The sequence below is a fragment of the Myxacorys chilensis genome, from assembly GCF_059505265.1.
Map to the genome: position 1 here is coordinate 1 of NZ_JCACKG010000155.1, position 57671 is coordinate 57671.

51 protein-coding genes and 1 pseudogene (1 of these 52 running past the window's edge) are annotated in these 57671 nt (G+C 49.1%); 24 read left to right on the forward strand and 28 right to left on the reverse strand.

Going from position 1 to position 57671, the window contains the following annotated elements:
- Window positions 1–47: 47 nt before the first annotated feature.
- Window positions 48–443, reverse strand: a complete 396-nt coding sequence (locus AC5JLB_RS11580; protein ID WP_495873985.1) for a hypothetical protein — start codon at window positions 441–443, stop codon at window positions 48–50.
- 118 nt (window positions 444–561) lie between these two features.
- Entirely contained in the window at window positions 562–831 is a 270-nt protein-coding gene (locus AC5JLB_RS11585; RefSeq protein WP_495873986.1) for a hypothetical protein, read from the reverse strand.
- A gap of 43 nt (window positions 832–874) precedes the next feature.
- Here AC5JLB_RS11585 and AC5JLB_RS11590 point away from each other — a divergent pair, with 43 nt between their 5' ends.
- Window positions 875–1225 carry a histidine triad nucleotide-binding protein gene (locus AC5JLB_RS11590; protein ID WP_495873987.1) on the forward strand — a complete coding sequence of 117 codons (351 nt, stop codon included), beginning with the start codon at window positions 875–877 and terminating at the stop codon, window positions 1223–1225.
- Window positions 1226–1326: 101 nt separating this feature from the next.
- Window positions 1327–1908 (forward strand): annotated as a pseudogene (gene recR / locus AC5JLB_RS11595) (recombination mediator RecR); the annotation flags it as partial.
- A 71-nt stretch (window positions 1909–1979) separates the two neighbouring features.
- Here the strand turns inward: recR and AC5JLB_RS11600 are convergent.
- Window positions 1980–2516, reverse strand: a complete 537-nt coding sequence (locus tag AC5JLB_RS11600) for a response regulator (RefSeq protein ID WP_495873988.1) — start codon at window positions 2514–2516, stop codon at window positions 1980–1982.
- A 370-nt stretch (window positions 2517–2886) separates the two neighbouring features.
- On the opposite strand from AC5JLB_RS11600, the gene lipA reads away from it, so the two are divergent.
- Window positions 2887–3825, forward strand: a complete 939-nt coding sequence (lipA, locus tag AC5JLB_RS11605) for a lipoyl synthase (RefSeq protein ID WP_495873989.1) — start codon at window positions 2887–2889, stop codon at window positions 3823–3825.
- Window positions 3806–4009, forward strand: coding sequence for a hypothetical protein (locus AC5JLB_RS11610; protein ID WP_495873990.1), 204 nt, complete (start codon window positions 3806–3808; stop codon window positions 4007–4009). Before lipA ends, AC5JLB_RS11610 begins: the two co-directional genes overlap by 20 nt.
- Here AC5JLB_RS11610 and AC5JLB_RS11615 read toward each other — a convergent pair.
- The 9 genes from AC5JLB_RS11615 to AC5JLB_RS11655 all read right to left on the reverse strand — a co-directional run bounded on the left by AC5JLB_RS11615 (window position 3961) and on the right by AC5JLB_RS11655 (window position 13018).
- Complete coding sequence (locus AC5JLB_RS11615) at window positions 3961–4908, reverse strand: 50S ribosomal protein L11 methyltransferase (RefSeq protein WP_495873991.1); 948 nt, start codon at window positions 4906–4908, stop codon at window positions 3961–3963. The two genes, AC5JLB_RS11610 and AC5JLB_RS11615, sit on opposite strands and share 49 nt — an antisense overlap.
- 40 nt (window positions 4909–4948) lie before the next feature.
- Complete coding sequence (gene urtE, locus AC5JLB_RS11620; RefSeq protein ID WP_495873992.1) at window positions 4949–5701, reverse strand: urea ABC transporter ATP-binding subunit UrtE; 753 nt, start codon at window positions 5699–5701, stop codon at window positions 4949–4951.
- 48 nt (window positions 5702–5749) lie between these two features.
- Entirely contained in the window at window positions 5750–6511 is a 762-nt protein-coding gene (urtD, locus tag AC5JLB_RS11625) for an urea ABC transporter ATP-binding protein UrtD (protein ID WP_495873993.1), read from the reverse strand.
- Window positions 6471–7652, reverse strand: a complete 1182-nt coding sequence (gene urtC / locus AC5JLB_RS11630; RefSeq protein WP_495873994.1) for an urea ABC transporter permease subunit UrtC — start codon at window positions 7650–7652, stop codon at window positions 6471–6473. The genes urtD and urtC overlap by 41 nt, the downstream gene beginning before the upstream one ends.
- Before the next feature lie 122 nt (window positions 7653–7774).
- Window positions 7775–8929, reverse strand: a complete 1155-nt coding sequence (urtB, locus tag AC5JLB_RS11635; RefSeq protein WP_495873995.1) for an urea ABC transporter permease subunit UrtB — start codon at window positions 8927–8929, stop codon at window positions 7775–7777.
- A gap of 49 nt (window positions 8930–8978) precedes the next feature.
- A complete protein-coding gene (gene urtA / locus AC5JLB_RS11640; RefSeq protein ID WP_495873996.1) occupies window positions 8979–10298 on the reverse strand; it encodes an urea ABC transporter substrate-binding protein in 1320 nt (439 codons plus the stop codon).
- A 306-nt stretch (window positions 10299–10604) separates the two neighbouring features.
- Window positions 10605–11228 carry an urease accessory protein UreG gene (ureG, locus tag AC5JLB_RS11645; RefSeq protein ID WP_495873997.1) on the reverse strand — a complete coding sequence of 208 codons (624 nt, stop codon included), beginning with the start codon at window positions 11226–11228 and terminating at the stop codon, window positions 10605–10607.
- A 104-nt stretch (window positions 11229–11332) separates the two neighbouring features.
- Entirely contained in the window at window positions 11333–12511 is a 1179-nt protein-coding gene (moeB, locus tag AC5JLB_RS11650) for a molybdopterin-synthase adenylyltransferase MoeB (RefSeq protein ID WP_495873998.1), read from the reverse strand.
- A 27-nt stretch (window positions 12512–12538) separates the two neighbouring features.
- Window positions 12539–13018: a M67 family metallopeptidase gene (locus tag AC5JLB_RS11655; protein WP_495873999.1), complete on the reverse strand. Its 480-nt coding sequence runs from the start codon at window positions 13016–13018 to the stop codon at window positions 12539–12541.
- 250 nt (window positions 13019–13268) lie between these two features.
- On the opposite strand from AC5JLB_RS11655, the gene AC5JLB_RS11660 reads away from it, so the two are divergent.
- The 3 genes from AC5JLB_RS11660 to AC5JLB_RS11670 all read left to right on the forward strand — a co-directional run bounded on the left by AC5JLB_RS11660 (window position 13269) and on the right by AC5JLB_RS11670 (window position 14962).
- Complete coding sequence (locus AC5JLB_RS11660) at window positions 13269–14018, forward strand: phosphoadenylyl-sulfate reductase (RefSeq protein WP_495874000.1); 750 nt, start codon at window positions 13269–13271, stop codon at window positions 14016–14018.
- Between the two features lie 72 nt (window positions 14019–14090).
- Window positions 14091–14264, forward strand: a complete 174-nt coding sequence (gene rpmF, locus AC5JLB_RS11665; RefSeq protein ID WP_495874001.1) for a 50S ribosomal protein L32 — start codon at window positions 14091–14093, stop codon at window positions 14262–14264.
- A gap of 101 nt (window positions 14265–14365) precedes the next feature.
- Entirely contained in the window at window positions 14366–14962 is a 597-nt protein-coding gene (locus AC5JLB_RS11670) for a sulfite oxidase-like oxidoreductase (RefSeq protein WP_495874002.1), read from the forward strand.
- 78 nt (window positions 14963–15040) lie between these two features.
- Here AC5JLB_RS11670 and AC5JLB_RS11675 read toward each other — a convergent pair whose 3' ends face one another.
- From AC5JLB_RS11675 to AC5JLB_RS11690, 4 genes are all read right to left on the reverse strand, one after another.
- The gene (locus tag AC5JLB_RS11675) at window positions 15041–16156 is read right to left on the reverse strand and encodes a hybrid sensor histidine kinase/response regulator (RefSeq protein ID WP_495874003.1); all 1116 of its coding nucleotides are present in this window, start codon (window positions 16154–16156) and stop codon (window positions 15041–15043) included.
- Window positions 16157–16237: 81 nt separating this feature from the next.
- Window positions 16238–16801 (reverse strand): GAF domain-containing protein, encoded by a 564-nt coding sequence (locus AC5JLB_RS11680; RefSeq protein ID WP_495874004.1) that lies wholly within the window; start codon window positions 16799–16801, stop codon window positions 16238–16240.
- The gene (locus AC5JLB_RS11685) at window positions 16798–17544 is read right to left on the reverse strand and encodes a DUF3891 family protein (RefSeq protein WP_495874005.1); all 747 of its coding nucleotides are present in this window, start codon (window positions 17542–17544) and stop codon (window positions 16798–16800) included. The genes AC5JLB_RS11680 and AC5JLB_RS11685 overlap by 4 nt, the downstream gene beginning before the upstream one ends.
- 94 nt (window positions 17545–17638) lie before the next feature.
- On the reverse strand, window positions 17639–18874 hold the full coding sequence (locus AC5JLB_RS11690) for an MFS transporter (RefSeq protein WP_495874006.1): 1236 nt from the start codon (window positions 18872–18874) through the stop codon (window positions 17639–17641).
- 301 nt (window positions 18875–19175) lie between these two features.
- Here AC5JLB_RS11690 and AC5JLB_RS11695 point away from each other — a divergent pair, with 301 nt between their 5' ends.
- Window positions 19176–20657 carry an alpha-amylase gene (locus AC5JLB_RS11695; protein ID WP_495874007.1) on the forward strand — a complete coding sequence of 494 codons (1482 nt, stop codon included), beginning with the start codon at window positions 19176–19178 and terminating at the stop codon, window positions 20655–20657.
- A 174-nt stretch (window positions 20658–20831) separates the two neighbouring features.
- Here AC5JLB_RS11695 and AC5JLB_RS11700 read toward each other — a convergent pair whose 3' ends face one another.
- The 3 genes from AC5JLB_RS11700 to AC5JLB_RS11710 all read right to left on the reverse strand — a co-directional run bounded on the left by AC5JLB_RS11700 (window position 20832) and on the right by AC5JLB_RS11710 (window position 26306).
- On the reverse strand, window positions 20832–24221 hold the full coding sequence (locus AC5JLB_RS11700) for an efflux RND transporter permease subunit (RefSeq protein ID WP_495874008.1): 3390 nt from the start codon (window positions 24219–24221) through the stop codon (window positions 20832–20834).
- A gap of 14 nt (window positions 24222–24235) precedes the next feature.
- Window positions 24236–25660, reverse strand: a complete 1425-nt coding sequence (locus AC5JLB_RS11705; RefSeq protein WP_495874009.1) for an efflux RND transporter periplasmic adaptor subunit — start codon at window positions 25658–25660, stop codon at window positions 24236–24238.
- Window positions 25661–26018: 358 nt separating this feature from the next.
- On the reverse strand, window positions 26019–26306 hold the full coding sequence (locus AC5JLB_RS11710; protein ID WP_495874010.1) for a fertility inhibition FinO-like protein: 288 nt from the start codon (window positions 26304–26306) through the stop codon (window positions 26019–26021).
- Window positions 26307–26468: 162 nt separating this feature from the next.
- On the opposite strand from AC5JLB_RS11710, the gene AC5JLB_RS11715 reads away from it, so the two are divergent.
- Both AC5JLB_RS11715 and AC5JLB_RS11720 read left to right on the forward strand, forming a co-directional pair.
- A complete protein-coding gene (locus AC5JLB_RS11715) occupies window positions 26469–26930 on the forward strand; it encodes a rhodanese-like domain-containing protein (protein WP_495874011.1) in 462 nt (153 codons plus the stop codon).
- 152 nt (window positions 26931–27082) lie between these two features.
- Window positions 27083–27859 (forward strand): TIGR04283 family arsenosugar biosynthesis glycosyltransferase, encoded by a 777-nt coding sequence (locus AC5JLB_RS11720; protein ID WP_495874012.1) that lies wholly within the window; start codon window positions 27083–27085, stop codon window positions 27857–27859.
- Here AC5JLB_RS11720 and AC5JLB_RS11725 read toward each other — a convergent pair.
- On the reverse strand, window positions 27841–28557 hold the full coding sequence (locus AC5JLB_RS11725; protein ID WP_495874013.1) for a DUF547 domain-containing protein: 717 nt from the start codon (window positions 28555–28557) through the stop codon (window positions 27841–27843). The two genes, AC5JLB_RS11720 and AC5JLB_RS11725, sit on opposite strands and share 19 nt — an antisense overlap.
- A 177-nt stretch (window positions 28558–28734) precedes the next feature.
- On the opposite strand from AC5JLB_RS11725, the gene AC5JLB_RS11730 reads away from it, so the two are divergent.
- Both AC5JLB_RS11730 and AC5JLB_RS11735 read left to right on the forward strand, forming a co-directional pair.
- Entirely contained in the window at window positions 28735–28998 is a 264-nt protein-coding gene (locus AC5JLB_RS11730) for a hypothetical protein (protein WP_495874014.1), read from the forward strand.
- Window positions 28999–29334: 336 nt separating this feature from the next.
- Complete coding sequence (locus AC5JLB_RS11735; RefSeq protein WP_495693594.1) at window positions 29335–29604, forward strand: YciI family protein; 270 nt, start codon at window positions 29335–29337, stop codon at window positions 29602–29604.
- On the opposite strand, the gene AC5JLB_RS11740 is transcribed toward AC5JLB_RS11735, so the two are convergent.
- The 3 genes from AC5JLB_RS11740 to AC5JLB_RS11750 are packed head-to-tail and all read right to left on the reverse strand — an operon-like array spanning window position 29601 to window position 31250.
- The gene (locus AC5JLB_RS11740; RefSeq protein ID WP_495874015.1) at window positions 29601–30392 is read right to left on the reverse strand and encodes a cobalt-precorrin-6A reductase; all 792 of its coding nucleotides are present in this window, start codon (window positions 30390–30392) and stop codon (window positions 29601–29603) included. The genes AC5JLB_RS11735 and AC5JLB_RS11740 overlap by 4 nt on opposite strands.
- On the reverse strand, window positions 30389–31069 hold the full coding sequence (locus AC5JLB_RS11745; protein WP_495874016.1) for a class I SAM-dependent methyltransferase: 681 nt from the start codon (window positions 31067–31069) through the stop codon (window positions 30389–30391). The genes AC5JLB_RS11740 and AC5JLB_RS11745 overlap by 4 nt, the downstream gene beginning before the upstream one ends.
- A gap of 4 nt (window positions 31070–31073) precedes the next feature.
- Window positions 31074–31250, reverse strand: a complete 177-nt coding sequence (locus AC5JLB_RS11750) for a hypothetical protein (RefSeq protein WP_202925177.1) — start codon at window positions 31248–31250, stop codon at window positions 31074–31076.
- Window positions 31251–31760: 510 nt separating this feature from the next.
- Between AC5JLB_RS11750 and AC5JLB_RS11755 the strand changes: the two genes are divergently transcribed.
- The 7 genes from AC5JLB_RS11755 (at window position 31761) to AC5JLB_RS11785 (ending at window position 38920) form a co-directional block, all read left to right on the forward strand.
- Window positions 31761–34301 (forward strand): sugar phosphate nucleotidyltransferase, encoded by a 2541-nt coding sequence (locus AC5JLB_RS11755; RefSeq protein ID WP_495874017.1) that lies wholly within the window; start codon window positions 31761–31763, stop codon window positions 34299–34301.
- 105 nt (window positions 34302–34406) lie between these two features.
- Complete coding sequence (locus AC5JLB_RS11760) at window positions 34407–34850, forward strand: single-stranded DNA-binding protein (RefSeq protein ID WP_495874018.1); 444 nt, start codon at window positions 34407–34409, stop codon at window positions 34848–34850.
- 328 nt (window positions 34851–35178) lie between these two features.
- Window positions 35179–35910, forward strand: a complete 732-nt coding sequence (locus AC5JLB_RS11765) for an LmeA family phospholipid-binding protein (protein ID WP_495874019.1) — start codon at window positions 35179–35181, stop codon at window positions 35908–35910.
- Between the two features lie 37 nt (window positions 35911–35947).
- Window positions 35948–36478 (forward strand): DUF2231 domain-containing protein, encoded by a 531-nt coding sequence (locus AC5JLB_RS11770; protein WP_495874020.1) that lies wholly within the window; start codon window positions 35948–35950, stop codon window positions 36476–36478.
- A 164-nt stretch (window positions 36479–36642) separates the two neighbouring features.
- A complete protein-coding gene (locus tag AC5JLB_RS11775) occupies window positions 36643–36999 on the forward strand; it encodes a hypothetical protein (protein ID WP_495874021.1) in 357 nt (118 codons plus the stop codon).
- A 114-nt stretch (window positions 37000–37113) separates the two neighbouring features.
- Window positions 37114–37974: an SDR family oxidoreductase gene (locus tag AC5JLB_RS11780; RefSeq protein WP_495874022.1), complete on the forward strand. Its 861-nt coding sequence runs from the start codon at window positions 37114–37116 to the stop codon at window positions 37972–37974.
- Window positions 37975–38245: 271 nt separating this feature from the next.
- Window positions 38246–38920, forward strand: coding sequence for a hypothetical protein (locus AC5JLB_RS11785; RefSeq protein WP_495874023.1), 675 nt, complete (start codon window positions 38246–38248; stop codon window positions 38918–38920).
- Window positions 38921–39137: 217 nt separating this feature from the next.
- Here the strand turns inward: AC5JLB_RS11785 and AC5JLB_RS11790 are convergent, their stop codons facing one another.
- Window positions 39138–40124: a GntR family transcriptional regulator gene (locus AC5JLB_RS11790; protein ID WP_495874024.1), complete on the reverse strand. Its 987-nt coding sequence runs from the start codon at window positions 40122–40124 to the stop codon at window positions 39138–39140.
- Between the two features lie 451 nt (window positions 40125–40575).
- On the opposite strand from AC5JLB_RS11790, the gene AC5JLB_RS11795 reads away from it, so the two are divergent.
- Window positions 40576–41313 carry a dienelactone hydrolase family protein gene (locus tag AC5JLB_RS11795; RefSeq protein WP_495874025.1) on the forward strand — a complete coding sequence of 246 codons (738 nt, stop codon included), beginning with the start codon at window positions 40576–40578 and terminating at the stop codon, window positions 41311–41313.
- A 29-nt stretch (window positions 41314–41342) separates the two neighbouring features.
- Here AC5JLB_RS11795 and pheT read toward each other — a convergent pair whose 3' ends face one another.
- Window positions 41343–43784, reverse strand: coding sequence for a phenylalanine--tRNA ligase subunit beta (gene pheT, locus AC5JLB_RS11800; RefSeq protein ID WP_495874026.1), 2442 nt, complete (start codon window positions 43782–43784; stop codon window positions 41343–41345).
- Window positions 43785–44198: 414 nt separating this feature from the next.
- Here pheT and AC5JLB_RS11805 point away from each other — a divergent pair, with 414 nt between their 5' ends.
- On the forward strand, window positions 44199–45815 hold the full coding sequence (locus AC5JLB_RS11805; RefSeq protein WP_495874027.1) for a serine/threonine-protein kinase: 1617 nt from the start codon (window positions 44199–44201) through the stop codon (window positions 45813–45815).
- Window positions 45816–45827: 12 nt separating this feature from the next.
- Here AC5JLB_RS11805 and AC5JLB_RS11810 read toward each other — a convergent pair whose 3' ends face one another.
- Window positions 45828–46787 (reverse strand): M48 family metallopeptidase, encoded by a 960-nt coding sequence (locus AC5JLB_RS11810; RefSeq protein WP_495874028.1) that lies wholly within the window; start codon window positions 46785–46787, stop codon window positions 45828–45830.
- A gap of 310 nt (window positions 46788–47097) precedes the next feature.
- Here AC5JLB_RS11810 and AC5JLB_RS11815 point away from each other — a divergent pair, with 310 nt between their 5' ends.
- The 3 genes from AC5JLB_RS11815 (at window position 47098) to folE (ending at window position 49870) form a co-directional block, all read left to right on the forward strand.
- The gene (locus tag AC5JLB_RS11815; RefSeq protein WP_495874029.1) at window positions 47098–48093 is read left to right on the forward strand and encodes an acetyl-CoA carboxylase carboxyltransferase subunit alpha; all 996 of its coding nucleotides are present in this window, start codon (window positions 47098–47100) and stop codon (window positions 48091–48093) included.
- Between the two features lie 291 nt (window positions 48094–48384).
- Window positions 48385–49110 carry an SDR family oxidoreductase gene (locus AC5JLB_RS11820; protein ID WP_495874030.1) on the forward strand — a complete coding sequence of 242 codons (726 nt, stop codon included), beginning with the start codon at window positions 48385–48387 and terminating at the stop codon, window positions 49108–49110.
- A gap of 70 nt (window positions 49111–49180) precedes the next feature.
- Window positions 49181–49870, forward strand: coding sequence for a GTP cyclohydrolase I FolE (folE, locus tag AC5JLB_RS11825; protein WP_495874031.1), 690 nt, complete (start codon window positions 49181–49183; stop codon window positions 49868–49870).
- 121 nt (window positions 49871–49991) lie between these two features.
- Here folE and AC5JLB_RS11830 read toward each other — a convergent pair whose 3' ends face one another.
- Both AC5JLB_RS11830 and AC5JLB_RS11835 read right to left on the reverse strand, forming a co-directional pair.
- A complete protein-coding gene (locus tag AC5JLB_RS11830) occupies window positions 49992–51698 on the reverse strand; it encodes a response regulator (protein WP_495874032.1) in 1707 nt (568 codons plus the stop codon).
- 182 nt (window positions 51699–51880) lie between these two features.
- Window positions 51881–57671, reverse strand: partial view of a HAMP domain-containing protein gene (locus AC5JLB_RS11835; RefSeq protein ID WP_495874033.1) — the 3' portion only. The gene runs 71 nt beyond the window's last position; the window shows 5791 of its 5862 coding nt (coding positions 72–5862); its start codon lies off the right edge, out of view; the stop codon is at window positions 51881–51883.

Consider the following 57671-nt stretch of genomic DNA (forward strand, 5'->3'; position numbering starts at 1 on the left):
TATTCACAGCGTATACCGGGAGAGCTTTTTTACTGACTATCGGACTTTTAAAACAACCTCTGAGACAGATTACGCTTTCTCATGATATCGAAATAAAAGTCACGTTCCCAGTCACTTATCCAACCGTGCTCGTGTGCATGATTTATGGTTTCTCCGTTTAGCGCTTTTTTGTAGTCTTGGCGAACTCTTCTAATTGCCTGAAATATTTTGTCAGATGGAAGCCCAATAAATTTTTTGACGCAACAGTTTCCGACTATGACTGTACTTCCATTCTGTCCATTAAGGAGAACGCAAATCTCAATGATAGGAAAATGTCCACAAAGACAAGTTTCAGGCTCTTCCTCGTAGTAAACATCATTCAATCTCCACTCAAGTTTTGCCTCTTCCCAGGTTTTAGCAGTACTTAAAGCAATGATTCCTTGAGCGAGTCTATATTCAGACATCTCATTGATGATCCCGATGTATTGCCTTCACAGTGAACTTCAAAGTACCAACTGAACAATTGAAGAAAGCTAATGCTAACACTACACAAAAAAATGAGCGTAAGCTCTCACCAACAACTTAAGCCGCATAAATTATTTTTGGAGAGGAAGTTTCCGTATATGACCTTAAATCAGGTGGATCGGCAGAAACTTTTCGCATCTTTTCAGATTGAATCCGTTTGTCGGCGCACAGGTTCTCTGCACCGGAGGTGTTCGCCCCGGCATTGCTCGTGCTTTGATTGAGGCACACAATTTTCGACGCAATCTCTCCACCTAGAGTATCGACCGCAAGTTTAAGCAAAGGTGATGCTGGTACAATGAACAGCGATTCACAAATAAACCGCGTCATCCAAATCTCTCCTTACCAAATTCTCTGCCTGCCCCAACGTGTTATGAGCGACCCCAACGACACCATTTTTGGCAAAATTATTCGCAAAGAAATTCCTGCCGATATTGTTTATGAAGATAATTTGGCGCTTGCCTTTCGGGATGTAAATCCGCAGGCCCCTGTACATATTTTGGTGATTCCCAAGCAAGCGATCGCGAAACTTTCTGATGCAGAGTCCCAGGATCATGCGTTGATGGGGCATTTGTTACTGACCGCAAAACGGGTTGCCGAGCAAGCTGGACTCACGAACGGGTATCGCCTCGTCATCAACACCGGAAATGACGGCGGACAGACCGTTGATCACCTGCATTTACATATACTGGGAGGACGTCCAATGGCGTGGCCTCCAGGTTAACGAATCACTCGACTGAACATCGACTAAACTCTGCCAAGTGCTAACGGCTACGCTACGATCGAGTATAGAGATTTGGAGGAACGACAACGGTTTACACACGCCCCCTCGCTCGATTAATTGAGCATCTTCAACATTTACCTGGCATTGGCCCAAAATCGGCTCAGCGCTTAGCTCTGCACATTTTGAAGCGTCCCGAAGAAGAAGTCAAAGCTCTGGCAATGGCTTTGGTCGAAGCCAAACTGCAAGTGGGTTACTGCTCGGTCTGCGGTCATCTCTCCGCAGAGCCTGTTTGCGAAATTTGTCGTGCCCCTAATCGGGAGAGCAAAACGATCTGCGTTGTGGCGGATTCGAGAGATCTGATTGCATTAGAGAAAACACGGGAATATCGCGGCAAATACCATGTTTTGGGCGGCGTCCTTTCTCCGATCAATGGCATTGGTCCTGACCAGCTCAATATCAAAGCTCTGGTTCGTCGAGTCAGCCAGCAAAAGGTGGAAGAGGTCATCTTAGCCATTAGCCCTACCACAGAAGGTGATACGACATCCATGTACGTTGGTGGGCTTCTAAAACCCTTCACTCGCGTGACTCAGATTGCCTTTGGGTTGCCGATGGGAGGTGATTTAGAATATGCAGACGAAGTGACATTGGCACGTGCGTTAGAAGGTCGGCGCGAATTGGAGTAAAAAAAAGGACGCTCTTCAGAACGTCCTTCCTATCTCTAGAAGAGGTTGTATGACCAATAGCGATCGTTGGGCTACTTCATCTTTTGCTTGATAAACGTCAAGATTTGAGCCATTTGTTTCTTCATTGCATCCATTTCCGCCTGCATCTTGGCGATCTTGATGTTGAGCGCCTGAATTTCTGCGGCTCCTGCACCTTCTGTTGGCGGAACGGTTGGAGCGGCAGCAGGGCGACGTTTTGCTTTCGTCATCGCCGCTTTGATGGCTTCAATTAGCCCTTTTTGGTCAAACGGCTTTTGGACAAACTCAAAATAGTCGAACGGTTCTCGGAATTTTTCAGCCACTTCTTCCTTTCGACCGGACATCAGCACGAGAGGAATGGTCTGCAAATCGGCTTGACCCTGAATTTGCTGAAAAACTTCCCAACCGCTCATGCGAGGCAGCAAGAAATCTAACATAATAATAGTCGGGCGCTCCTGCCGAATTTTGTTAATGCCCTCAACGCCATCTTTGGCTTCTAGGACTTCAAAATTTCCTTTTGGCAGCATGTCTCGCACCATCGTGCGAATCACGGCGCTATCGTCGATAACTAAAATCTTGTGACCTGCCACAACTGGACTCCTGTTTAACGGTACTGAGAGAACAACTTTAATATCGTCAGGGAATAGTGTCGGGATCTGATGCGGGAATTTGGTGGGCCAAAGAGAAACGGACATCCTGAGCCTAGAACTCTTATAAGTAGAAATAAGATGTTCAGAAGGAGCTTGGCAGATGCCCTTCTTATTCACTCGGCAATGGTAAATTCGGTATTAAGATGTGCCAAACACGACTTAGTGTAGCTCCTAACTTTGGAATTGAACGAAAGGTTCTGCATTACTCTTAGAGTGATGAATCCCCGATCTAGCTCTGGTTTAGCCCCCAAGCCTAAATACCGCACTTGCCAGCAAATTTACTGAACTGAGTCCTAGTATTCCCACCTCTATGTCACCTGAAACGAATTCCAACCTTTCTTCGGAATCTTTTTCACGCCGCCCGCCTGAAATTGTTGCGATGCCCGATTGGTTAAGGCGTCCCATTGGCAGAGCAAGTGAGATTTCAACCGTTCAGAGAATTATCAAACAGCGCAACATTCATACGATCTGTGAAGAAGGACGTTGCCCGAATCGAGGCGAATGTTACGCCCAAGGAACGGCTAGTTTCTTACTCATGGGGCCGACCTGTACTCGGTCGTGTGGGTTTTGTCAGGTTGATAAGGGCCACGCTCCGATGCCGCTTGATCCCGATGAACCTCGTAAGGTTGCTGAGTCAGTGCGATCGCTGGGATTACGCTACGTTGTGCTAACCTCTGTGGCGCGAGATGACTTGCCCGATCAAGGAGCAGGTTGGTTTGCTCAAACCATGACGCAGATCCGTCAGGTGAATCCAGAGACGCAAATTGAGGTGTTGACGCCAGATTTTTGGGGTGGGCGAGACGATGGAATACCACCGGAAGACTTGCAGCAGCAGCGAATTGCGAGAGTTGTAGCGGCGAAACCTGCTTGCTATAACCATAATATTGAAACGGTGAAGCGATTGCAGGCTCCGGTGCGACGGGGAGCGAAGTACGATCGCACGCTCCGAGTTCTGCAATTGGTAAAAGAACTTGATCCGACCATTCCTACTAAGTCAGGCGTGATGTTGGGACACGGGGAAACCGAAGCAGAAGTGATCGAAACGCTAAGCGATCTGCGGGGAGTGGCGTGCGATCGCGTCACCCTCGGTCAATATATGCGTCCCTCATTGGCACATCTTCCCGTTCAGAAATACTGGCATCCTGATGAGTTTGAGAACCTAGGCGCGATCGCCCGCAAAATGGGATTTTCTCACGTGCGATCAGGCCCGTTAGTCAGAAGTTCTTACCATGCAGGGGAAGAAGGGTAGCAGAGCGACGTTGCCCAACATCGCTGATGCGCCTATTGCTGACGGGAAACAGCTTGCGATTGGCGTTGTCAAGCTCCGAACGGTTCCTTCGGAGTTGCGCTTTGCGCTAATCGCGGCTCAAGCGGGATGCGATCTTCACAGCTTAGCGAAGCTAATTGCGACCCATTCACCAGATCGCTCGTGATCAATTGCTTCAAATCCGGCTTTATCTAATGCTGTAGTCACTTCAGTTTCGTAGTCAGCAGTGAACCCAGAGGTAATCAGAAGCCCGGAGTGAGCCTCGGTTTGACGTAGCGATCGCCCGTAATCTTCTGCCAAATCAATGTGTACCCGCGCAAAGATATTGGCAACGATCAGATCAAAGCGGGCAGTCGGTTCAAGGGTGGTGACTGTATCAAGGGTTCCGCCCATCCAGTGACCCAACTGGCTGCCTCGACCCAAACTACCTTTCATTACAGTAACGCGGTCTTGAACGCCATTGCGATCGACAGCATCTTGCGTCGCTTCCACAGCGGTTGGATCGTTATCGAGGGCAAGAACCTGAGCGTTTAGGCCTGCGATCGCGACACTCAAGATGCCAGAGCCGCAGCCTAGATCTAACACCTGCATTGAAGGAGTAACGTGTCGCTCAATCAAGTGCAAACTCAGCACCGTCGCTGGATGCAGCCCACTGCCAAAGCTCAAACTTGTTTTCAGCCGGAGTGGAACATCCTTTGCCGTTGCTGTAAACGGCGCATTGGGGCTAAGGATTACAAATCGTCCGACTCGATGAATTAAAGCAGCTTCGGCGTCAGGCGCTATTTCGTCTACGATCGCGACTTCCAAAGCAGTGGTTTGTCCGGTTCGATGCAGTGGAGAGAGCAACTGACTAATTTTTGCCACCTGTGCTTTCGCCTGCATTCGGTCAGGTAGATAAAAACGAATCGTGAATGCCCAAGGTTTGTTCGCCTCGCTTGGGGCCTGACCTGCTCTGTTGTAATTTACAATGCGAAGATCATTCGTGTAATGATGTTCAGCCAGCAGCGTCCGAACCCAGTCAACCGCCTCAGCCGTTGCATCCAGGCTCAACTCAATCCATGACATAGCATTTCTTTTGGGGTTCTTTGCGATCCTACCCTTTTTTCTACACTGCTAGGAATTGTTGAATGACATCATTGCTCAATTGACTCGTTGGACCCGATGCAACCATGCTGCCTTTCTGCATGGCGTAGTACCAGTCTGCCTGCCGCACAAAATGCAAATGTTGCTCTACCAGCAGCACGGAAATACCTGTCGTTTCAATAATCCGTCGGACGGCAGCTTCAATTTCCAGAATGATTGAGGGTTGAATGCCTTCAGTTGGTTCGTCAAGAACCAGTAAGCGAGGACGACCCATCAGGGCACGGGCGATCGCAAGCTGCTGCTGCTGTCCACCACTCAAATCACCACCCATACGAGACAGCATCGTTTTCAGCACCGGAAAAAGCTCGAATATTTCTTCTGGAATCTCCTGCTTTTTCGGGCGCTCTAGCAACGCTTCTAGGCCTAAAATCAAATTCTCTTTAATGGTGAGCCGAGGAATCACTTCCCGGCCTTGAGGGACATAGCCAATGCCTAATCTTGCCCGTTGGTCGGTTGTTCTGGCAATAATCGAGTGTCCGTCTAGCTTCAGGTTGCCGCTCCGGGGTTTGAGGATGCCCATGAGCGTCTTTAACATTGTGGTTTTGCCAACTCCATTGCGACCAATTAGACAGACCATTTTGCCCGGAAAAACGGTCATATTCACATCACGGAGAATGTGGCTTTCTCCGTAATACACGTTGAGATCGTTGACTTCCAGCATTGGTAAGTCTGTATCTGGTTTCGTTGGCTCTAGCGTTGCATTAGCGTAACTCATGGTGTTGTAGTAGAGCGTTGTAATAGAGAGAATTATGAAGTTAGATAATCAAGCCGCAGCGTGATCGTCCTCTTGCTTACCGAGATACACTTCAATGACTCGCGGATCGTTCTGGACTTCATCCATTGAGCCTTCGCACAGAACTGTTCCTTGATGTAGAACCGTAACTTTCCGAGCAATCTGGCGCACAAATTCCATATCGTGTTCAATCACAATAATGGAATGGCTCTCGGCTAAGGCAAGCAGTAGATTACCGACGTTCTCGGTTTCCTCATCGGTTAGTCCGGCAACGGGTTCATCGACCAATAAAAGATCCGGTGACTGTGCGACCAACATGCCGATTTCTAAGCGCTGCTTTTCCCCATGAGAGAGCAATGCCGCTTTAAGGTCGGCTTTTGTCTCTAAGCCGATTGTCTCAATCAAGCCTGCTACCGTCCGCCGTTCTGCGCTAGACGGCTTACCAAACAAAGCATTCCAGACGTTCTTATAACGGTTGCAAGACAGTTCTAAATTTTCTCGCGGTGTCAGATTCAGATAGATCCGTGGCGTTTGGAACTTTCGTCCCACGCCTAACCGAGCGATTTGATACTCGACGTTGCCCTTGATTGATTTTCCCTTAAACGTCACCTGTCCGGTTGTGGGCTTTGTTTTTCCTGTAATCACATCTAGGAACGTTGTTTTGCCTGCGCCGTTGGGTCCAATAATCACCCGTAGCTCGCCTGTGTCTAAACTGAAGTTAAGGTTATTGAGTGCCCGAAAGCCATCAAAATTAACGGTCAGATTCTCGATTTGTAAGATTTTTTCGCTCATACTGCACGTCTGGGTCTTCTTCTAAACTGGGATAGGTTTGGAGCGGACGCCGCTTGTTGATCTGCGATCGCACGAGCCGGACGCCATCCTCTCGCAGCCAGCCAAGGATGCCGCCGGGTAACACCGTCACAACGATCAGAAACAGTCCGCCTTGGAAAAAGTACCAAATTTGCGCATACTGCTCGCTCAAAATACTTTTGGCGAAATTCACAATCAGTGTGCCAAGAATGGCACCCACGATCGTGGCGCGTCCGCCGACTGCCACCCAAATTACCATCTCGATCGAGAAGGCAATATTCATCGCTTGCGGTGTAATAATGCCCGACTGCACCGTGTAGAGTGCGCCCGCAATTCCGGCAAGTCCCGCAGAAATGGCAAACACCAACACCTTAAACATCGTGGGATCGTAGCCTGAAAACCGCATTCGGGCTTCATCGTCTCGCACAGCCACAAGTAGCCGTCCGGAGCGTCCACTTGTGAGCCAGCGGCTGAGCGCATAGCCGCCCACAAGCAGCAAAATGGTCAGTGTATAGAGAAATGCTTGAATGGGGGGCGAACTGACGGTCTGCCCAAAAATGGTAGCGGTATCCGTTTTCAGACCGTTGGTTCCGTTGATCAATTTTTGTTGACCATTAAAGAAGTTGAAGAATACGATCAGCGCTGCCTGAGTCAGAATCGAGAAATAAACGCCCCGGATTCGGTTTCGGAACACGAGATAGCCGAGAATCGCGGCCACGATCGTCGGAATGAAGACGATCGCAAATAGGGTAAATGGCAACGAATAGAATGGTTGCCACAACCACGGAAGCTCCGTCACGCCGTAGGGCGAGAAGAAATCGGGTAATTGACCATCGGGAAGCTGCAACAGCAGAAACATCGCCAAGCTGTAGCCGCCGAGGGCAAAGAAAACGCCGTGACCTAAACTCAGAATTCCGGTGAATCCCCAAATCAGGTCAATGCCCAGTGCTGCGATCGCCAGGGCTAAATATCTCCCCAGCAGATTCACGCGAAATCCTTGACCCGAACCGACTAAAATCGGTGGAATCACGAACAGCAGCAGCAGCGCGATCGCGGCGACGATGCCTGCTTCGAGCAAAAGCCTCTGTCGAGCTTTGGGTTTAGATTGTATTAGTGCATCCACTAGCTTTATTTCCAACTGAAGGGAGCCTGCCTCTAAGCTTCTATGAGCTAGGATCATCAAACTGTAGCGAGTGACGCAAACCGTTAGTCACCTTAGTGCCGTTCTAAAGAATTACCGTCAGTTTAAGCATCCACTGTTCGTCCTTTCTGCGGGAACAGCCCACCAGGACGAAACTGTAGAAACGCAATAATCAACGCGAACACCAATACCTTCGCCATGCTAATGGTTGAAAAGAAGGCAAACGTATCTGATAACGGTTTAATCGGGGCAGTCAGATCAACCAGCGTATTCGAGCCGATCAGATAGTTAGCGGTGCCGATCGCAAGGGCAGCAATAATGCTACCCGCCAGCTTACCGACACCCCCAACCACCACCACCATGAAGGTATCGACGATGTAGTTTTGTCCTGTATTCGGTCCAACTGATCCGAGCAAACTCACCGCACAGCCTGCCAGCCCTGCTAATCCTGAACCCAAGGCAAACGTTAGCGCATCGACTTTCTTAGTGGGAATGCCAAGACATGCACTCATGGTTCGATTCTGCGTCACAGAGCGAATTCGTAAACCCCACGACGTGTTATTCAAAAACCAATACACTCCGACGACACAAGCGATCGTCAGCACAATAATAAAAATTCGGGCATAGGAGAACTGCGTTCCGGCGATGGGAAATCCCCCTCTTAACCATTTCGGCGCAGTTACGTCCACATTGCGAGCGTCAAACCACAGTTTTGTAAAAGCAGGTTTGTAGAGTGTGCCGAGAACATTGCCCGTCGCGATCGCGGCAGCCGCCGATAATGGAATCATGATCGTTAGAAACCAACCGCGTGCCCGTTCAAAATCAGTACGACGGGCGACGATCCACATCGCTCCAAAGAACAGCAGGCAAAATAGAGCCACGATTGTCACGAGTTGCCAACTGACGCTGCGGACAAGCTGCTGCAAAATCAAGCTGACGCCCCAAGTTGCCAGCAAGGTTTCGAGCGGTCGCCCATAGAGATAGCGAATGACGCCTCGCTCTAAAACCAACCCAAAGATCGCCGTTACGATGAACGCGGCGATCAGCGCAATAAAAATGTAGATCCCAAACAGAGGTGTTCCTTTCAGTGCATTCTGCACCATGTAAGTGGTATATGCACCCAACATCATCAACTCACCGTGTGCCATATTGATCACACCCATGAGTCCGAATACGATCGCAAGACCCAACGCGGCAAGTAACAGCACTGATCCGAGGCTGATGCCGCTAAAAATTCCGTCTAGTAGTCCTGATAGCATGAGGCTTTCCTAAAGATGGGTAAGGGACGCTGAAAGGCGTCCCTTCTTCTTACGTCGTCTTGTACTTGCCGCCTTTGGCTGGATCAGACCAGTCGCACGCAAATCCTTTCGTATCGGCTACAAACTGATTCCACGGCACGGGCTTCACTGCTTCCTTGGTCTCGTAGACAATCTTAAACAGCGAGTCCTCACCTACTTCGCCAATGCGAACGAACTTAGACAAGTGATGGTTTGGATTCATCGTGATCCTGCCTTCTGGCGCATCAAAGGTCTGACCGTAGGCGGCGGTTTTCACCTTTTCTAAATCCTCATACGTTCCCGCCTTCTCAACCGATTGCTTCCACAGATACACCATGATGTAAGCAGCTTCCATTGGATCGTTAACCACGCGATCGCTGCCATACTTCGCCTTGAATGCATCTACAAACTTGGTACTAGCAGGCGAATTGACAGTTTGAAAATAGTTCCATGCGGCGTAGTGCCCTTGGAGATAATCCACCCCGATCGCTTTGACTTCTTCTTCGGCAATACTGACCGACATCGACGGATATTTATCAGGGTTCAAACCAGACGCTTGCAGTTCTTTAAAGAACGCAACGTTGCTATCGCCGTTCAAGCTGTTGTAGATCACGCCGCCATTCGGCAACGCCTGCTTGATCTTTTGAATTACCGATTTGACTTCTGTGCTGCCGAGCGGAATGTAGTCTTCGCCAACCGTATTGCCGCCTTTTGCCGCTAACTGCGCTTTGATAATGGTGTTGGCGGTGCGAGGGAAGACATAATCTGAGCCGACTAGGAAGAATTCTTTGCCTTTGTTCTCTAGCAGCCAATCGACTGAAGGCTCGATCTGTTGGTTTGGCGCTGCACCCGTGTAGAAGACATTTTTCGAGCATTCTTGCCCTTCATACTGCACCGGATACCACAGCAGGCTGTTTTTTGACTCAAACACAGGCAAGACGGCTTTGCGGCTTGCCGATGTCCAGCAGCCAAACACCGTTGCCACTTTGTCTTGATCGATCAGTTTCTTCGCCTTCTCTGCGAAGGTAGGCCAATCGGAGTTGCCGTCTTCGATAATCGCTTCGATTTGCTTACCGAGGACGCCACCCGCTTTGTTGATTTCTTCGATCGCTAGGTTCTCGGCATCCACGACGCTCTTTTCGCTAATCGCCATCGTGCCGCTCAGCGAGTGTAAAATTCCCACCTTAACGGTATTGCCCGCCGCTGATGTGGAGGCAGCAGTCGAAGCAGCAGGCGACGCTCCAGGACTAGCCGTTGTGGAAGGATTGCTCCCGCAGGCTTTAAGAAGAATGCTCCCAGCGGCAGTGGAGCCTAGAATCATAAATTCACGCCGACCGAACGATTTTGCCATATCTAGTGTTGCTCTCCACGGGAATAGTGCGTTTAACTCAATCTGGCTCTTCAAGCTATCTGTTCGTCATTAAGGCTGAGCGGTTCTTTCGGGAGGGTGCGCCGTGCTCGATCGCAAATAAAGCAATCTGAGACAGAGAACATTTGCTTTGCAGGCGAATTTCGCTTCAGCTTGGCAAATCAGACTCGCGTTCTAGTCCTCTTCAGACGTGTTTTAATCAATAGCTAAAAGTAGACTCAGTGATAACTCTGAGATATTAGGGCTTCGCTTCGCCGCGAAAATGTATTGAAAACTACAAACCGCTGTTTAGCCACTGCTCCGTGGTTCTAAAATCAGTCCTGAGTGGGTTTCTAAGAAACGAATTATTGTATTAAGCCCGTCCCCAGTTTTGAGGTTTGTAAAGACAAACGGTTTACTGCCTCGCATTTTTCGAGCATCGCGATCCATCACGGCTAGATCTGCTCCAACATAAGGTGCAAGATCGATCTTATTAATCACGAGCAAATCTGATTTTGTGATCCCCGGTCCACCTTTGCGAGGAATCTTGTCGCCTCCCGCGACATCGATCACATAAATATTGAGATCGACAAGTTCTGGGCTAAAGGTTGCAGCTAAGTTATCCCCTCCGCTTTCAACCAGGATTAAGTTGAGAGTTCGAAATCGCCCTTCGAGGTCATCGATCGCCGCTAAATTCATCGAAGCGTCTTCTCGGATCGCCGTGTGCGGACAGCCGCCCGTCTCAACACCAATGATGCGATCGCGCTCTAATGCCTGCGATCGCACGAGATACTGTGCGTCTTCTTGGGTGTAAATATCGTTTGTGACGACCGCAATGCTGTAGCGCGATCGCATCGCTTTGCACAACGCATCCACTAAAGCTGTTTTTCCCGACCCAACCGGGCCTGCGACTCCGACTCGAAACGCATTCATACCCTGCCCCAACTAAAAAAATTCGTAATTCACCATTGAGACCTTACCTCAATTCTGAATTACGAATCGTGAATCACAAACTAGTTTGAGGATTCGGGCTAAGTTTAGTATTCGGGCACAGAAGGATCAACATCGCGACTCCAAGCCGTAATGCCGCCCGTTACATTCGTGCCTTCAATTCCGGCTTCTTTAAGAATTGCCAACGCTTTCGCCGATCGCCCGCCCATTTTGCAGTGAGCAATTAACTTATGACCGTTGAGCAATTCTTTGACTTTTTCAACGCCTGATCCGTTCTCAATGTCGGGGAGTGGAACCAAGACAGAACCTGGAATTTTGGCAATCTCGACTTCGTTCGGATTGCGGACATCGAGCAGCACATATTCATTGCCGATCGCGCCACTATCAATCAGCTGTTTCAACTCAGTTGCAGACATTTCTTGCACGTTTTTACGCTCCTGTTCTTCAGCCGCTTTCGCTTGAGGAATGCCACAGAACTCCTCATAATCGATCAACTTTTCGATGACCGGACGCTCTGGATTTGGACGCAACTTTAGCTCTCGGAATTTCATCTCCAGCGCATTGTAGAGCAACAGTCTTCCGCTGAGAGTGTTTCCAGCTCCCAAAATAATTTTAATCGCCTCAGTCGCTTGAATCGTGCCGATAATGCCGCACAGCACACCCAAAACGCCCCCTTCTGCACAAGAAGGAACCAGTCCGGGTGGCGGGGGTTCTGGGTACAAATCGCGATAGTTGGGTCCACCCTCGTAGTTGAAGACCGTTGCCTGTCCTTCAAATCGGAAGATAGAACCGTATACGTTGGGTTTACCCAGCATGACACAGGCATCGTTGACTAGATATCGAGTGGGAAAGTTATCCGTTCCATCAATCACAATATCGTAGGGTTCAGCAATCTCTAAAGCGTTGTCAGATCTGAAACTCGTTTCGTAGAGATCGACTTGACAGTGAGGATTAATTTCTAGAATTCGATTCTTAGCAGACTCGATCTTAGGTTTACCCACCCAAGACGTTCCGTGAATGATTTGCCGTTGCAGATTAGAGCTATCGACAATATCAAAATCGACAATTCCGAGTCGCCCGATTCCCGCTGCTGCTAAATAGACCAACAGTGGAGAACCGAGTCCTCCGGTTCCGACACACAAAATACTGGCAGCTTTGAGCCGTTTTTGACCCTCAACGCCAACTTCCGGCAAAATCAAATGGCGTGAATAGCGCGCAATATCGTCTTGAGTTAACTGGATATCATCCAGATTGGGATTTAGCATGGTGCGTTTGCTGAGATGAACAGAGTGCTAGGGACTGTCTTGGAGAATCAACACGTCCTCTTCGTGAAAAACCTGTTGATCCTTGAGGCTCCAGCTACGGACATCGCCTGCTTTGCCTTGGGGTACAGAGACGATCAGATATGAATACTGCTGCCAAGCAGCTGCGCGATCGTACTCCGAGGGTTCAGCCGGACAATCAGGATGAGAGTGATAGATACCGATGATATCTAAACCAAGAGTTCGTCCGTGTTTCATTGCCACCAGCATTGCTTCGGGTGGAATCAAATAACGGCGCTTCTTCGTTAGGTCAGACTGGGCTTCCTCTCTCCAGATGTTCTTCGTCGCTCGAACTTCCATGACGGTTTTCCCAGTGGGGTCACTCGTGCCCAACAGCAAACCACAGCACTCTTCTGGATAGGTGCGGTTGGCATGAGCCTGAATGCTGGCCAAATGCTGAGAGTCGAGGCTGAGAACCACGGCAGGATGATCTTTGGATAAGACAGACACCTATTGTAAGACAGGATCGAACCGTCCGCGTCAACCATCTATAGGACTCTGAACCTAAAGGACTCTGAACGCCTTTTCTAGCTCAGCTCAAAACAGGCATGTCAAAACAAGCTATGAAACTGCCGCGAAACGTGTCACCCATCCTTCTGACTATCACGAATTACCGTCACAGGATTGTAGTGGGCGTCGCTCCCCTAGGCAGATAGAATAGAGAATGCAATTGCCGATCCTCTTTGGGAGAGAACACATTATGGTACAAGTTACCGCACAATCTACAAGCGGACTTGATATTCCTAGCCTCGATGCGGAACTTGAAAGCCAAAGTCCGCAAAAAATTCTCGAACGCGCCTTGAGTCAGTTCGATAACATTGCCATCTCTTTTAGTGGAGCGGAAGATGTTGTCTTGATCGACATGGCGCACAAAATCAGAAAAGATATTAAAGTCTTCAGCCTCGATACCGGACGCCTGCACGCAGAAACCTATCAGTTTATCGATCGCGTCAGAAAGCATTACGGCATTGCGATCGACATCATGACTCCCGATTCGGCTCAACTCGAAGCAATGGTTAATGCCAAAGGGCTCTTTAGCTTCTACGAAGACGGGCATCAAGAATGCTGCGGCATTCGTAAAGTCGCTCCTCTGCGGCGCAAGCTCTCAACCCTAGATGCCTGGATTACTGGACAGCGCAAAGATCAGAGCCCATCGACTCGTGCAAGCGTTCCAGTTGTACAAATCGATACGGCGTTTTCCACTGAGGATCACAACTTAATCAAATTCAACCCCCTCTCCAGCTGGTCATCAGCGGATGTCTGGATGTATATCCGCTCGTATGACGTGCCCTACAACTCTCTCCACGATCGCGGATTCATCAGCATTGGCTGCGAACCCTGTACTCGCGCTGTTCTTCCCAATCAGCACGAGCGAGAAGGACGCTGGTGGTGGGAAGAGGCGACCAAGAAAGAATGCGGTCTGCACGCGGTTAACCCATCTCAAGCTTGATGCACAGATCGCTCAGCAGGAAATAATGCCGTAGAATAGGAAGGTTGTCTACATACGATCGCAGGCGAAATCATGGCAGTTCCTAAGAAGAAAACATCAAAATCAAAGCGAGATAAGCGTAAAGCCACCTGGAAGCGCAAAGCTGATCTTCAGGCTCAACGGGCGCTCTCCCTCGGAAAATCCATCCTGACGGGACGGGCACAGGGCTTTGTTTACCCAACCAATGAGGAAGAGGAAGAAGAGTAAGAGTAGTGACACTCTATCAAAGTGGGGATTATTAAAGTTGAGATTCGGTTTTACATTGAGTCTGCTACTGTGATGATTAAGTGCTGTTGTAGGACAAGCGCATGGCAGGAAAATTTTTCAAAAAGCCAGGCTCAGAGTACGGCGATCGTGTCCCTAAAGGTCAGCATTTGACCAATGGCTTCCCAGTGCTGACCTACGGCGGAACTCCCCACGTTGATCGAGACACCTGGCAGTTTAGGGTCTGGGGCTTGGCAAAGGAAACTACCTTTAGCTGGGCAGAGTTGATGGCAATGCCTCAGACTGATTTTACGGCTGACTTTCACTGTGTTACCACTTGGTCAAAGCTAGACGTGCAGTGGACAGGTGTGAAAGTCGTCGATTTTATGAAGCATGTCGAGGTTGACCCCGCTGCTGTTCACATCATGGAGCACTGCTACGGGGACTACACCACCAATATTTCAATGGACGATTTTTTGCGTGAGGAAAATTTCTTTGCTCACACAGTGTTTGGCGAACCGCTTCCGCCCGATCATGGAGGGCCGCTTCGGCTCGTTGTTCCTCATCTTTACGCTTGGAAAAGCGCTAAGTGGATTAACGGCTTAGAGTTTCTGTCTAAAGAAGAGCTAGGCTTTTGGGAGCGAAACGGCTATCACCATCGCGGGGATCCCTGGAAAGAAGAACGGTATAGCGGCCGGTAATAACGCAGAAAGGTCGGGGTGTTATCACCTCGACCTTTTTTGTGTAAATAGCTTTTTTATGAACAGAAGTTACGACGGTTAGTAAATAGGTAGGAGAACTGTAAACGTGCTTCCCTCACCTGCGCCAGAGCGGACGCTGATCGTGCCGTTGTGAGCTTGAGCAATTCGGCGCGACAGATGCAGGCCGAGACCGCTTCCCGATCGCTTGTGTTTACCTGAATTAAAGCTCTCAAACAGCGTGCTTTGTTCTTCTAAAGGAATGCCGGGACCCGTGTCAATCACTTCAAGCTTAACGGCTGCCGTTGAAGACATATGGGCTTTAGATAAGCGCACCGTTACCGAACCTTGATCTGTAAATTTGATCGCGTTTCCGATTAGGTTGGTCAGAACGCGCCGCAATTCGATGCGATCGCCCTTGATCGAATAGTCTTCACCCGCCTTAGCGGATGGCTCAAACCTAAGTTCTAAGCTCTTGTCGATCGCCAGAGACGATAATTCCTCAATCACCTCTTGAGTTAGCTCTAGCAGGTTCACTGGCGAGAAGGTGAGAGTCTTACGTCCTGCTTCGTAGCGGTAGACCTCAAGCAGCATATTCACCATCGTCAGCAAATTTTGATTGCTGCGAACCATGATCGAGATCGCTTCTTGCACATCGTCGGGTAGCTCTCCCATGACACCTTGCGCCAGCAGATCTAACATGCGATCGGCAGCAACGAGCGGGGTACGCAAATCGTGGGTGAGACGAGAGACAAAATCTTCTCGCTGACGGGCAATTTGATCCCGCTCATCCACGCTGTGTTTTAGGCGTAGCAAGGCTCTGACTCGCGCCAGAAGCTCATCAAAGTGAACGGGCTTACGGATGAAATCGTCTGCTCCCGTATCTAGCCCCTGCGCTACACTTGGCTGGTCGTAAGCTGTTGTGAGCAGAATCGGCATAAACGGTAGCTTGGTATTGTCACGGATTCGACGAGTCACCTCATAGCCATCCATGCCAGGCATCATGACATCGAGCAGTACCAAGTCAGGTGGAGCCTGGTCGATCTTGTCTAGGGCTTCTCTACCGCTTTCTGCAAGTTCGACTTCGTAGCCTTCATCTTGGAGAATCGCTTGGATCAGCAGACAATTGTCGGGTGTGTCGTCTACAACGAGAATTCGATCCACGTTACGAGTTTGGGTAAGAGATCTGTAGTTCATGCGACTCTACAAAGAGGGCACGGTTTTTCTAATGTGAATTCATACATTATGTAATAAACACTACTTTCGCTAGATCTAACCTCATTCTTGCGAGTGATCTTTTGATTTTTCTTTCGTGTGGGAGTTGACGTACTCCACAGCAATCGGTGTAATATCCTGCACGACCTGATTTACGATTTGGCGTTCTGTTTCTGTCCAGTGACGCGATCGCGCCATTAAGCAAGGTTGCAGTACTCCCCAAAGGTGCTGATCTTGGCAAAGGTGAGCATGAATCAGGGCGCGATGACCAAAATTTTCTTGCTCAAACTGTCGATTTAATTGAGCAGAACTAGCGGTTTTAACGTCTTCAATAAATAGAGACGGTTCGGTTCTCAAAGCAGCAGCAAACATTGGATCTTCATCGGGTAACGAGGTTGGTTCGGGCTTCCATTCCTCGTCATAAACCGTGGGAACATCAGGCGAGCGAACCCAACAAAAGGGTACTTTACCCATGCGTGTCTCGGGCTGTCGCAGATACAAAAAGCAGCGATCGCACTGCAAAAATTCTGCGATCGCGCGCATCAGATCAGAAAAGCGCTCTTCTGACGACTGCTCACTCGCCAAAACTTCAGCAATTTGGCTCGGTAATTGGATAGTATCTGTCATTTCTTGCTATTGTTTTTGCTCTTAACAAATGTCCACTCTACTAATTGGCGCGGTGCTTCTTTGAGAGCGGCAGTGAGAGTGGCATTATTCTCAAACTTGATCTGGTTGAGATTAGAAACCTCGATATTGACGGTGAAGCGATCGTCCTCAAAACACCACGGTTCGATCGTGACGATTCCATCGCTAAACTGCCGAATGTCGTAGCGTTTGCCATCGTGGGCTTTGCTTACTTCAAGGGCGCGTTCGTCCTCTGGAAGCTGAGCTTGACAAAGAATGAGAGAGCAGCGATCGCACCACTGCAAAAAGTCATAGGCGCTAGAAGCATCCTCTTTGGAAATCTCTAGCTCTTGACACCACCGCTTCTGATCTTCGATCTGGTCATCTAAGAATTCATCGGCTTCTTTAGACGTTCCGCGCTGCGACTCCAGCAACCGAGACATATGCATCGACGTTAAGAGAGCAACCCATCGACCGCGATAAAGAGAATCTTGCAAATGCTTTCTCAATCGGGGAAAAGAAGTCTCTGGGTCTTGCGTAAAGTCCATCGGCGCACCCGCTTTTGTGAGATTGTTTTCTTCCCACTCTTTTTCTAAATCATCGTGGTGCGAAATTGCTGCCAGCGTCTCATACAGTCTTGGAGGAGCCTCTTTCCTGCGCCATTGACCTGCAATTTGGGCAGCCAGTAGAGCGTGGGCACGATGGTAAATCACCTGCCACCCCGTTTGAGTCGGATGTACGATCATAGAAGTAAAGTTAGAAACTCAAAAGTTAACACTTCTTCAAAGTGTATTGATATTAACAGAAGACTTAAATCTACCCTGCGATCGATAGACCGTGTTAAGCGCGATGTAATCGCGTGAGCTGATGTTGAATCAGCAGGAGCGCGATCGCAAGTCCAACCAGTACGACAGGAATGCTGGCTAAGCCGATTGAGGCCGCAATCCATCCTAATGCTGTCGGAATCGTCGCCGCGCCCAAGCTCGCCACACTCGTTACAAATCCGATCGCTGCCGGAACTAATGCGCTCGGCACTCGCTGCGGCATTAGCCAAATGGTGGCTGGAAAAATCGGTGCTAGAGCAAACCCAATTAGGGGCAGGCTGAGCCATTGGCCGGGCACTAACCACCAGAGGAGTAACCCAATTGTCAGAACCAAGAGTGAGAAATTAATGGTGCGGCTCGCCCCTAGCCTTGCTAGAAAGTAGCCCAAGCTAAACCGCCCTAACGTTAAGCCCAACCAATAAGCACTGACACTGTACCCAGCAATTAGCGTAGATGTCCCTCGACTGACCGCTTCAACCGTATATGCCCAATTGCCAACTGCGCTTTCTGTTCCTACATACACAAGTAAAAGCAATCCAGTGAGCAGTACGGCTGGAATTTGTAACGCCAACCGTAAATTAGAGGAAGTGCTGTCATGGGAAGTGGCTCTGCGAACACTCATAGGGCGGTAGTTGGATGATACAATCCACAATACAGCCAGCACAAATATGCCAACAATAGCGGCAATGACTAAATAAACTAATCGCCAATCGAATCCCAATGCTAATAGAGTTGTTGCGATCGCAGGCCCTAACAATGCTCCAACACCATAAAATCCGTGTAGAATGCCAATCAGATTAGCATTCTGCGAATCGCTCACAATATAGGTATTAATCCCGGCATCAATGAGTCCAATCCCCAATCCTAGCGCTACTCCTGTGACGATCATCAGCCACCAAAACGGAGACAGGGCGTAAATCATCACCGCGCTGGTTAAAAGGACGCCAGCGAGCAACAGCATTCGGGCAAGCCCGATACGAGCACTAAGCAGACTACTCGCGATCGCGGCAGTGACGTATCCCCCAATCTGGCTAATGAATAGGAAAGTGACTGTTGCCGGAGTGAGATTGTAGGTCTTCACAATGGACGGCAGCAACACGCCTAATCCTCCTTCTGTCACACCGATTGCAATGAACGCATAGAGGGAGAGAGCAATGCCAATCCAAGCTGGATGCTGAGAGCGGTGCGCATCATGAGGAATGAGCGATTGACTGATCCAAGCCGTAAATCGCTGCAACCATTGTTTGACCATGTTATTTAGCCTTAAAAGCTCAAAATCAGGATTGGTGGCTCCTGATTTCTGTGGCTGTGACTCCTCAGTGTGTCATCAAAAGTGTGTCATCAAAGTTTAGGTTTTATCTATCCCGTGAGTGATAGCGACTGCAAATACTTTGCTGATAGAGTATTAACTAATGTTTTGTTAAGTAATGTGACACTAACCATTAGCCCAACCTTAGCTTTGTGCCGCAACTCGAACAAGCATGTAATGTAAATTCTGATTTGCGTGTCAGAAAGAGTTCTAATCTTCAATAACCCTATCTGGAGAAAATAACGTGTCATATCAGAAAGGCGCGATGATGCAGTACTTCCATTGGTATCTTCCTAACGATGGGAAGCATTGGGATAGGCTCAAAGACGAGGCGCAAACGTTGGCAGAGAAAGGATTTACGTCTCTATGGCTGCCCCCTGCTTACAAAGGTGTGGGTGGAAAAAATGAAGTCGGCTATGGTGTTTATGACCTCTATGACTTGGGCGAATTCGACCAGAAGGGATCGATTCGGACTAAATATGGCACTCGCGAGCAGTATTTAGATGCCCTTAAAGCCCTTAAAGCGACTGGCATTCGTGCCTATGCAGATATTGTTCTGAACCATATGATGGGCGGGGATCAGGTCGAAGCTGTAAAAGCGGTTCCTTACCCCCGTGATAATCGGCTTAATCCGAAAGGAGAGCTATACGAGATCGAAGCCTACACGCACTTCAACTTTCCGGCTCGCCAAGGCAAGTACTCCTCCTTCGAGTGGCACTGGTGGCATTTCGACGCGGTGGATTACAACGCGAACAACCCAGACGATGACTCTACTATCTTCGTGTTTGAAGGAAAATCGTTTGATGATTATGTCGCGCTTGAGAAGGGTAATTTTGACTATTTGATGGGCTGCGACTTAGATTTTGGAGAAGAGTCCGTCCGCGATCAGCTAGTCGAATGGGGCAGGTGGTATGTTGAAACAACGAATGTAGATGGGTTTCGGATTGATGCGGCGAAACATATTTCTGCTTGGTTTTTCCCAGATTGGCTAGAGGCAATGAATCAGGTGGTTGAAGAGCCACTGTTTGCAGTCGCTGAATACTGGGAATTTAGCGTTGAAGCTCTAGAAGCTTATATTCACAACACCCAAGGTAAAGTAGCCCTCTTCGATGTGCCGCTTCACTTTAATTTTCACAGTGCGAGTCAGGCGGGCGATCGCTATGATATGCGGCAAATTTTAGACGGCACATTGGTGAAAAAACAGCCCGCGTTTGCGGTTACATTTGTTGCTAATCATGATTCTCAAGCGCTGCAAGCGTTAGAGTCGGTGGTCGAACCCTGGTTTAAGCCATTGGCATATGCAATTATTTTGCTGCGTCAAGATGGTTATCCGTGTGTGTTTTATCCAGACTATTACGGAACAGAGTATGAGGATGAGGGACAGGACGGGCAGGTACATAAAGTGATCATGCCGTCACACCAATGGCTGATCGATAAATTCTTGGATGCACGTCAGCGCTATACCTACGGTGCTCAGTACGATTACTTTGATCATCCCAACACAATTGGGTGGACGTGCCTAGGAGATGAAGAGCATCCTCAAGCAATGGCGGTGATCTTGAGCAATGGGGCAGAGGGTAAAAAATGGATGGAAGTAGGTAAGCCAAACACAACGTTCATTGATCTGACCGAACACGTTCCAGAGCCAGTGCAAACCAATGATAAAGGTTGGGGTGAATTTAGATGTGATGGCGGGTCTGTGTCCGTGTGGGTAGAGGCTGCTTAAGCCGCACGTACTGCTAGATCTTTGATAGCATTCGTTTTAGAGACAGTTTTCCAGACCGCCTCTATTTTCGTTAAAACTAATTCTCTATAAATCGACACAGAATCGCGGCCTGACTCATCGAATGAAGTCCAGCTTTGCGATTCTGTATCAACTCTTATCAAGTCGAGAGCGGCTCTATTTTCGGGGCAAGCTCTCTTCCGAACTCCGAACCGGGGATGAATCCGCTGGCTCGTGAACGGTTGGCTCTTCTGCATTGTCTTCAGAAATGAGCGGATCGCGATAAAGGCTTCGCTTATTCCTCTTCTTCCTGCCCAGCCCACCCAATCGACCAAACATCTCGTGGAGCAGTAGATAGAAGCAAGGAATGATAAACAACGTGAGAAATGTTGCCAACGACAATCCGGCAAAAACTACAATGCCAAGCGGCTGTAGAAACTCGCCCCCTTGACCTAAACCCAACGCCAGAGGAAACATCCCCAAAACGGTTGTGATGGTCGTCATTAGAATGGGACGCAGGCGCTGAGGTGCAGCTTGCAAAATAGCCGTTCGCCGTCCGACGCCATCCTTTTCTCGAATCTGGTTGGCTAACTCCACCATGATAATGGCGTTGTTCACCACAATTCCCACAAGTAGCACAGCCCCTACGACCACCGTCGCTCCGATCGCAGTGTTGGTGATAAACAGTCCCCAAATTCCACCTGCTAACGCTAAAGGAATTGTGAACATAATGACTAGCGGATCAACAAGAGAGTTGTATTGCACCGCCATCACGACAAATACGAGAAACGCAGCTAACCCTCCTAATAGTGGCAGTGCAGACTGAATCTGCTGATTACTTTGCGCCGCCGTACTTGGTAGCCGACTCACGCCCTCCGGTAGCTGAATCTGTTGGAATACACTCTCAATTTCTTCGAGCGCTCCTCCCAAACTTGCGCCCTCACTCAGCGTCCCTGCAATCTGGTAAACCTGACGTTGGTTAATTCGCTGAATTTCTCCCGGCGCTTGTCCAGTTTCGATTTGGGTGACATCACTGAGTCTGATGAGTTGTCTATCTTCTGTGAATAGCGGCAATTGAGCGAGTTGAGAAGCGTCCTGAATCACAGAATCATCTAATTCAACGCGCACATCGACCAACCGATTTCCCCGTTGAAGTTGAGTTGGAACTGAGCCTTCCAGCGCCGTTTGAATAGTTTCACCAATGTCTTGAATGTTCAGTCCGAGTTCTGACGCTCGTTCGCGATCGCGACGAATCTGAATTTCGGGCTGCCGCCGATCGGCATCTGGACGGTATCGCGCTTGTTTTGCTTGTTGGCTTAAGGCTGCCAAAACTTGGCGTCCGGCTTGTTCTAGCTGATCGGCGTTATTGCCTTGCAGCACTACGTCAACTTCTGCACCCCGTACCGGAGAGTTACTCAAAATCAAACCCCGGACTTGACCCGGACTCAAACGCAAGGTGATATCCACCAGATTGAGTTGGTTGAAGGATTGAGTGACGCGCTCTACAAATTTTTCTACATCGGTATTGGGCTTGAGCGTAATGTTACTCGAACTCCGCAAGGCATTTTCGCTCGTATTGCTGCCAAATAGAAATCCGCCCACTGTGGTGAAGACATATTCGGTTTCCGGTTGCTCAGTTAGAAGTTTATCCACCTCACTCATCACTTTACGGCTGGTTTCAATTGGCGTTCCGGGCGGAAATTGGGCAAACAGATTCGCTTGCCCTGTACTGATGCGCGGCAAGATTTCCTGCGGAATGCGACCCAAGACAAAGAGGCTACTGCCACCCAAAACCAGAAAGGTCAGCGCAACAACTAATACGCGGCGACGCAGCACTTTATTGAGCAGCGATCGATAGCTCTCAATGGCGGATTCAAAGCGCTGATTGAATCCGCCAATGAGCCAGGTTTGTCCCACTCGGCTCGACCACTGAATGGCTAAGAGCCGAGATGCCATCATCGGAACAATTGTGATGGCAACGAGAATGGAAGCGGCAACTGAAAAGCTAATGGTTAGAATCAACTCGTTAAACAGGAGTGCGATGAATCCACCAATGAGCAGAAATGGTAAAACAGCTACTAAGTTTGTACTCGTAGAAGCTAGTAATGCCGATTCAACCGATTGGCTGCTCTCAACTGACTTCTCTATCAATTTTTGCGAACTGAGGTTTGTGTTGGTCTGTTGACCTAGCTTAATACCAACACCATCAGCGATCGTTTCGAGCATCACAATCGAGTTGTCCACGACGATACCAACGCCCAGCGCCAAACCGCCCAAACTGAAGACGTTGAGCGAGAGATTAAACAATCGCATGAAAATAATGGCGACCAACGTGGCGAGTGGAATCGACAGCACAATGATCAGTGTTTGACGAATCGAGCCGAGAAACAGCAGCACCGCGATCGCGGCGAGTGCCGCTCCAATCAAACCGGAACTGGTGACGTTAGAAATCGAGTTGCGGATGAACACCGACTCATCTAGCGTTGGGAACAACTGCATATCTTGAGGAACCACCCCTGAGCGGCGGAGTTCTTCAAGCCGTTTCTTCACCCCTTCTACAACTTGAATGGTGTTGGCATCAGGCTGTTTCTGAATACTGAGCTTGACGGAAGGCTTGCCATTTAGCGATACAAAAATCCGCTGCTGCTGCGTGCCGTCGCTAACCTTGGCAAAGTCTCTTAGATAAACGCGGCTAGATGAAGTTATCGGCGTAGTCGCGGTGGAAGAACTGCCTGACGCATTACCTGATGCACTACTGCTTGACGACGATTGCGATGTGCCAGATGGTGAAGCTTGACCGACTGTGAACGAAAGATTCTCGATTTCGGACGCTTCCTGAAATCGCCCGATCGCTCGTGTTAGTGGCTCAGAGTTTCGCCCGATGATGCGTCCGCCCGACACGTCCTGATTCGCCTCGGTGAGTTCTGTCAATACTTCGTTCAATCCCACGCCTGCCGATTGCAGGCGATTGAGATCAAGAATTACCCTAACTTCTTCTTCTACTCCGCCAGCCACATCGACTGCCGCCACGCCTTCGACCACACCGAGTTCCCGCGACAGTTCTTCGTCTGCAAACACTCGCAGATCAACCGATTCTAAGGAGTCCGAGGTTAGCGCCAGTTCGTAAACTGGGGATTGAGACGGATCGACTTTAAACAAAGTCGGCTCCTCGATTGTGTCAGGAAGCCGACCACGGGCACGGTTGAAGGCTGCCGTCGCATCGTTTAGGGCTTGGTCAATGTTTCCTCCGGGCTGAAAAAACAGGTCTATGCTAATTTGTCCTTCACGAGTGCGCGAGAAGGTCTGCACCACCCCTTCCGTGGTTGCTAACGCTTCTTCTAACGGTCGGGTGACTTCATCGACCGCCACTTCTGGTGAAATGCCAGGAGCATCAACCCGCACCCCAATCCGGGGATAGGTGATCGAGGGCAGCAGATCAACTTGAATTGTGAGTAGAAAAAAGATACCGATCACGACTACCGCCAGCGATAGCATGAGCGTCCCAATATGCTGGCGAACCGCTACGCCGCTAATGCTAAATCCACGCGGCTGAGGAGATGATGTCATAGTAATTTCTTACCCTAGCTTCTCTTGTTGTCGTCAGTTTGCTCAGAAATCAAACTCAGTCGGACGGGTTCACCTTCTTTTAACTCTCCGCTGCTGCGAACCACAAACGATTCGCCTGGCTTCAAACCCGACAGAATTTCGACTTGTCCATTCTTGCGATCGCCCACCTGCACTTGACGAGCTGCCACTGTTGCCTGCTCTCCGTTGCGGTTGACGACATATAAGGTGGCACTGCTAGGTTGCTTTTGATCTTGTGAGGCGCTGCGATTGCCACTCTCGCCTACACCTTGCGATTGAGAACGCCCGCGATCGCTAGAATTCCCTCCCGGTGCTCCTGAAGCTTTGCTTCCTGGCTTCTGCACTGCTGCTTCTGGAATCACGACGTTCTGTGCCTGCCGCACATTAAAGCTCACTCGCGCCAGCAACCCACTGCCAATACGCCCACTCTCATTGGGAATCGTCACTTCGATTGGAATCAAGCGCGATCGCGGATCAGCCGCTGGAGAAATGCGAGATACTCTTCCGGTTAACGTCTGATTCTTCAACGCATCGAGCCGGACTTGTGCCTGCTGCCCTTCTCGAATGCCTGCAAGCTCTAACTCTGACACGCGCACCTCAACCTTCACTTGGCTAAAGTCGCCCAGCTTTAAAATTTCGCTTCCAGGTTGCGCTAAGTTTCCAGGTTCGGTCAGCCGCTCTAGTACTGAGCCATTGACTGGAGCCGTCAGTGTGCTGTAAGACTGGCGTTCTCGCTCTTGAGCGACGATGGCTTGCTGTGATACCACTCGTCGCTGTGCCGCCGCGACGGCCTGCTGACGGTTGCGCACCTGCCGTTCAGCCGAACGAAGCGTCTGCTCCGCCGTTTTAGCGTTGGTTTGGCTAGTTTCTGCCTGTTGCTCAGAAATCGCACCCGAGCGAAAGAGTTGAGCTTGTCTAGCTGCATCTGACCGAGCTTGCTGTAACTCTAAGCGCGATCGCTCCACTTGTGTCAACGCATCATCGACATCGGCTTGCAGGCTTGCGACCTCCGATTCTCTTGCGGCTACCTCTGCCTGTGCTTCAGCCACCGCCGCCGCCGATAACCGATTATCAATTCGGGCTAGCGTCTGCCCTCGGGTGACCTGATCGCCCACATCGACGTTTAAATCGGTGAGTTGCCCTTCAGCTTGCGATCGCAGCGAAACCTCTCGATATGGCCGGGTTGTGCCCGTGTATTCAGTAGAGGACTCTAGGGAAGACTGGCGTGCGATCGCTACATCAACTGCTACAGGGCCTCCCTGAGATTGGGCGTTGGGTCGGGTCTGAGCATCGCCAGAAGGAATGAGATTACATCCTGTTCCAAGAAAGAGCAGCCCAATAAAGCTCAACTGACTAATCAGAGCCGTATGTGTGAAACGATGTGGTTTCCGTAGCGCTAACTGTAAAGGCAAAGGCGGCATAATTCTTCACTGACTATAGAAGGGATTGAAGGCTGCAAGCACTAAGATGTTAATCTTTGTAAAGCAGTTAGTACCCTAAATGTATCAGTCTAGGGGACGAGAGAAGTGCGAGAGAAATATCAAAAATCTCAGAGAAAGATCTAAGGTTGCAACAGCCATTTCTGTTGGACTGCTGAGTAGATAAATAGGTTCAATTAAATGAAAACTTTTTGTGAAAAGTGATTTTATAGAATGGGTCAAAGCATGAACCGAACCCTCTACAGCACTGTACAGGAGGCACCGCAATTAGCGCTTCGCAGATCTTTTAAGATGAGCAGAGCGAATTTTATGTGCACCTTTTCAGTGCAATTCAAGAATTTTAGGATTCAGGAGTTTTAGCTTCAAAAATTTGGATGCCGGGTTGTTCGAGAATAAAACCCGTATCAGTGAGTTTGCCCATCTTTCCGATAATGATGGCCATCCAGTTCGAGTATCGCTGAGATCCCTCGACTAGGTTGCGCCAAATTCGCGGTCTGACTTTGACTGTTACGATCGCACTTTCAATATCGACGGTAAATTCTTGCCACCCGTTCTCAATCTCCTGAGCCTGAGGCAATGCTGAAATTCTGATAGTGAGGGGATCAAGCTGACCAGCAGTAGAAGCCATCGACGCTGCGAACTGAACGAGTATCTCTTGCGATATTACTAGGTTTTGAGCTTTCCTTGACGCGATTGGCTCAATCAAGCTCCGAAGGATCGCGCGTTGTGATTTCGGTCATCAAGTAACGTTACCTTAATAGAAGTTGCTGTGAGAAACGATTTGTCTTGGATGCAAACTAGTTTATTCAATCTAATTAAACAATTTATTCGGCTTCAGTTTCCAACGGTTCGCCCAATTCAGACGGCTGACCTTGCTCAGTGGCTCGAAAGCCCGACTCGACCTAAACCGATTTTGCTCGATGCCCGAACCCCGCCAGAGTTTGCTGTTAGTCATCTTCCAACAGCACAATTAATTAATTCAAACTCATCTCATAACCCAATTTTAGAAACGCTTCCAAAAGATGCTCCGATCGTGGTGTATTGCTCTGTTGGCTATCGCAGCGCTAAGCTTGTCCAGCAGCTTCAGCAGCAAGGATTCGCTTGTGTTTTCAACCTAGAAGGCAGCATTTTTCAGTGGGTAAACGAAGAACGTCCTGTCTATCAGGCGGATCGATTAACATCGCTTGTGCATCCCTACAATGATACGTGGGGTAAGTTGTTGAAGGCTAACCATCGCGCTCAATGCTCTTAGAAATAGCGCTAGTAGTGCAGTCTAGCTGTAGCCGAGACAACCAATGACTAAATAACTAGCGCACGTTTATTCATAACTTCTAAAATTTAGAAAGTTTAATCCGTAACTCTGTTTAATCCGTAACTTTATTGCTTGCAGCAACCGCTCCGCTAATGTCTCGCGTCTCCATTATTATTCCAACCTTCAACGAATCCGCAACTCTACAGAGTACTCTTCGCCAATTGACGATCTTGAACCCGTCTGCGTATGAAATTATTATCGTAGACGGAAATAGCACAGACAACACTGTTGAGATTGCGAAGCGATTAGTTGAACACTTTGGTTTAGATTGTCATGTTTTAACTTACGGTCTTTCTGAAAGTGTGGAAGGAACGAATCGTAGGAGTCGCTCGGCTCAGTTGAATCACGGCGCAAAAGCTGCAACTGGCGATATTCTCTGTTTCCTGCATGCTGACACCCGAATCCCTGATGATGCGATCGCGGTGATCGAGAAAACGTTGAATGATCCTGCGATCGCCTGTGGTGGTTTCATCTCGCTGATGTCTGGAGCAGAAACAACGCGCTGGGGAATCTCACTTCATAATGTCCTTAAAACCTATTACGCTCCCCTGATATTTCGACCGCATCACTTCTTCAAAGGATTGCGTTTGTTATTCGGAGATCAGGTGATGTTCTGCCGTCGCTCCGATTTCTGGCAATGCGGTGGATTTGATGAAGCATTGCCCATTATGGAAGATGGCGATTTGTGTCTCAAACTCGCGAAAAAAGGACGAATTCAACAAATCAATCGCGTTGTTCATAGTTCTGATCGGCGTGTTGTTCGGTGGGGCACATGGAAGGCAACCGCAATCTATCTATATGTTGGAATTTTGTGGGGCGTTGGAGTTTCAGCAGCGTATCTCAAACAGTTTTACGATGATATTCGCTGATTCAAGCTCCAATCATAATCCAAGTAGACAATGGGTGTTGTCGCCGTTAAGGGCTGTTTGAGATAGGCTCCCACGTACTGGGGAATTGACGGAGCAACGCTAAGGAAGTCTTTGCGATACCACTTTAGAATTTTGCTGCAATACAACACATCCTCTTGAGCGTCGTATCGAACTTTGTTTGGGTTATTGATAAAGCGATCAGCATCGTCCTCTAGTTGCTGACGCACATGCTCTGCTTCATATGCCGTGTTTCGCAACAGCGGACAGCCGATTGATGCACAGACGATCGCAAAATGAATACGAGGTTCCTGCAATGGTCGTAGAATTTGGTTCTCAATTTGAGCGAGACTATAGTTCTGATCAAACACAGAACGGTTTCGATCCATAAAAAATAACAGAAACGCAAACCAATTCGGCAATCCTAAAATTGTAGGTCGAATCGAACGAATTGGATAACGCTCTAAAATTTTATCAATCGTAAAAGCATTGTAGAGATTAATCCATAAAGCGAGTTGTTCGTCAACGCTCTGAGACTTGAGTTCTAACGTAGAAATCCGTGAAATCCATTGTGCGATCGCAGTGGGCTGTTCGCGCTGCCATCGCGCATAATCAACCGTTCCAGCCTCGTCCACATACTGTTGCAAAAGGGTATTCCAAGCAGAATTATCCACCATATCACCGCATCTTGTAGCGTTCAAGCGAGTCTCATTCTTTAAGCTCTTTCCATCATAATGCTCATTTAACTTGCCTCTCTAGATGGAGAATGAGCTTGCATTCTCTTTGCCCTTCAGCAGAGGTGGTTTAGCTAAGATTCGAGTAATTTAGTTTTACCATCAAGCTAACTAAAGCTTGTTATATATTAAGGATTAAAAATTATGAAATACCTTGGACAGCGCGTAGAAATTACTGAACAAGATCCGGGTTGGGTTGGAATTTGGTGGCATGAAGGCGGCATGATTCAACTCGGCTACTTCACAACCCCTACCGAAGCGTGGCAAGCCGTCGTAGAACTGATTCAACGCGATTTGGCCGTGCGATCGCTCCTTTCTGTTTTAGACGAATGGCGTGATTACACCTGCATTGATGACTTAGAGTATGCACTTGGCGTTAATTCTTTAGTGTCTTTTGTTCTCGCCTAACTCATTCTCTGATTGATTAACTAGACGATTGAAGCCACTAGCTTCACCTGTTTTCTTACTATCCTTCCATCACGCTTGACTTAATTGACTTATACAAAAGCCATATTCTGAGCTTGCCGTAGAAATTCAAGAATAACGATATTAACCTCGCTCTTTTGCGCTTAGCTACGCAAAACTCTTCCATTTGCTGCAAATCAGTTCTGAGTGAGTTCGAGAAATTATTTTATTGCCCCCAAAAATTCTCTCATTTCGATCAGGATCAGAACTAGCATTATCCCCGCTATTTGTCCTAATCTAGTCCTGATGGATTAGTAAGCATTGGTGGGAAGACGAATAATGACGAAATACGTGATGTGGGGCAGCTATTGCGAGAATGTTCTCGAAAAAAGAGAGCCTTATCGCCAAGCGCATTTAGACGGGTTAGCTAAACAGAAAGACGATGGCGTTTTGATAACAATCGGTCCAACTAAAGATGTCACAAAGGTCTTTGGTATTTACGAAGCTGAAAGTGAATCAGCAGTGCGATCGCTCGTTGAGGCTGACCCGTTTTGGCAAAACGGGATCTGGACAGAGTATGAGGTCAAAGAGTGGATTCAAGCATTCTAGAGAAATTGCCGACAGAATTGTAAGGCTTGCTCAACATCGCTTGTCTGCTGGGGATAAGCGATGACCGGACGATCGATGATGATTAGCCGGACGCCTAGCTGAGCGGCGAGTTTGCGCTTAATATCTTCGCCGCCCGGTGTGCCCGAAGCTTTGGTGACAACGGTTGCAATCTGCCACTGTTGCCAGAGCGATCGCTCTAGTTCAAAACCGATTGGCGGACGCAGAGCAATGATGCGATCGCTGCTAAATCCTGATTCCAACGCAGCTTCTAGAGCAACGGGAGACGGCAAAATTCGAGTGAACAGTGTTGCTCTAGCCTGCCATGCTTTAAACAACGATAAGAACCGATACCCGATCGTGAGTAGCACTCGTTGCCCTTGCAGCCAATCCGTTTCTAGCAGGTTTTCAACCGTGTCTACAAACCAAACCGTAGTTTCATCGCTGGTTTTCTCACTCTCTAAAGCGGGACGTTCAAATCGCAGATAAGCGAGGGTTTGAGAATTTACCCCTCTTAAATCACGCACAGCGCTAATGGCATTCTTTGAGATGTCAACCGCAAACGGATGAGAAGCATCCAGTACAACACCAATATTATATTTCGTTAGAAAACTAGATAATTCTTTAGAATCAAGTTTACCAACACGCACTTGAATGGTTGGAACGATCACATAAAGCGCGGCGGCGGATTGAGTGGTCACGGAAACAACACACGGAAGACGAGCATGAGCGATCGCTTGCGCCAAAATCACGCTTTCCCCAGTTCCGCCAATGAGCCAGATTCGCTTCAAAACGACACTTTGTAGAGTTCAAACAGTTCACCCGAGTGCGTTTTCAAAATCTTTCCACCTTCAGAGCCAATCATTTTCCGCCACTCGTCTAGCGGCTCTAGAAAGACTTCTGCGTTGGAATAGGTTTCCAAAATTGCCCAACTTTCCGCAAGTTCGGCATCCGGGTTTAATACGTCGAACACGAAAATGCCGCCCGTTTTGAGGACTCGTTTAACCTCAGATAGTACTAACTTCCAATAGTCAAGCGGGTAATAGCAACTGAATCCGGTCGCGATCGCCAGATCAAACTGCTTTGCCTCGTACTGCAAATCGTGGGCTGCGCCAAGTTTGACGCCTTTGAACAACTTTGAGTTTAGCTGCGGGGCACGAGCATTCAATGCCTCACGAGCCACGGTGCTAACTTCCTGACCATAGAAAAAAGCGTTCCAGTCCCGCCAATCGTAAATCAGAAAACTAACCCCGCAGCCAATGTCGAGACAATGCTGGTTCTTCTGAGGCTGAGCAAGCTGCCAAAACGGAGAGGTGAGCTTTGCTTGCAGCAACCCTGACACCCGTTCTCGAAAGATAGGCATCGCCTGAACCTCGTCCGGCAGATTCGCTGACTCACCTCGATATTCTCGATTAAAGCGATCGGCAACCGCACTAATTTGCGTTTGCCAGTCTAGTGATTGTTGCAACGTCTTAGCCCTTCAGTGCTTTGGTAAAATTCTGACGGTAAGACTTATTCAACACCAGAACGGGCCACAATGCCGTCAAATACAGCTTTCCTTGACTAAAATTAGTGCGTCGAAAGCCCGACCAGAACTTGAACGCACCGACCACATACACGACCAGTAATGAAAAAACAAGAAAGTTCATCTTCTAACCCTCGCGGTTCCTTCAGAATTTGCACTATTTTGCACTGTGCGGCAAGCGCACAACGTTCTTCAATGTGCGATTAGCGCAGAACGTTCTTTAAATTTTAGCAATCCTAATTTGCATACTGGTAGAGGATGACAAATCACACCTTGCTAATCAAGGGTTATACACCGTAAACCAATCAAACTTCTAATAAAATTGTTAGATTCAAGACTAGATAACGTCAGGCAGGGTGAGATAAGGCTAAGAACACGCCAGATTTTGTCTCTTGGCAGATATCAGACTTTTGACTTTAGTAGGACACTATTAAAGACTGCCACATAAAACCATAAAGACTGCCGCATAAAACCATGGATTGGAGCAGGTGAGAGAAGCTACCGCAGGAATTTGCCTTCAACCTGCTGACCTTAATCTCTACCTCTCTTTGATCTCTACTTCTAGATCTTCATCTCTCTATTAGATAGATCTTTACCTCTCTATAAGTTAAACGCGCACCTACAAGGAGACAATATGCGAGCAGTGCTAATGGCAGGTGGTTCAGGAACGCGACTTCGACCGCTAACGTGCGATCTGCCAAAACCAATGGTTCCGATCCTTAATCGCCCCATTGCAGAGCATATTATCAATCTATTAAAACGACATCGAATTCGAGAGGTTATTGCGACGCTGCATTACTTGCCCGATGTCATGCGCGACTACTTCCAGGATGGGAGCGACTTTGGGGTACAGATAACCTATGCGGTTGAAGAAGACCAGCCCCTCGGAACCGCAGGCTGTGTCAGAAACATCATTGAATTATTAGACGGAACCTTTCTGGTCATCAGTGGCGATAGCATCACCGATTTTGATCTCAGTGCCGCGATCGAGTTTCACCAGCGCAAAGGATCAAAAGCCACGATCGTTCTCACGCGTGTTCCCAACCCGATCGAGTTCGGTGTTGTAATCACCGATGAAAACTATCGAATTAGCCGCTTCTTAGAAAAACCGTCCACCAGCGAAGTGTTCTCGGACACCGTAAATACAGGCATTTACATTCTTGAGCCTGAAGTGTTGGAGTATCTGCCCCCCAATCAAGAAGCCGATTTTTCCAAGGATCTGTTTCCCATTCTGCTTGCGAAAAACGAACCGATGTTTGGCTATATTGCCGATGGGTACTGGTGTGATGTTGGACATTTAGATGCCTACCGGGAAGCGCAGTATGACGGACTATTGCGCAAAGTGAATTTAAACTTTGTCTACACCGAACGATCGCCCGGATTATGGGTAGGCGAAAACACCTTTATCGATTCCACCGCCAAGATCGAAACGCCCGCCATCATTGGCAATAATTGTCGGATTGGGTCAAGAGTTACCATTGATGCCGGAACCGCGATCGGCGACAACGTGACGATCGGAGCAGATGCCGATCTAAAGCGTCCGATTATTTGCAATGGCGCAATGATTGGCGATGAGGTCAATTTGCGGGCCTGCGTCGTAGCACGCGGGGCGAGAATTGATCGGCGGGCACATGTGCTAGAGGGTGCGATCGTCGGATCGCTTTCCAGTGTGGGAGAAGAAGCGCTCATCAGTCCCCAAGTGCGCGTGTGGCCCAGTAAAAGCGTTGAATCAGGCGCAACCTTAAACACCAACCTGATTTGGGGATACACAGCGCATCGCAATTTGTTTGGGCAACGTGGCGTTTCAGGCTTAGCAAACGTTGATGTGAGTCCAGAGTTTGCGGTCAAGTTAGGCGCGGCGTATGGCTCAACCTTAAAGCCCGGATCGCAAGTGTCGGTCTCGCGAGATCAACGCACCATTTCGCGGATGGTGTCGCGATCGCTGATTGCCGGATTAATGTCGGTTGGCATCCATGTTCAGAATCTAGAAGCGACCTCCATTCCCGTCGCTCGTTCTGTCGCTCCGACGTTGGGCGTTGCGGGCGGCATTCATGTCCGCGTTCACCCTGACAAATCTGATCATATTTTGATCGAATTTTTCAACCCAAAAGGCATCAATTTATCCAAAGGGGCAGAAAAGAAAATTGAGGGCGCATTTTTTAAGGAAGATTTTCGGCGTGCCCCGATTCAAGAAATTGGCAACGTTGCGACTGTGAATCACGCGATCGAGCTTTACAGTCGTGGCTTTGAAAAGCATCTCAATCTCAAAGCCGTTCAGCACAGTAGTTCAAAAGTTGTGATTGACTATGCCTACGCTGTGTCAGGAGCCGTGTTGCCGCAACTCCTCGCTAAGTTTGGCTGTGATGCGGTGGTGCTGAATGCCAGCTTGACCCAAACGGCTCCCACGATCGCCGATCGAGAAAGTCTGCTGAATCAGTTAGGACACGTGGTAGAAGCCCTGAAAGCTACCTTTGGCGTTCAGGTGTCGGCAAACGGAGAGCAGTTGATTCTAGTGGATGAAACGGGCAGCCCGATTCGCGGAGAGACGTTAACGGCGCTCATGGTCGATATGATTCTCACCTCAAATCCGCGGGGTACGGTTGTCGTTCCAGTTCATGCCTCTAGTGCAGTCGAGATGATTGCTCGTCGCCACGATGCCAAAGTTATTCGTACAAAGGCGAATCCCACCTCCTTGATGGAAACCTGTTACTCCAACTCCAATACAGTGCTGGGAGGCAGTGGAGAAATGGGCTTTATCTTTCCGCAGCTGCATCCCGGTTTTGATGCCATGTTTTGCATTGCCAAGCTGATTGAAACGCTGACATTGCAGGAACGTACTCTCGCAGAAATTCGCTCTGAGTGTCCGCGTGTCTCTCACAAAGCCTACTCAGTGCGCTGTCCTTGGACGGTCAAAGGTGCGCTGATGCGGCACTTGGTCGAAACTCATCCGACTGAAGATTTGGAATTGATTGACGGAGTGAAGATTTTCAATCATCAGCGCGATAGCTGGGTCTTGATTTTGCCCGATGCAGGTGAACCCGTGGTTCACATTTACGCCAATAGCAGTGATCGCGGTTGGGTGGATGAAACGCTGAGAGAATATCGGCTGCGGGTGCAAGAATTTGTCTATCACGAACAGGGTGTGGAAGAGATTCGGGTAGAAAAAGTGTACTAGTTTCTCCTAGGTTTGGGGCTGAAATTTGTAGAATAGAACTACGCAATAGGCAGTAGAATAAACGCTTGCGATTTTGACTCCATTCACCCATCCCCGTATCGTCCTATGAATAGCTGCATTCTTCTCGCCGAAATCATTGACGAACCCCAACTGCGCTACACCTCTGACAATCAAACCCCGCTCACCGAAATGCAGGTGCAATTTGCGGGGCTGCGCCCTGAAGATCCACCCGCTACGGTAAAAGCGGTAGGGTGGGGCAACATGGCGCAAGAGATTCAAGGTAACTATCACCAAGGCGATCGCGTCATTCTTGAAGGTCGGCTTGGCATGAACACGGTCGATCGTCCTGAAGGCTTTAAGGAGAAGCGGGCAGAGTTGACAATTCAGAAAATCTACAGCTTAGATGGAGCATCAATTGGATCGGTTTCCAGTGCATCTGCGCCTGCGCCTGCTCCAAGCGCTCCTCCCGCAGCTAAGCCCAAAGCCACAAAAGCACCTGCTGCACCTGCCCCAGTCGATCAACCCGAACTTGATGACATTCCTTTCTAACGCTGTGGAATCCTATATTGAGATGGGAATTGGAGATGAACTCATGAGATCAGATGGTGAGGAGCAGAAACTCGCTCGGATGCATAAGAGCAACAGCAAAGCCCTCAGTGATCTCATCTAGCAAAATGATGAACTTACCAAGTCGTTCCTCACTCGTCTTAGTCTTCGTAACTATTGCAGTGAAAGCATGTAAGCTTCCATCTTCTGCAAAGTAACGTTTTCTACGCAAAGGTAGAGCGCGATCGCATGGTCTCTCCCTCACCGTACAGATACAATCCTTCTAGGTATGACCTAAAGTAGCGCCATAGGACACTACGAGAGGACAGGTATGCCGGACTTAGGTGAGCAGGCGATCAACAAAGCCGCAGAAATTGGAATCAAGAGCCAACTTGACGAAGTTGAAGACGTAGAAGTTGAAATCAAAACTGACCCCTTAAAGGCAATGTCTGGCAACGTTGATCAGGTCTCTATCAAAGGAGAAGGCATGGTCATGCAGCAAGACCTCCGAATTGAGGAAATGGAGCTACAGACCGGAAGTGTTTCGATTAATCCGCTTAGTGTTGCCTTTGGCAAGGTCGAGTTAACTCAGCCGACAGACGCCGAAACCATTGTGACGTTGCTAGAGTCAGACATCAATCGCGCTTTTAGTTCCGACTTCGTGGGAGCTAAAATGCAAAATCTTGATGTGCATGTGAATGGAGAACTAGCCACAGTTGATACTCGAAGCCTTAAGTTTGGATTGCCGGGCGAAGGCAAAGTCGCTCTTAGTACAGACGTGATCTTGCAGAATTCTAACGAGAAGAAGCAGGTTTCTTTCACCGCCATTCCAAAGATTGGGGAAGCGGGTCAGAAAGTTGTTTTAGGAGATGTGCAATACGCTGATGGACAAGAATTATCGCCCGAGTTGACCGACGCCTTGCTACAGCAAGCCAGCGAATTGTTAGATCTGCGAAACTTTGAGCTTGAAGGCATGTCCCTTCGGCTAAAGAAATTAGATGTGCAAACCGGCAAACTCGTTCTTCAGTCAGAGGCGCATATTGAGCAGTTTCCTTCATCCTAAGGATAAATTATGCTTATAAGCTCTTTAGGAGAACACAATGCCTGAGACTCCCAATATTCCCCTGTTAGTTGAAAGTGATGAAGCGGAATACCTCGATAGTGGTGTACCTAGTACTGTTCACATCGCAAAACATCCGCTGCATCCCTTAATTGTGACGTTCCCGATCGCGTTTTTAACGGGCACTTTGTTAACCGACGCTGCCTACTTCTTTGTGCAGGATGAATTCTGGGCAAGAGCCTCTTTCTGGCTACTCCTAGCGGGTCTCGTTAGTGGTCTTGTTGCGGCAGCTACAGGCATGAGCGACTTTTTGAGAATCGGTCGGGTACGCGAACACAGCGCAGGCTGGGCACACATGGTGGGCAATATTGCTGCGCTAGCGTTGTCGTCTGCAAATCTTTGGCTCCGTTGGGATGATCCAATTGGTCACGTCGTACCTACTGGAATTTTAATCTCTCTGTTTGTAGCAGCGCTATTAGGTGTAACGGGCTGGTATGGTGCAGAACTAATCTATCGTCACAAAGTCGCTGTTATTGGTAACGGTCCTAACGGCAAGCCGACGCTACGCTAGTTCCCAAAGTAACTAGCCAACCCAAAGTCATTAGCTAAAGTGAGTAGTCTGTGTGTGGTCATTTGTCATGCTTTTGACCTATTCAAGATTACTTCATATGAAAGAGGCATTAATGCCTCTTTTTTTTTAGCATTTACCATATTGATGTTTAAAGGGTAAAAATTATGAATCAAGATGCAAAACCTGCTTATAACGAACCGGGTATTAATCAACCGATGACGTCTGAAGAGGTCGATCCTAAACAAAAGCTTGATCAAAAACGAGAGTTGGATAAAGAAACTCTAGCGTCTAACCCTGGCGATCGCATCGATTCAAATCAATCGGTGGAAGAAAAGGCAAAACAGGTCGCAGTTGACGCGCCGGACATTACAGGCGACCACATTGTTGTACCGGAATATTTTGTGGTTGATGAGCCGGATGGTGAGAAGAAAGCCCTCCACCATGTCAAAGATGCAGAAGAGATTTCTGACGTGATTCGTCAAGCGCGAATTGATGAGGATGGCAATCGGGTTTGGCGATAGAGTGTGATTTTAGGACGGGCCATGTTGTAGAAACTCTACGATGTGGCCCGTTTCTGTTTCAATAACAAATTTGTCTCAGTAATAAAAAAGTTGTAGCGATGCTAGGAAAAGGCAATGACACAATCAGAACAACTACAGCCAAAGCAACACCAAGACCAGCGGCCTGGATTGGAATCAGAAATGGATCCAACACCACGGAGTACAGATTCTAAATACACTGGCAGCAACAAGTTACTCAATAACGTTGCGCTGATTACAGGAGGCGATAGCGGCATTGGTCGCGCAGTTTCTATTTTCTTTGCCAAAGAAGGAGCGGATGTAGCGATCGTGTATCTCAACGAGCATGACGACGCCAAGGAAACGGTTCGACTCGTTGAGCAGGAAGGGCGGCAGTGTCTTGCGATCGCAGGTGATGTCGGTGACGAAGCGTTCTGTAAGCAAGCCGTTCAGAAAACGATCGATCAGTTTGAACATCTAGATATTCTCGTGAACAACGCCGCAGAGCAGCACCCTCAGAACAACATTGAAGATATTACGGCAGAGCAGCTAGAGCGTACCTTCCGTACCAATATCTTCGCCATGTTTTTTATGACCAAAGCGGCGATGCCTCATTTGCAATCAGGCAGCAAGATCATCAACACCACATCTGTTACCGCATATCAAGGCAACTCAACGCTACTGGATTATTCTTCAACCAAGGGTGCGATCGTTGCTTTTACTCGGTCTCTCTCTCAATCTCTAGTAGAGAAGGGTATTCGTGTAAATGGAGTCGCGCCAGGCCCGATTTGGACGCCTCTGATTCCTTCAACTTTTCCCGAAGACAAAGTGAAAAGCTTTGGTCAGCAAGTACCGATGCAGCGGGCGGGACAACCCGAAGAAGTAGCCCCCTCTTACGTGTTTCTTGCGTCTGATGACTCTAGCTACATGACGGGTCAAATCTTACATCCTAATGGTGGCAATGTTGTAAATGGATAACGCGATCGAATGCAATTCGATAGGGGCACGGCAGCGCCGTGCCCCTTACTTATGGGATTTTGTCTATTAGTGAATGAAATCAGTATTACTACTGGGAAAAATACGTGAGCGAAATACGGCTTGCAACGGTGATAAAAACAAAGTAGAAACGTGATTTTTTCGAGCGATTTAGTTTCTCAGCAATTCCTTTAGGCACATTTGCTCTACTTCACACCTCAGCTGAAGCGATCGTGTCGTATGCTTAGAATAATTGCTAAGTAATGTTAAGCGAATGGTTCAAGACCTGCTTTTTAATAGAAATAATTTTTTTAGTGACGACCTCCCCCTCTTACGACGAAAGCAATCTGCTTATGAAATTGAAGATTTACCTGGACTGTGGCGCATTCATTGGCAGCTAGGCAACACAGTTATCATTTCAACCTTTTACACAAGCATCGATCAAGCGTGCTTCTTGTGGGGCATCATTTCTGCGATTATTTTTTTTACGGCTCAGTTTGCCTTGATTGACTGGAGTACTCAGGCGATTCTCTGGTCGGTGCTAACGTTAGCAGGCACGGTCGTTATGGTAGAGCGATCGCACGTTTGGCGAACCGTTGAACCCATCAGTCAAGTGGTGAGTGCTTGGGCTTGGCTGATGACGCTTGGTATCGTCATTACAGATTTAAGTATTTTCTTGGGTTGGGGACAGGTTCTCGCTTCTCTTTGTGCAATCTGGCTGGTGCTGAACGCAATCGGGTATTTCTACAGTAGCTGGAAGATGCGATCGCGCGCATTCAGCCTAATGGGTCTAATGCACCTTGCCGGAATTGCAGTCCTTCCCTATGTCGGAGCGTGGCAATTCGTTGTGACAGGCGTTCTGATTGGATTTAGTGCGCTGCTCCTTGCAGAACTGCAATGGGATTCGCATGATATCTGCGCCCATCTATTAGCTCAGTCATCTAACTAGCCCAGTCTTAATCTTTCTTATGCTCGTTTACGAGTTAAAACGGTAAAGTAGTATACATAATGCCAATCAAATTCTGAAGCTGATCAAGCTGTAAACGTTGGCGAAGAAAACGCTAATCGTTGAGCAGAATGAGGAGACGCCAAATTTGTAGGTGAAGGTGACTAGGTGGCACAGTACTTCGTGCCACCTTTTTTTTGCGCCCATCAGCAGGGTAGCGCTACTCTAGTCCAAGTTCTCGTTTAAGCAGACTCACCGATTTGCTGACTACAAAGTTTTCACAACAGATCACTTGAGGTGGGCGAATAATGTCTTCTCGTGCTGCTGACACCGTAGCCTTGACCATCGCACAACTCATCTCATCAAAACTAAAGATGGTTTGGGCGCTACGAACGATCGCATTGAGCTTATATTTGTCGTTGACTTGAGCCGTCATGACTAGTAAGTCATCACCCCGCAAACTATGGATGATTACCTCCGCAACGCCGACCGTGCCGGAACTGAGGCTCACAATACCAAGGCAGGTTCCTTTCTGCATTGCCTTGACAATTTTGATTTCTTTTTCAAAATCATAAATATCGATCGGAATGACACGAGCAGCTCTTGGCGTTGCGATCGCTTCTGCCTGAGCAATAAAGTAGCGGCTCGTCACAACGGTGCTAGAACGAGTCTGATCAAGAATTTGACTCAGTTCTTCCATTGGCACAAGCTGCATCGGAATATTGAGCGCCCGTTCTAGTTCGCGCAGTAGCACTTCACCATTACCAATGTCGTGCATCGGAGCTGTGACCAACACTTGAGCGCTACAGCGCAATCGCCAATCAATTTCTGCTAGAAACAGTTCCCGTGCTTGACCGAGAGAACAGCCCTGCTTCAACAAATCATCAAGGCTATTTTGAATAATTTTGTGAGCTAAGGGATATTGGTCAAGTAAGGGAGATTTGATGTGAATCGCGGCATCATGTCCTTGATCTCGAACGTAAATTCCTGATCCGGCATGGGCATCAACGACGCCAGCATCTTCTAGCTGCCGGTAAACCTTACTAATTGTGTTGCGGTGCAGTCCGGTTTGCATCGCAAGTTGACGGGTACTCGGTAAGCGATGCCCAGGCGGAAACTGCCGCGAGGCGATCGCAAACAAAATCTGATTGTAAAGTTGATTGGATGCCGGGATATCGCTATCTGGCTGAATTTGAAATTGCACCATGCCAGCGCCTCAAGACTTGCTCACCTAATCTATCAAGGAACTCCAACGTTGGAATTCGCTTAATACTCCTACCATCTTAGGTGACAGACTGATTGTGAAGTTAAGTGTTTTCTCTGTTCTCTGACCCGCTTTACCACCTCTAGTCGGTATTTTTTCTGACTTTAGTCAAACGTATGAAATGTTCTCTACAAGTTAGACAGGATTAGGTGTTTCGAGAGATATTACTATAAATCCGAGGCATTTCTATACGGTGATTTACGGTTACCTTCAGCGTTAAAGTACGGAGAAGAAATTTTCAAGTTCATAGAGTTTTTTAGAAACAAAAAGTTTTGTTTACTTATCTCAGTTTACTCATCCTCAGAGTATGGCAAGCTTCTAAGCTGACGCTCGCTACTCTCGTGAAGCTAATCTTGCGTCAGCACCATTTAATTTACGCTCGGTTCAAGGCACAATGATTGAAATTCGCTCGACTCATACCAAAATTTCTAACGGTTCCCTGCAAATCGATGCCTATCTCGCAGAACCGACTGAGGCAGGACATTACCCTGCGATCGTCGTGATTCAAGAAGTGTTTGGCGTCAATGCTCATATCCGAGAGGTCACGGAGCGCATCGCAAGAGAAGGGTATGTCGCGATCGCGCCTGCGATCTATCAGCGCACCGCTCCCAGATTTGAGGTCGGCTATAGCGATGAAGAGCTAAAGCTTGGTCGCTCTCACAAAGACCAGACGACAGCAGAGCAGTTATTGAGCGATGTCCAAAGCGCGATCTCCCATCTCCGAGCCTTACCCTCGGTTCAGCAAGATGCGATCGGGGTGATCGGGTTTTGTTTCGGTGGACACGTTGCTTATCTAGCCGCCACCTTGCCGGATGTGAAGGTGACAGCTTGTTTTTATGGGGCTGGCATTTCTGTAATGACGCCAGGAGGAGGAGTACCAACAATTGCTCGGACTCCTGACATCGAAGGAACTGTTTACGGATTTTTTGGTACTCAAGATCCGCTCATTCCAACCGAACAGATCGATCAAATCGAGGCTGCTCTGCAAGCTCATGGCATTCGTCACCAACTCTTTCGATATCCTGCGGGACACGGATTCTTTTGCGATCAGCGTGATAGCTATAGCGCGATCGCAGCAACGAATGCCTGGGAGCACGTCAAAGAGCTGTTTGGACAACTCAAGCGATCGTGATTTAAAGACGTGCAATCAGCCCTCAATCTTCAGCTTCTAAGTTCGACTTGGAACTTCTCCGCCAACGCATCCCGGACTTTTTGGTGAACCGGATCAACATCCTCATCGGTCAGCGTGCGATCGCTGGCCCGATACACCAACCGAAACGCTAAACTACGCTGACCCTCTGGCACTCGGTCGCCTCGATATTGGTCAAACAACTCCACAGACTCTAACAACGTGCCGCCCGCTTTTACAATCGTGCGTTGGAGGTCTGCAACCGCAACTTTGGTCGAAACGTAGAAGGCAATATCGCGATCGGATGCCGGATATGTCGAGTAAGGCTTAAACACGGGCACGAGGGCTTCATCCGTTTCTAGATGCCGAATCGCAATTCCCAGATCGAGTTGAAAGAGATACACTTCATCGGGCAGACCGCGTTCTTGACGGAGTTGCGGATGGAGTTGTCCAAATGTGCCCAAGCGATCGCCCCTTACCCAAAGTGATGCCGTCCGTCCTGGATGCAATCGCTCATCTCGACGATCGGGCTGATACTCGACTGGCAATCCGACTCGCTCAAACACGCCGTCGAGCAAGCCTTTCGCCTCAAACCAAGTGAGGGATTGCTCTTTACCACCGCGAATCCATTTGCCTTGGCTCGGATCGCCGCCCAAAATGCCCCCTAAATACTCCGATTCGGTCAGCCCTTCTTCTTCGTTCCAGAACACATGCCCAAACTCAAAGCCGTTGAGTGCGCCGTTGCCTTGTTCCTGATTGTATTGAAAGGCATCGATCAAGCCGTCAATTAAATCTGTTCGCAGTGCAGAATATTCGGTAAATAGAGGATTTGCCAGAATAATTTGGCGATCGCTACTCGGTTTGCCGAGTGAATAGTGAATCAACTCGGTCAATCCTGCTCCTCGAAACGCTTCCCGCAGATGCCGCGTCACGTACTGCTCGATCGAGAGATATCCCGCCTCCGTTTTCGTTGGCAAACTATCGTAGAAGTTGTTGTACCCGTACAACCGCGCCACTTCTTCGATTAGATCAATTTCCCGTTCTAAATCGCGGTAGCGGTAGGGCGGAACGGTGACTGTCCAGGTTCCGGGAGCGCTGATCTCCAGTTGACAGCCTAAAGCGCTCAGCGTCCGTTCAACATCGGTCGATTGAAGTTCGGCCAAATCGTCTTCTACTTCGACCATGCCTAAAACTTGATTGACTCGCTCTAAGCGCAACTCAATCGATCGTGTTAAGGCTCCCCCACTCGGACGGGTATCTACCATTTCTTGGGCAACAACTTGTCCTCCCGCCAAGTCAGTGATAAGTTTCACCGCCCGACGACATGCTGTTTCGAGTTCAGCTAAGTTAATGCCTCGCTCATAGCGGGCAGAGGCTTCTGTTCGCAAGCCCTGAGCGCGAGCCGAACGCCGAATCGCCGCCGAATCAAAAATGGCTGATTCCAGCACTACGTTCTGCGTTCCGTCATACACTTCGGTTTCCTCGCCGCCCATAATGCCTGCTAGCATCGTCGGTCGATCGTTAGCTGTAATGAGAAGCGCTTGCTCTAGCAGTTTGCGATCGTTGCCATCCAAAGTTTTCACCACTTCTCCTGACCGCGCAAACCGGACGCCCATCGTCAACGGTTCACTCCCTGCTACGGTGACTAAGCGATCGCGATCAAACGCATGCAGTGGTTGTCCCCATTCCAACATGATGTAGTTGGTAACATCCACCACGTTGTTAATTGAGCGAACCCCAGCAGACTGCAATCGCTGCTGTAGCCAAGCAGGAGACGGCGCAACGGTCAATCCTTCAATGACTGTTCCAATATAGGCTGGGCAAGCTTGCGGTTCAGAAATTTTGAGTGCTAACGAACTGCTCTTGGTAGGTTTAACAAGGGGAGCGTCCGGCAGCCGTAGGAGGCTACCAGTCAGAGCGACGATCTCCCGCGCAATGCCAACCATGCTCAGGGCATCGGCTCGATTGGCGGTAGAGGTGAGGTCGAGAACTACATCATCAAGTCCTAGCAGCGATCGGGCGTCACTTCCAGGTTTGACTGACCCGACTGTAGCCGGATCGAAAATGTGAATGCCGTCCGATTCTTTTGTTAACCCCACCTCTGAGAGCGAACAGATCATGCCTTCAGACGGTACGCCTCTCAGTTTGGCAGACTTAATTTTTAGATCTACTTTGGGCAAGTACGTTCCTAACGTCGCCACAGCAACATAAATATCAGCTCGAACGTTTGCCGCGCCGCAGACAATTTGAGACGGAGTTTCGCCGCCAATATCCACCTGACACACACTCAGACGATCAGCATTTGGGTGCTGTTGACGGTCTAACACTTTTCCGACAACGACGCCATCTGCCCACGTCCGCCGATCCTCAATCTCTTCGACCTCAAACCCTGCCATCGTCAACATGTCGGCTAAGGCTTCCGGTGACAGGGATATATCGACAAGCTCTTGCAACCAGTTCAGAGAAATCCGCATTCAGCCCAATCCTAAGCGACGCCAATCTGAATCATTCTACCTAATTCGTATTGACAATTCTTAACTGATCATTTGGAAGATAGAAAGTAGTGAGATGAACACTTACGCTTGGCTCCGCCAAACTCCGAAGGATCGCTGAATCAATCGTCCTCATAAATATTTCGGCAACTAATTAGAAATAGGGGATGCCCTCTAGATTGTTTTTTTCGGCTTTCTCTCTGGGTACTCTCAACTGGGAGGCTCAGGGAGGGTCAATTTTAGGTCGTCTATCGGGACGTGAGACAGACGCTGGCTTAAATGTACAGCTTCAATGTCTTGCCAAAATTTCCTATCTCTAGCCTCACGACTTGCCCATGCCACTCCAACGGTAGGGGGCACATTTGTCCACATTTCGATCGAAGCGGGTGATGCTGAATGAGCTACTGCTTGAATCCGGTTTGTCCTCATCCCGAAAATTTAGCCAACACGGAACTGTGTCAGGCGTGCGGCTCTAAGCTCTTGTTGCGCGATCGCTATCGAGTTCTTCAGGCGTTGGGTCAAGGAGGGTTTGGGGCGACCTTTTTATCCCGCGATGAGTTGCTGCCTGGTCAGCCCAACTGTGTGATCAAACAATTGCGTCCGACCGCCACGGCTCCGCATGTGATGCAGATGGCGCGAGAACTGTTTCAGCGGGAGGCACAGACGTTGGGCAGGATCGGCAACCACCCCCAAGTGCCACGATTGTTGGATTATTTTGAGGCCAATCAAGAATTTTATCTAATTCAAGAATATGTCAGCGGCTCAACGCTTCAGCAAGAAATCAAGCGATCGGGTCCGCTCAGCGAAGCTAGCGCCAAGCAATTCTTAAGCGAACTGCTGCCTGTGCTGCAATATATTCACAGCAATCAAGTGATTCACCGGGACATTAAACCTGCGAATATGATTCGGCGATCGCACGACTGCAAATTGGTGCTGATTGATTTTGGAGCCGTTAAAAATCAAGTCAGCGCGGTTGCTAACAGTGTCACCGAGCAAACCGCCCTGACTGCTTATGCGATCGGAACGCCAGGATTCGCGCCACCCGAGCAAATGGCAATGCGTCCGGTCTACGCCAGTGATATTTATGCGTTGGGAGTAACGTGCATCTATCTGCTTACTGGCAAATCTCCAAAAGATCTCGATTACGATCCGGCAACGGGTGAACTGCTGTGGGAAAAGCATGTCCACATTAGCGACCACTTCGCCAGCGTTCTGAAGAAAATGCTGGAAGTCTCTGTGCGCCACCGCTATCAATCGTCTAGTGAAATTCTTCGAGCGCTAGATTTAGAACCCTATCTCGACAGTCTCGCTGGCAGCATGAACAGCATAGCTGCAAGGACAGACGGTGCTAAAGGCGATGCTAAAGATCGGGGGTACGATTCTCAAGATTCTTCATCTCCAGCCGCTCGTGCAGCAATGGCGATTCGGGCAAGGCAGCAACAGCGCTCTGATGCCACAAGTTTACAGCCCGGTTTGGCACGCAGTCGCGTAATTGCCGCGAAGCCAACCACGACGACGCTGCGAACCAAAGGTACAAGTGGACAAACCGACCTGACGGGGCAGCGATCGGTTGCGTTTGGGCAAAAGCTAGATGCTCAAGGGCTGCAAAGCTATTACGCTAAAGGCAAGCGGGACTTTGCAGCACATGATCTAGCGATGCTAAAGTTGCCTAAAGCCGATTTGTCGGGCGCAGTGTTCCATCAATCTAATCTCCGCCAAATCAATCTCCAAGGTGCGAATTTGTCTAATGCCGATTTTGGGCGATCGAGTCTTAAGCATGCCAATCTTCGAGATGCAAACTTGGTACGAGCATATCTAAGCAATGCCGATCTAGAAGGGGCAGATTTGCGCGGAGCAGATTTGAGTCACGCTTATTTGCTAAATGCCAATCTTCGCGGCACAAATTTGTGTGGGGCAAATTTGACTGGAGCGAAACTGAGTGAAGAACAACTGGCATTAGCTCGAACGAACTGGTTAACGGTTCGTCCGAGTGGAAAGCGCGGAAATTGGTAGTTTCTGTAGAGCTTACTCAGAGCGTTTGAGTCGCTCGATCTCTTGCTGCAAGGCTTCAATCTGCTGTCGGAGATGGTCGGCATCTTCAGGCTGAGCGTCTACGTTGACTGCGCCTTCTGATCCGGCTCGACTGTAATTGCCTTGGCGAATGTGTTGAAAGTCAGATGAAGTAGACCACTCTTGCAGGTAGCGGACGCGCTCGACGGTGAAAGGATGAGTCAGGAAGATGCCGCTCGACACGTCGTTATAAAGGAAGAATTTATAGACCTGATTGAGATTGTCTTGGTCGAGATTTTGGTAGCGATCGCTCTGCTTTGCAAATTCTTCGACACTTAATTCATGAGCATATTTATGGCTTCCGCCTGCCAAACGCATCATGCTGTGCATCACGGGATTAAGGTCATCCATCACCAATAGCGCTGCCCGATCAGCAGATAGTTCAGCTTTGCGGAGCCATTCATAGAACGAGAGCAGCAATCCGGTGCTAATCAAATTACTCAGTCCAAAGGTCAGGTCAGCTAAGCCTGCGATCGCCATGTTGACCCACGTTGCCATCTGAGTCAGCGTAGTATGACCACATTTGAGGTGCCCGAGTTCGTGAGCAATCACAGATTTTAGTTCTACTTCGCTCAATAAGTCCAATAGTGCGGTGTTTAGCACAACGCAGGGGCGCTCTTGCCCTAGAGCATAGGCGTTGACAAGCGGCGCTTGAGACACGAAGAGAGCAGGCTCTGAGGCGATGTCGAGCGACTGCAAGCATTCGCGAAAGATTTGATAAACGCTTGAATATTGGCGGACGCCGACTTGAATGCTGTTTCCCGTCAAATACACTAGGCGCGGACGCTCATAGACAAACTCGATAAACTTTCGCGCGACAAGATCAAAGCCGGGGACGCTGCGGAGGGCTTGTTCGGCTTGGTAATCTAACGGGTGACGAAAGGCAGCGCTAGAAATTCCGGGATAGGAGGGCATGGATGAAAAATGGTAGGGCGGTGATTCTAAGGTAACAGGTCAATTGCTTTGATTGAAGAGAGACGCGATTGACAGGGCTTTGCAAAGAAGAATCTTGGCTTGATAAGTTGCGCGATCGTAGGTGAACCTACGTCAGCTTAACTAAAGTAAAAAATGCTAAACCGTATAGATATCCCGACAATCATAATTGCTACGCTAGGGAGATGCCCTTGTGATCTCTCCCCAATCCCAGTAATCTAGACCAAAGATTTGTCTATCTAGTTTCCCTAATTTGTCTATCTAGTCTCCTTAACGAAGAGCATTTCTCAGCATGGCTAATTCCTCTGATCGTCGCCCCATCCTGCTTGATTTTGAAAAGCCCTTAGCAGAGCTAGAGACTCGCATCGCCCAAATTCGGGAACTTGCCGAAGAAAACGAGGTCGATGTTTCTGATCAGATTCGTTTGCTTGAGGATCGGGCGGTGCAGCTTCGCCAGGAAATTTTTAGCAGCTTAACGCCTTTGCAACGGCTACAGGTTGCTCGCCATCCGCGCCGCCCTAGCACGTTGGACTATGTTCAGGCGATCAGTGACGACTGGATGGAGTTACACGGCGATCGCGGCGGGCGAGATGATGCGGCAATGGTGGGCGGGGTAGCGCAAATCGATGGACGCCCGGTAATGATTTTGGGGCAGCAAAAAGGACGAGATACGAAAGACAACGTGTTTCGGAACTTTGGCATGGCGTCTCCAAGCGGCTACCGCAAGGCGATGCGGCTGATGGATCACGCGAGCCGTTTTGGAATGCCGATCATCACGTTTATCGATACGGCAGGAGCCTTTCCGGGATTAGAAGGCGAGCAACAGGGACAGGGAGAAGCGATCGCATATAATCTGCGCGAAATGTTTCGCTTAGAAGTGCCGATTATCTGCACGGTGATTGGTGAAGGGGGATCGGGTGGTGCGCTAGGAATTGGGGTTGGCGATCGCTTGATGATGTTTGAGCATTCGGTTTACACCGTCATCAGCCCGGAAGGATGTGCCTCTATTCTGTGGCGAGATGCTGCTAAAGCGCCGCAAGCTGCAGAAGCCCTGAAAATCACGGCCCAGGATCTGATGAGTTTAGGGATTTTAGATGAAATTTTGCCAGAACCCGTTGGTGGCGCTCATTCTGACCCGTTGACCACTGCAGAAACCTTAAAAAAAGCGATTCTGCGACATTTATCTGAGCTAGATCAGCTCACGCCGGAGCAACGGTGCGACCTCCGCTATCGAAAGTTCCGCAATTTTGGCGTCTTCGTTGAAGCTGGCATGACGCATGTAGGTTGAGCGCCGCTGAAATGAACTTCTTCGCGATATAATTAACAATTGTTAACAGTTTCTTATTTTTCTGCTGTCGCTACTGTTGAGGCAGCTCTTTTGGCTTATCAGGTCAATTCAGATCTAGAGGGTCAGACCTAGAGAGGAGATTCGTTCTACTGACGTTACTGGTTGTTAGATCGATGAGTTGGATTTGAGTTTCAGTTTGTAGCACAATCCATTCACTCACAGCGTTTCATCTCACTGTTTGGTCATTTGTTTGATTGGTTCACCTCATTGTTTTTTCCGGATGAGTATTTCATGACTGCTTCCAAAGGACACTACGCTCTGATTACAGGGGCAAGCAGTGGAATCGGTGAGGCGACTGCCCTTGCCTTTGCCAAAGCAGGTATACATTTAGCATTGGTTAGCCGTTCTGCGGCTAAGTTGGAATCGGTGGCAGATGCCGCTCGTCAATTCGGCGTCGAGGTTCGCACGGATGCGATCGATTTAGCTGAGGTGGATCAGGTGCGATCGCGCATCGAAGCGATTACATCGAAGGTTGGCACGATTGATATCCTCGTGAATAACGCTGGAATGGGCTACACCGGAACCGTGATGGAGACGTCTTTAGCAGACTGGCAGCGCGTGATTGACCTAAACCTCACCAGCGTTTTTCAGGTCATCCAAGGCAGTCTATCCGTTCTACGACAGCAGCAGAGCAGCACGATCATCAATGTTGCCTCTATTGCTGCCCATCAAGCGTTTCCCAACTGGGGCGCATACAGTGTGAGTAAATTTGGCTTGCTGGCGCTGTCTAAAACTTTGGCGGCTGAAGAACGCGCCAACGGCATTCGTGTGGTGACGGTTTCTCCTGGATCGGTCAATACTTCGATTTGGGATACAGACACTGTGCAAGCTGACTTCGATCGCAGCCAAATGCTGACACCTGACGTCGTGGCTCAATCGATCCTTCATGCCGCAACTTTGCCCACTCACGCTGTGGTAGAGGAGTTAATCCTGATGCCCAACGCAGGTACGTTTTAGCGGGCGTCCTGTTCGTGTTTGACTTTATGTTCGTGTTTTGACTTTTTGCACACATTCACTTCGATCTACTATGGCAATTACTTCCCCAAATAGTTCAGATGCTTCCAGTCCTAAGAAAAATTTAGAAGCGAGACCCGATCGCAACACTCAAAACGGGCAAGAGGTCAAAATCACACCTCCCAGCGACGAGCATCTTGAGGATATGAAAGATGCTGTGCGAACCATGTTAGTTGGTGTGGGCGAAGACCCAGAACGTGAAGGTCTCTTAAAGACGCCAAAGCGTGTAGCGGAAGCAATGCGCTTCTTGACCAGTGGCTATACTCAGTCGTTGGATGACCTCGTGAATGGTGCTATTTTTGACGAGGGACATAACGAAATGGTGTTGGTACGCGACATCAATTTCTTTAGCTTGTGCGAGCATCACATGTTGCCGTTTATGGGAAAAGCCCATGTAGCCTACATTCCAAATCAGAAAGTCGTCGGGTTGAGCAAACTGGCTCGGATTGTGGAGATGTACTCCCGTCGATTGCAGGTGCAAGAACGTTTGACGCGCCAAGTGGCAGAAGCAATTCAAGAAATTTTGGAGCCGCGGGGCGTTGCAGTGGTGATGGAGGCGACACACACCTGTATGACGATGCGTGGCGTTCAAAAGCCAGGGTCTTGGACAGTGACAAGTGCAATGGTTGGAGTGTTTCAAGATGATCAGAAGACGCGTGAGGAGTATCTCAATTTGATTCGTCACCAGCCGTCGTTCTGGTAATTGGGGCTTAAGGATCGAATGGGTGAGATCGTGTGCGATCGCGCCTTGTGAATCCTGAAGGATTCACAAAGTCTGAAGAAGCGCAAGATGCTACATCATGCCTTAGGTCTAGGCGGGTGGTTTAACAGGCTCCTCTATCTAAAACATCGCCATCTGAAAAGCGAAGGGGCAAAACTGGTTCGCGATCGCGAACCAGTTTTGCGATCGTCGCCACCAACACCTGTGGTTCAACAGGTTTAGAAATGTGATTTTGAAACCCAGCCGATAGCGCTTGCGCTCGGTCTTCGGGTTTTGCCCCTGCGGTAAGCGCGATCGCTGGAATATGACGCGCTTTTTTAAAAATTGCCGAATTAGGTACGTCGCGCTGTTGTTCCTGTTCACGAATTTGGCGAATCAGGTAATAGCCATCTTCTCCAGGCATCGAAATATCGCTAACTAAGATGTGTGGAGTGGTATGTTTCAGATACTTGATCGCTTCGTTCGCTGAAGCAACTGCGATCACATCGGCTCCGGCTTGTTCTAGCGCTGCTTTGATAAAGTTGCGGCTATCGGCGACGTCTTCAACAACCAACACCTGTATGTGATTGAGAGATATCTCTCCTCTGTTCTCGGTTTTAGTCGCTATGGTGGAGTCCGGGTCATTGCTGGGTTGAGTTGTTGCTAACGGTAAGTGAACCGTGAACGTGGCTCCTTTGTCCTCACCCTCACTGTAAGCAAAAATTTTGCCTTGGTGAAGATTCACTAGCTGATTCACAATTGCCAATCCTAATCCTAGTCCACCATGCGATCGCGTCGAGGAACTATCGGCTTGACGGAAATGCTCAAAGATATGGGGAAGAAAATCGGGAGAAATGCCAATTCCGGTATCGATCACGTGCAGGTGAGCAAAATTCTGTTTATCTGCGATTGACCACTTAACGGTAACTTGTCCGCCTTTGAGGGTGAACTTGATGGCGTTCGTGAGCAAATTCCAGATGATTTGCCGCAGCCGTTCTGGATCAGCAGAAATTAGTTGCCCTGTCTCATTCAGTTGAGCAACTAGCTCAATCGCTTTCTCGTCAGCTAACGGACGCACCGATTCAATCACCGATTCAATGATCGCGATGGCGTTGATGGGCTGAAGCGACAGTCGAACTTTGCCCCGCATCAGCTTGGAAACATCTAAAATGTCTTCGATCAGTTGGGCTTGCGATTTCGCGTTACGGGCGATCGTTTCTAACGCCCGCACCGTTTTAGCCTCATCAAATTTTTTGCTCAGCAGCAATTGCGACCACCCCAAGATCGAATTCAAAGGCGTACGAAGTTCATGAGAAACGACGGCTAAAAACTCATCTTTGATCCGGTTCGCGTCTTCCGCTTGCTTGCGCGCAGCTTCTACCCGCAGAATCTCAAGGTTTTTGGCAACAAGTTGCTGGGCTTGTTGCTGAACCTCAATATTTTTTTTGAACAAATCAACAAATACAGCCACTTTTGCAGTCAAGATGACCGGATCAATCGGTTTGAGCAAATAATCCACTGCGCCGAGCGCATATCCCTTAGATCGAAGAGCATCCGCGTCGCTGAAAGCAGTGAGGAAAATGATTGGCGTGGATCGCGATCGCGATCGTTGCCGAATCAGCGCTGCGGTTTCAAACCCGTCCATTCCGGGCATCTGCACATCTAGCAGAATGAGTGCAAAGTCTTGGTCGAGCAAACACTTTAAAGCTTGTGCCCCTGAATGAGCTTTTACCAAGTCCTGCCCCAATCCGTTGAGGGTGGCTTCTAGGGCAATCAAATTTTCAGGATGGTCGTCCACTAAAAGGACAGTTGCTTTGGGTTCAGCTTGCATACGTACATAGAGCTAAAGGGTCAAAGGAGCAGCTTGAGGGGCGAGTTCCCTTCCTCCTTGGCGATAAGTTTATTGAAGGATCGCGTTTAGCGATCCTTTAGACTTCGTTTTAAGAATCTGATTGAAGTTTGGCAAGGCCAATTCCTTCAGAGTTGCGCCCTGGTTAATGCATCATGCCATTCTCACTTATGCAGCCACACTCGAATCAGCGAGAGTAGTTGCTCAGTATCGACTGGCTTTGTGATGTAGTCCGAGGCTCCCGCTTCGAGACACTTTTCGCGATCGCCCAACATCGCTTTCGCCGTCAGCGCAATAATCGGTAACGTCGCGAATCGGTCAATTTGGCGAATCGAGTGTGTCGTTTCGTAGCCATCCATCTCTGGCATCATCACATCCATCAGCACAAGGTTGATGTCTGGGTTGTCGTTTAGTCTGGCAATGCCATCGCGACCGTTCTCAGCGTAGAGAACCTGCATTTGATAGCGCTCCAGCAGACTCGTGAGGGCAAAGATGTTTCGCACATCATCATCCACAATCAGCACTTTTTTGCCGAGCAAGATCGGATCGTTTTGCTGGAGTTGCTCTAGCATCTGTCGCTGGGCAGCGGGTAAATCTGCCTGAACGCGATGGAGAAACAGGGCGGTTTCGTCGAGCAGACGTTCTGGCGATCGCGCATCTTTGATGATGATGGTGTCAGAAATGCAGCGTAGTTCCGTCTCCTCTTGCGAGGTCAGTTCTCGTCCGGTGTAGACGATGATGGGCAAGTAACCGAGGCTGGGCTTTTGCTTAATTTGCTCGATTAGCTCAAATCCATTCATGTCAGGTAGATTCAGATCCAGAACGAGACAGTCGAAGTGGCTCGACATCAGCGCTTCTAGTGCTGATGCGCCAGTTCCCACAGTCGTACTATCGAGGTTGTCATTCCCGATCAGGTCTGCGATGCTCTGATGCTCGTGTTCGCCGTCTTCGACAATTAGTAGCGCCTTGACGGGGCGATCGACAAACTCACGAATTCTGGCGAGGGCATTTAGAAGGACATCACTGCTGATTGGTTTTTGCAGACATGCGATCGCGCCTTGTCGCAGACAGCGTTGTAGCCCTTCTTCGACCGACATGATGTGAACTGGAATGTGGCGGGTATTGGGATCGTGCTTGAGACGATCTAACACCGTCCAGCCATCGAGGACGGGTAGCCGAATATCGAGCATGATCGCTGTGGGTCTGAACTGTTGCGCCATTGCCAGTCCGACATTCCCGCGAGTTGCCACTAGCCCTTTAAAGCCTTCTTGCCGTGCCATATCGAGCAAGATTCGGGCAAAGTTGAGGTCGTCCTCAATGATCAGCAAGGTGCGATCGCCGGGTTCCAGAGTTTCGCGATCGTCCTCGATCGCGATTGGTAGGGGGAGATCAAGCAGAGACGCCGATGGCGAAGAGCCAGAGAGGGTCGTCGTAGAAATCGCGGCAGACGGGACGTGTTGACCCGTAGCTCCTGCTTCAGAAGAGAATAGCGCTTGCACTCTCTCTCTCCTATCTCCGTTTTCCACCCCAGCTTCTCGACGCACTAAATACGTCTGTGGTAGATAAAGCGTGAAGGTGCTGCCTCGTCCGGGTTCACTCGTGAGGCGAATCTCACCTCTTAGCAAGCGAGCAATTTCGCGACTAATCGATAAGCCTAACCCTGTTCCGCCATAGCGACGAGACGTAGTGCCATCGGCTTGCTGAAAGGCTTCAAAAATCACCTGTTGTTTGTCGGGAGCAATGCCAATTCCTGTGTCCGATACGGCAAACGCCAGCACCCCGTCAGCCTGATTCAAGGCTTCGTGCTCTTGATTCCAACCTTGGGTCACTAGACTAATATCCAATGCCACTCGTCCTTGCTCGGTGAACTTAAATGCATTCGATAGCAAGTTTTTCAACACTTGCTGCAAGCGTTTTGAGTCGGTGTAGAGCGTGCGAGGCAGAGAATCGTCCAGATGAATTTGAAAGTCGAGTTTGCGGTCTTGTGCAACTTGGCTAAAGGTGCGATCGAGGTGATGCCGCAGGTCAGCAAAGGACGTTGGCTCGACCTCGATCGACATCGTGCCCGATTCGATTTTTGCCAGATCAAGAATGTCGTTAATTAGCCCTAACAGATCATTACCTGATGTGTAAATCGTGTGGGCATACTCCACTTGCTTCAGCGTTAGATTGTTCTCGCTGTTATCAGACAAGAGCCGCGATAGAATCAGCAAGCTATTGAGCGGCGTCCGCAATTCGTGAGACATGTTTGCCAAGAATTCAGACTTGTATTTGGAACTGAGAGCGAGTTGTTCGGCTTTCTCCTCTAGCGATTGCCTTGCTTGCTCAATTTCTTGGTTCTTGCGTTCCACTTCGCGATTTTGTACCGCTAATAGTTCTGCTTTCTCCTGTAGTTCTTCATTGGTTTGCTGCAATTGCTCTTGCTGATTTTTGAGCAATTCTTCTGATGCTGTTAGCGATCGCGCTTGCTGCTCTAACCGTTGATTGGTCCCGGTAAGTTCTTTTTGCTGGGTTTGCAGTTCTTCTGCTAACGATTGCGATTGCTTCAGCAATTCTTCCGTTCGCATACTCGCCGCGATCGTATTGAGAACGATCGCAATGCTTTCAGTCAACTGGTCAAAGAAGGTCAGGTGAATTTCGCTAAAGCGGCGGAAGGAGGCAAGTTCGATCACCGCCGTCACTTGTCCCTCAAACAACACGGGCAGAACGACCGCATTGAGTGGCGCTGCTTCGCCTAGCCCTGAACTAATCTTGATGTAATCGTGCGGCACTTCTGTAATCAGAATCCGCTCTTTTTCTAAGGCGCATTGTCCTACGAGTCCTTCGCCCAAGGCAAAACGGTTTGCGAGATTTTTGCGCTCCCGATAGGCGTAGGTGCTGAGTAATTTCAGATAACCAGGATGGGCGTCGCCCGTTTCCATGAGATAGAAGACTCCGTGTTGCGCGGAAACTAGAGGAGCGAGTTCCGACAGAATCAGTTTGGAAACGGTTTCGAGATCGCGCTGACCTTGCAACATGCGCGTAAACTTCGCCAGATTCGTTTTGAGCCAATCTTGCTCGGTGTTCTTTTGGGTGGTTTCGCGCAGGTTGGCAATCATCTGGTTGATGTTGTCTTTGAGGATTGCGACCTCACCCTGAGTTTCAACCGAAATCGAGCGGGTTAAGTCTCCCTTCGTCACGGCTGTTGCTACTTCTGCGATCGCTCTTACCTGGGTCGTGAGATTGGCTGCCAGTTCGTTTACGTTATCGGTGAGGTCGCGCCAGGTTCCCGATGCACCCGGAACTTTCGCTTGTCCTCCCAGCTTGCCTTCAATACCCACTTCGCGCGCTACAGTTGTCACCTGATCGGCAAACGTAGCCAGGGTATCGATCATTTCGTTAATCGTGTCTGCCAGCGTTTCGATCTCGCCTTTTGCATCGAGCATGAGCTTGCGCTTCAAGTCGCCATTTGCAACCGCCGTCACAACTCTAGCAATGCCTCGCACTTGGGCGGTGAGGTTGCTTGCCATCGAGTTCACGTTATCGGTGAGGTCTTTCCAGGTTCCGGCAACGCCTGTGACTTGGGCTTGGCCTCCTAATTTGCCTTCGGTTCCGACCTCGCGTGCGACCCGCGTTACTTCTGAGGCGAAGGAACTGAGTTGATCCACCATCGTATTAATAGTGTTCTTCAGATCCAAAATCTCGCCTTTGACATCAACGGTGATTTTTTTGGAGAGGTTGCCGTTTGCGATCGCGGTTGCCACTTCAGCAATGTTCCTCACCTGGGCGGTGAGGTTGCCTGCCATCAGGTTTACGTTATCGGTGAGGTCTTTCCACGTTCCGCCTACCCCTCTGACATAGGCTTGTACCCCCAGTTTTCCTTCGGTTCCCACCTCTCGCGCGACTCGCGTTACTTCTGAGGCGAACGAGTTCAACTGGTCCACCATCGTATTGATCGTGTTTTTCAGTTCGAGAATCTCGCCTTTAACATCGACCGTGATTTTCTTCGACAAATCGCCGTTTGCTACCGCCGTTGTCACTTCAGCAATGTTTCTTACTTGGGCAGTCAAACTACCCGCCATGAAGTTCACGCTGTCGGTGAGGTCTTTCCAGGTTCCGGCCACCCCGCGCACTTCTGCTTGTACACCGAGTTTTCCTTCAGACCCCACCTCTCGCGCCACCCGCGTTACTTCTGAGGCGAACGAGTTCAACTGATCCACCATCGTATTGACCGTGTTTTTCAGTTCGAGAATCTCGCCTTTAACATCGACTGTGATTTTTTTGGACAAATCGCCGTTTGCTACCGCCGTTGTCACAGCAGCAATGTTTCTCACTTGGGCGGTCAAACTACCTGCCATGAAGTTCACGCTGTCGGTGAGGTCTTTCCAGGTTCCGGCCACCCCGCGCACTTCTGCCTGTACACCGAGTTTTCCTTCAGACCCCACTTCCCGCGCCACCCGCGTTACCTCTGAGCCAAAGGAACTGAGTTGATCCACCATCGTATTAATGGTGTTTTTCAGTTCGAGAATCTCGCCTTTAACGTCCACTGTGATTTTTTTGGACAGATCACCGTTTGCCACAGCCGTCGTCACTTCGGCAATGTTCCTTACCTGGGCAGTGAGGTTGCCTGCCATCGAGTTCACGCTGTCGGTGAGGTCTTTCCAGGTTCCGGCCACTCCGCGCACTTCTGCCTGTACACCGAGTTTTCCTTCGGTTCCCACCTCTCTCGCCACCCGCGTTACCTCTGAGGCAAACGAGTTCAACTGATCCACCATGATATTGATGGTGTTCTTCAGTTCGAGAATTTCGCCTTTAACATCGACGGCAATTTTCTTCGACAGATCGCCATTTGCTACCGCCGTTGTCACTTCGGCAATGTTGCGGACTTGATCCGTTAAGCTACCCGCCATGAAGTTCACGCTATCGGTGAGGTCTTTCCAGGTTCCGGCCACTCCGCGCACTTCTGCCTGACCACCCAGTTTTCCTTCAGCACCCACCTCGCGCGCGACCCGCGTTACTTCTGAAGCAAACGAGTTCAACTGATCCACCATCGTGTTGACCGTGTTTTTCAGTTCGAGAATCTCGCCTTTAACATTAACGGTGATCTTCTTCGACAGATCACCGTTTGCTACCGCCGTTGTCACTTCGGCAATGTTCCTCACCTGAGCGGTGAGGTTGCCTGCCATCGAGTTTACGCTGTCGGTGAGGTCTTTCCAGGTTCCAGCGACGCCTTGTACATCCGCTTGTACCCCCAGTTTTCCTTCAGTTCCCACCTCGCGCGCGACCCGCGTTACCTCTGAGGCGAACGAGTTCAACTGATCCACCATCGTATTAATGGTGTTTTTCAGTTCGAGAATCTCGCCTTTAACATCGACCGTGATTTTCTTCGACAAATCGCCGTTTGCTACCGCCGTCGTCACTTCAGCAATGTTCCTTACCTGAGCGGTGAGGTTGCCAGCCATCGAGTTCACGCTGTCGGTGAGGTCTTTCCAGGTTCCGGCAACACCGGGCACTTGCGCTTGTACCCCGAGTTTTCCTTCGGTTCCCACCTCGCGCGCGACCCGCGTTACTTCTGAAGCAAACGAGTTCAATTGCTCCACCATCGTGTTAACGATTTGAGCCGTTTGTAGAAACTCACCCTGCAACGGTTTGCCTTCGATTTCGGTCGCGATCGTATGAGACAAGTCACCATTCGCAACGGCTCGAATCACCCGAGTCGTCTCTGCCATCGGCTGCACCAAGTCTGTGATCAGCGCATTCACAGAGGCAACACTTGCTTTCCATGCGCCTTTCGCACTTCCGACAGAACCCCGTTCGTAAATTTTTCCCTCTTTACCGACGACGGTGCTAATTCGCTCTAGCTCCGTTGCCATCTGTTGATTCATGTCGATGATTTCGTTGAGGGTATCCGCAACTTTGCCTGCAAGCCCCGTTTGATCACTAGGCATTCGTACAGAAAAGTTACCTTTTTTCACC

What these genes read in the sequence shown, in the direction of transcription:
- pheT (WP_495874026.1), bottom strand. Translation starts at nt 43,784, where the DNA reads ATGCGGATTTCTCTGAACTGGTTGCAAGAGCTTGTCGATATATCCCTG.
- folE (WP_495874031.1), top strand. Translation starts at nt 49,181, where the DNA reads ATGGCAATTACTTCCCCAAATAGTTCAGATGCTTCCAGTCCTAAGAAA.
- AC5JLB_RS11720 (WP_495874012.1), top strand. Translation starts at nt 27,083, where the DNA reads ATGTCTCGCGTCTCCATTATTATTCCAACCTTCAACGAATCCGCAACT.
- AC5JLB_RS11735 (WP_495693594.1), top strand. Translation starts at nt 29,335, where the DNA reads ATGACGAAATACGTGATGTGGGGCAGCTATTGCGAGAATGTTCTCGAA.
- AC5JLB_RS11685 (WP_495874005.1), bottom strand. Translation starts at nt 17,544, where the DNA reads ATGATCGTACATCCGACTCAAACGGGGTGGCAGGTGATTTACCATCGT.
- AC5JLB_RS11615 (WP_495873991.1), bottom strand. Translation starts at nt 4,908, where the DNA reads ATGTCATGGATTGAGTTGAGCCTGGATGCAACGGCTGAGGCGGTTGAC.
- AC5JLB_RS11770 (WP_495874020.1), top strand. Translation starts at nt 35,948, where the DNA reads ATGCCTGAGACTCCCAATATTCCCCTGTTAGTTGAAAGTGATGAAGCG.
- lipA (WP_495873989.1), top strand. Translation starts at nt 2,887, where the DNA reads ATGTCACCTGAAACGAATTCCAACCTTTCTTCGGAATCTTTTTCACGC.
- AC5JLB_RS11580 (WP_495873985.1), bottom strand. Translation starts at nt 443, where the DNA reads ATGTCTGAATATAGACTCGCTCAAGGAATCATTGCTTTAAGTACTGCT.
- AC5JLB_RS11755 (WP_495874017.1), top strand. Translation starts at nt 31,761, where the DNA reads ATGCGAGCAGTGCTAATGGCAGGTGGTTCAGGAACGCGACTTCGACCG.
- AC5JLB_RS11730 (WP_495874014.1), top strand. Translation starts at nt 28,735, where the DNA reads ATGAAATACCTTGGACAGCGCGTAGAAATTACTGAACAAGATCCGGGT.
- AC5JLB_RS11785 (WP_495874023.1), top strand. Translation starts at nt 38,246, where the DNA reads ATGGTTCAAGACCTGCTTTTTAATAGAAATAATTTTTTTAGTGACGAC.
- urtA (WP_495873996.1), bottom strand. Translation starts at nt 10,298, where the DNA reads ATGGCAAAATCGTTCGGTCGGCGTGAATTTATGATTCTAGGCTCCACT.
- AC5JLB_RS11590 (WP_495873987.1), top strand. Translation starts at nt 875, where the DNA reads ATGAGCGACCCCAACGACACCATTTTTGGCAAAATTATTCGCAAAGAA.
- AC5JLB_RS11670 (WP_495874002.1), top strand. Translation starts at nt 14,366, where the DNA reads ATGGCAGGAAAATTTTTCAAAAAGCCAGGCTCAGAGTACGGCGATCGT.
- AC5JLB_RS11705 (WP_495874009.1), bottom strand. Translation starts at nt 25,660, where the DNA reads ATGCCGCCTTTGCCTTTACAGTTAGCGCTACGGAAACCACATCGTTTC.
- AC5JLB_RS11750 (WP_202925177.1), bottom strand. Translation starts at nt 31,250, where the DNA reads ATGAACTTTCTTGTTTTTTCATTACTGGTCGTGTATGTGGTCGGTGCG.
- AC5JLB_RS11820 (WP_495874030.1), top strand. Translation starts at nt 48,385, where the DNA reads ATGACTGCTTCCAAAGGACACTACGCTCTGATTACAGGGGCAAGCAGT.
- urtD (WP_495873993.1), bottom strand. Translation starts at nt 6,511, where the DNA reads ATGAGCGAAAAAATCTTACAAATCGAGAATCTGACCGTTAATTTTGAT.
- AC5JLB_RS11790 (WP_495874024.1), bottom strand. Translation starts at nt 40,124, where the DNA reads ATGGTGCAATTTCAAATTCAGCCAGATAGCGATATCCCGGCATCCAAT.
- AC5JLB_RS11775 (WP_495874021.1), top strand. Translation starts at nt 36,643, where the DNA reads ATGAATCAAGATGCAAAACCTGCTTATAACGAACCGGGTATTAATCAA.
- AC5JLB_RS11680 (WP_495874004.1), bottom strand. Translation starts at nt 16,801, where the DNA reads ATGACAGATACTATCCAATTACCGAGCCAAATTGCTGAAGTTTTGGCG.
- AC5JLB_RS11660 (WP_495874000.1), top strand. Translation starts at nt 13,269, where the DNA reads ATGGTACAAGTTACCGCACAATCTACAAGCGGACTTGATATTCCTAGC.
- AC5JLB_RS11610 (WP_495873990.1), top strand. Translation starts at nt 3,806, where the DNA reads ATGCAGGGGAAGAAGGGTAGCAGAGCGACGTTGCCCAACATCGCTGAT.
- AC5JLB_RS11815 (WP_495874029.1), top strand. Translation starts at nt 47,098, where the DNA reads ATGGCTAATTCCTCTGATCGTCGCCCCATCCTGCTTGATTTTGAAAAG.
- AC5JLB_RS11810 (WP_495874028.1), bottom strand. Translation starts at nt 46,787, where the DNA reads ATGCCCTCCTATCCCGGAATTTCTAGCGCTGCCTTTCGTCACCCGTTA.
- AC5JLB_RS11830 (WP_495874032.1), bottom strand. Translation starts at nt 51,698, where the DNA reads ATGCAAGCTGAACCCAAAGCAACTGTCCTTTTAGTGGACGACCATCCT.
- ureG (WP_495873997.1), bottom strand. Translation starts at nt 11,228, where the DNA reads ATGAATGCGTTTCGAGTCGGAGTCGCAGGCCCGGTTGGGTCGGGAAAA.
- urtB (WP_495873995.1), bottom strand. Translation starts at nt 8,929, where the DNA reads ATGCTATCAGGACTACTAGACGGAATTTTTAGCGGCATCAGCCTCGGA.
- AC5JLB_RS11715 (WP_495874011.1), top strand. Translation starts at nt 26,469, where the DNA reads ATGCAAACTAGTTTATTCAATCTAATTAAACAATTTATTCGGCTTCAG.
- AC5JLB_RS11675 (WP_495874003.1), bottom strand. Translation starts at nt 16,156, where the DNA reads ATGAACTACAGATCTCTTACCCAAACTCGTAACGTGGATCGAATTCTC.
- AC5JLB_RS11700 (WP_495874008.1), bottom strand. Translation starts at nt 24,221, where the DNA reads ATGACATCATCTCCTCAGCCGCGTGGATTTAGCATTAGCGGCGTAGCG.
- moeB (WP_495873998.1), bottom strand. Translation starts at nt 12,511, where the DNA reads ATGCTAAATCCCAATCTGGATGATATCCAGTTAACTCAAGACGATATT.
- AC5JLB_RS11690 (WP_495874006.1), bottom strand. Translation starts at nt 18,874, where the DNA reads ATGGTCAAACAATGGTTGCAGCGATTTACGGCTTGGATCAGTCAATCG.
- AC5JLB_RS11585 (WP_495873986.1), bottom strand. Translation starts at nt 831, where the DNA reads ATGACGCGGTTTATTTGTGAATCGCTGTTCATTGTACCAGCATCACCT.
- AC5JLB_RS11780 (WP_495874022.1), top strand. Translation starts at nt 37,114, where the DNA reads ATGACACAATCAGAACAACTACAGCCAAAGCAACACCAAGACCAGCGG.
- urtE (WP_495873992.1), bottom strand. Translation starts at nt 5,701, where the DNA reads ATGAGTTACGCTAATGCAACGCTAGAGCCAACGAAACCAGATACAGAC.
- AC5JLB_RS11805 (WP_495874027.1), top strand. Translation starts at nt 44,199, where the DNA reads ATGAGCTACTGCTTGAATCCGGTTTGTCCTCATCCCGAAAATTTAGCC.
- AC5JLB_RS11795 (WP_495874025.1), top strand. Translation starts at nt 40,576, where the DNA reads ATGATTGAAATTCGCTCGACTCATACCAAAATTTCTAACGGTTCCCTG.
- AC5JLB_RS11710 (WP_495874010.1), bottom strand. Translation starts at nt 26,306, where the DNA reads ATGGCTTCTACTGCTGGTCAGCTTGATCCCCTCACTATCAGAATTTCA.
- rpmF (WP_495874001.1), top strand. Translation starts at nt 14,091, where the DNA reads ATGGCAGTTCCTAAGAAGAAAACATCAAAATCAAAGCGAGATAAGCGT.
- AC5JLB_RS11765 (WP_495874019.1), top strand. Translation starts at nt 35,179, where the DNA reads ATGCCGGACTTAGGTGAGCAGGCGATCAACAAAGCCGCAGAAATTGGA.
- AC5JLB_RS11760 (WP_495874018.1), top strand. Translation starts at nt 34,407, where the DNA reads ATGAATAGCTGCATTCTTCTCGCCGAAATCATTGACGAACCCCAACTG.